This window comes from Mesonia phycicola, assembly GCF_900141885.1.
Lineage (GTDB): Bacteria > Bacteroidota > Bacteroidia > Flavobacteriales > Flavobacteriaceae > Mesonia > Mesonia phycicola.
This window is the reverse complement of sequence record NZ_FQYY01000009.1, coordinates 1-57,671: the sequence shown is the minus strand read 5'-3', so window position 1 is coordinate 57,671 and position 57,671 is coordinate 1. Positions and strand designations below refer to the sequence as shown.

At 32.0% G+C, this 57,671-nt stretch carries 51 protein-coding genes and 1 tRNA gene (1 of these 52 running past the window's edge); 28 read left to right on the top strand and 24 right to left on the bottom strand.

Annotation, left to right across the window (positions count from 1 at the left end; all coding sequences use genetic code 11):
* The 5 genes from BUC03_RS13190 to BUC03_RS13170 form a co-directional block, all read left to right on the top strand.
* Positions 1 to 597: the 3' portion of a haloacid dehalogenase type II gene (locus BUC03_RS13190; RefSeq protein ID WP_073152991.1), read on the top strand. It extends 195 nt beyond the left edge of the window; 597 of the gene's 792 nt are visible here — the last part of the coding sequence; its start codon lies off the left edge, out of view; its stop codon occupies positions 595 to 597.
* 82 nt (positions 598 to 679) lie between these two features.
* Positions 680 to 1,705, top strand: coding sequence for a sensor histidine kinase (locus BUC03_RS13185; RefSeq protein WP_073152988.1), 1,026 nt, complete (start codon positions 680 to 682; stop codon positions 1,703 to 1,705).
* Complete coding sequence (locus BUC03_RS13180) at positions 1,702 to 2,394, top strand: LytR/AlgR family response regulator transcription factor (protein ID WP_073152985.1); 693 nt, start codon at positions 1,702 to 1,704, stop codon at positions 2,392 to 2,394. Before BUC03_RS13185 ends, BUC03_RS13180 begins: the two co-directional genes overlap by 4 nt.
* Before the next feature lie 104 nt (positions 2,395 to 2,498).
* On the top strand, positions 2,499 to 3,938 hold the full coding sequence (locus BUC03_RS13175; RefSeq protein ID WP_234971626.1) for a DUF3500 domain-containing protein: 1,440 nt from the start codon (positions 2,499 to 2,501) through the stop codon (positions 3,936 to 3,938).
* A 124-nt stretch (positions 3,939 to 4,062) separates the two neighbouring features.
* On the top strand, positions 4,063 to 4,962 hold the full coding sequence (locus BUC03_RS13170) for a patatin-like phospholipase family protein (RefSeq protein WP_073152983.1): 900 nt from the start codon (positions 4,063 to 4,065) through the stop codon (positions 4,960 to 4,962).
* A 20-nt stretch (positions 4,963 to 4,982) separates the two neighbouring features.
* Here the strand turns inward: BUC03_RS13170 and BUC03_RS13165 are convergent, their stop codons facing one another.
* On the bottom strand, positions 4,983 to 5,660 hold the full coding sequence (locus BUC03_RS13165) for a LytR/AlgR family response regulator transcription factor (RefSeq protein ID WP_073152980.1): 678 nt from the start codon (positions 5,658 to 5,660) through the stop codon (positions 4,983 to 4,985).
* Positions 5,660 to 6,700 carry a sensor histidine kinase gene (locus tag BUC03_RS13160; RefSeq protein WP_073152977.1) on the bottom strand — a complete coding sequence of 347 codons (1,041 nt, stop codon included), beginning with the start codon at positions 6,698 to 6,700 and terminating at the stop codon, positions 5,660 to 5,662. The genes BUC03_RS13165 and BUC03_RS13160 overlap by 1 nt, the downstream gene beginning before the upstream one ends.
* 169 nt (positions 6,701 to 6,869) lie before the next feature.
* Between BUC03_RS13160 and BUC03_RS13155 the strand changes: the two genes are divergently transcribed.
* The 5 genes from BUC03_RS13155 to BUC03_RS13135 all read left to right on the top strand — a co-directional run bounded on the left by BUC03_RS13155 (position 6,870) and on the right by BUC03_RS13135 (position 13,707).
* Entirely contained in the window at positions 6,870 to 9,266 is a 2,397-nt protein-coding gene (locus BUC03_RS13155; protein ID WP_073152975.1) for a carboxypeptidase-like regulatory domain-containing protein, read from the top strand.
* Between the two features lie 29 nt (positions 9,267 to 9,295).
* Positions 9,296 to 10,513, top strand: coding sequence for a hypothetical protein (locus BUC03_RS13150; protein ID WP_073152972.1), 1,218 nt, complete (start codon positions 9,296 to 9,298; stop codon positions 10,511 to 10,513).
* Positions 10,514 to 10,704: 191 nt separating this feature from the next.
* Complete coding sequence (locus BUC03_RS13145) at positions 10,705 to 11,217, top strand: M23 family metallopeptidase (RefSeq protein ID WP_073152969.1); 513 nt, start codon at positions 10,705 to 10,707, stop codon at positions 11,215 to 11,217.
* A gap of 44 nt (positions 11,218 to 11,261) precedes the next feature.
* Positions 11,262 to 11,678 (top strand): Fur family transcriptional regulator, encoded by a 417-nt coding sequence (locus tag BUC03_RS13140; RefSeq protein WP_073152967.1) that lies wholly within the window; start codon positions 11,262 to 11,264, stop codon positions 11,676 to 11,678.
* A 46-nt stretch (positions 11,679 to 11,724) separates the two neighbouring features.
* A complete protein-coding gene (locus BUC03_RS13135) occupies positions 11,725 to 13,707 on the top strand; it encodes a heavy metal translocating P-type ATPase (protein WP_084112953.1) in 1,983 nt (660 codons plus the stop codon).
* 188 nt (positions 13,708 to 13,895) lie between these two features.
* On the opposite strand, the gene BUC03_RS13130 is transcribed toward BUC03_RS13135, so the two are convergent.
* From BUC03_RS13130 to BUC03_RS13110, 5 genes are all read right to left on the bottom strand, one after another.
* Positions 13,896 to 13,969 (bottom strand) — tRNA-Asp (locus BUC03_RS13130).
* Between the two features lie 245 nt (positions 13,970 to 14,214).
* A complete protein-coding gene (locus tag BUC03_RS13125; RefSeq protein WP_073152964.1) occupies positions 14,215 to 15,144 on the bottom strand; it encodes a DUF58 domain-containing protein in 930 nt (309 codons plus the stop codon).
* Between the two features lie 115 nt (positions 15,145 to 15,259).
* A complete protein-coding gene (trxA, locus tag BUC03_RS13120) occupies positions 15,260 to 15,577 on the bottom strand; it encodes a thioredoxin (RefSeq protein ID WP_073152961.1) in 318 nt (105 codons plus the stop codon).
* Positions 15,578 to 15,817: 240 nt separating this feature from the next.
* Positions 15,818 to 20,203: a DNA polymerase III subunit alpha gene (gene dnaE, locus BUC03_RS13115; protein WP_073152958.1), complete on the bottom strand. Its 4,386-nt coding sequence runs from the start codon at positions 20,201 to 20,203 to the stop codon at positions 15,818 to 15,820.
* Positions 20,204 to 20,336: 133 nt separating this feature from the next.
* Entirely contained in the window at positions 20,337 to 20,981 is a 645-nt protein-coding gene (locus BUC03_RS13110) for a DUF6252 domain-containing protein (RefSeq protein WP_073152956.1), read from the bottom strand.
* 141 nt (positions 20,982 to 21,122) lie between these two features.
* On the opposite strand from BUC03_RS13110, the gene BUC03_RS13105 reads away from it, so the two are divergent.
* From BUC03_RS13105 to BUC03_RS13090, 4 genes are all read left to right on the top strand, one after another.
* Complete coding sequence (locus tag BUC03_RS13105) at positions 21,123 to 21,650, top strand: 30S ribosomal protein S16 (RefSeq protein ID WP_073152953.1); 528 nt, start codon at positions 21,123 to 21,125, stop codon at positions 21,648 to 21,650.
* 16 nt (positions 21,651 to 21,666) lie between these two features.
* Positions 21,667 to 22,194, top strand: coding sequence for a ribosome maturation factor RimM (gene rimM / locus BUC03_RS13100; RefSeq protein WP_073152950.1), 528 nt, complete (start codon positions 21,667 to 21,669; stop codon positions 22,192 to 22,194).
* Positions 22,195 to 22,214: 20 nt separating this feature from the next.
* A complete protein-coding gene (locus BUC03_RS13095) occupies positions 22,215 to 22,931 on the top strand; it encodes a tRNA1(Val) (adenine(37)-N6)-methyltransferase (protein WP_073152946.1) in 717 nt (238 codons plus the stop codon).
* An 87-nt stretch (positions 22,932 to 23,018) separates the two neighbouring features.
* Positions 23,019 to 23,573, top strand: coding sequence for a hypothetical protein (locus tag BUC03_RS13090; RefSeq protein WP_073152943.1), 555 nt, complete (start codon positions 23,019 to 23,021; stop codon positions 23,571 to 23,573).
* A gap of 165 nt (positions 23,574 to 23,738) precedes the next feature.
* On the opposite strand, the gene BUC03_RS13085 is transcribed toward BUC03_RS13090, so the two are convergent.
* Positions 23,739 to 24,986 carry a DEAD/DEAH box helicase gene (locus tag BUC03_RS13085; protein WP_073152941.1) on the bottom strand — a complete coding sequence of 416 codons (1,248 nt, stop codon included), beginning with the start codon at positions 24,984 to 24,986 and terminating at the stop codon, positions 23,739 to 23,741.
* Positions 24,987 to 25,346: 360 nt separating this feature from the next.
* On the opposite strand from BUC03_RS13085, the gene BUC03_RS13080 reads away from it, so the two are divergent.
* The 5 genes from BUC03_RS13080 (at position 25,347) to BUC03_RS13060 (ending at position 30,415) form a co-directional block, all read left to right on the top strand.
* A complete protein-coding gene (locus BUC03_RS13080) occupies positions 25,347 to 26,282 on the top strand; it encodes a CPBP family intramembrane glutamic endopeptidase (RefSeq protein WP_073152938.1) in 936 nt (311 codons plus the stop codon).
* A 344-nt stretch (positions 26,283 to 26,626) separates the two neighbouring features.
* Complete coding sequence (locus BUC03_RS13075) at positions 26,627 to 27,802, top strand: acyl-CoA dehydrogenase family protein (RefSeq protein ID WP_073152935.1); 1,176 nt, start codon at positions 26,627 to 26,629, stop codon at positions 27,800 to 27,802.
* 343 nt (positions 27,803 to 28,145) lie between these two features.
* Complete coding sequence (locus BUC03_RS13070; protein ID WP_073152932.1) at positions 28,146 to 28,928, top strand: DUF3050 domain-containing protein; 783 nt, start codon at positions 28,146 to 28,148, stop codon at positions 28,926 to 28,928.
* A gap of 40 nt (positions 28,929 to 28,968) precedes the next feature.
* Complete coding sequence (locus BUC03_RS13065; protein WP_073152929.1) at positions 28,969 to 29,298, top strand: hypothetical protein; 330 nt, start codon at positions 28,969 to 28,971, stop codon at positions 29,296 to 29,298.
* A 70-nt stretch (positions 29,299 to 29,368) separates the two neighbouring features.
* Positions 29,369 to 30,415 carry a transporter gene (locus BUC03_RS13060; protein WP_073152926.1) on the top strand — a complete coding sequence of 349 codons (1,047 nt, stop codon included), beginning with the start codon at positions 29,369 to 29,371 and terminating at the stop codon, positions 30,413 to 30,415.
* A 76-nt stretch (positions 30,416 to 30,491) separates the two neighbouring features.
* On the opposite strand, the gene BUC03_RS13055 is transcribed toward BUC03_RS13060, so the two are convergent.
* The 7 genes from BUC03_RS13055 to trmB form a co-directional block, all read right to left on the bottom strand.
* The gene (locus BUC03_RS13055) at positions 30,492 to 30,824 is read right to left on the bottom strand and encodes a 2Fe-2S iron-sulfur cluster-binding protein (RefSeq protein WP_073152924.1); all 333 of its coding nucleotides are present in this window, start codon (positions 30,822 to 30,824) and stop codon (positions 30,492 to 30,494) included.
* A gap of 44 nt (positions 30,825 to 30,868) precedes the next feature.
* Positions 30,869 to 31,936, bottom strand: a complete 1,068-nt coding sequence (locus BUC03_RS13050; RefSeq protein ID WP_073152921.1) for an NAD(P)/FAD-dependent oxidoreductase — start codon at positions 31,934 to 31,936, stop codon at positions 30,869 to 30,871.
* 102 nt (positions 31,937 to 32,038) lie between these two features.
* On the bottom strand, positions 32,039 to 32,293 hold the full coding sequence (locus tag BUC03_RS13045; protein WP_073152919.1) for a NifU family protein: 255 nt from the start codon (positions 32,291 to 32,293) through the stop codon (positions 32,039 to 32,041).
* A gap of 14 nt (positions 32,294 to 32,307) precedes the next feature.
* Complete coding sequence (locus BUC03_RS13040) at positions 32,308 to 33,441, bottom strand: Mrp/NBP35 family ATP-binding protein (RefSeq protein WP_073152916.1); 1,134 nt, start codon at positions 33,439 to 33,441, stop codon at positions 32,308 to 32,310.
* Positions 33,442 to 33,645: 204 nt separating this feature from the next.
* Positions 33,646 to 33,972: an MGMT family protein gene (locus BUC03_RS13035; RefSeq protein WP_073152913.1), complete on the bottom strand. Its 327-nt coding sequence runs from the start codon at positions 33,970 to 33,972 to the stop codon at positions 33,646 to 33,648.
* Positions 33,972 to 34,601, bottom strand: a complete 630-nt coding sequence (locus BUC03_RS13030) for a LysE family translocator (RefSeq protein WP_073152910.1) — start codon at positions 34,599 to 34,601, stop codon at positions 33,972 to 33,974. Before BUC03_RS13030 ends, BUC03_RS13035 begins: the two co-directional genes overlap by 1 nt.
* A 6-nt stretch (positions 34,602 to 34,607) precedes the next feature.
* The gene (trmB, locus tag BUC03_RS13025) at positions 34,608 to 35,282 is read right to left on the bottom strand and encodes a tRNA (guanosine(46)-N7)-methyltransferase TrmB (RefSeq protein WP_073152908.1); all 675 of its coding nucleotides are present in this window, start codon (positions 35,280 to 35,282) and stop codon (positions 34,608 to 34,610) included.
* 68 nt (positions 35,283 to 35,350) lie between these two features.
* On the opposite strand from trmB, the gene BUC03_RS13020 reads away from it, so the two are divergent.
* Complete coding sequence (locus tag BUC03_RS13020; RefSeq protein ID WP_073152905.1) at positions 35,351 to 36,403, top strand: glycosyltransferase; 1,053 nt, start codon at positions 35,351 to 35,353, stop codon at positions 36,401 to 36,403.
* On the opposite strand, the gene BUC03_RS13015 is transcribed toward BUC03_RS13020, so the two are convergent.
* Positions 36,350 to 37,333 carry a sensor histidine kinase gene (locus BUC03_RS13015; RefSeq protein WP_394333517.1) on the bottom strand — a complete coding sequence of 328 codons (984 nt, stop codon included), beginning with the start codon at positions 37,331 to 37,333 and terminating at the stop codon, positions 36,350 to 36,352. The two genes, BUC03_RS13020 and BUC03_RS13015, sit on opposite strands and share 54 nt — an antisense overlap.
* 95 nt (positions 37,334 to 37,428) lie before the next feature.
* Entirely contained in the window at positions 37,429 to 38,112 is a 684-nt protein-coding gene (locus BUC03_RS13010) for a response regulator transcription factor (protein WP_073152900.1), read from the bottom strand.
* Positions 38,113 to 38,298: 186 nt separating this feature from the next.
* On the opposite strand from BUC03_RS13010, the gene BUC03_RS13005 reads away from it, so the two are divergent.
* The 4 genes from BUC03_RS13005 (at position 38,299) to BUC03_RS12990 (ending at position 45,980) form a co-directional block, all read left to right on the top strand.
* Positions 38,299 to 41,094 (top strand): TonB-dependent receptor, encoded by a 2,796-nt coding sequence (locus BUC03_RS13005; RefSeq protein WP_073152898.1) that lies wholly within the window; start codon positions 38,299 to 38,301, stop codon positions 41,092 to 41,094.
* 38 nt (positions 41,095 to 41,132) lie between these two features.
* A complete protein-coding gene (locus tag BUC03_RS13000; protein WP_073152896.1) occupies positions 41,133 to 43,049 on the top strand; it encodes a hypothetical protein in 1,917 nt (638 codons plus the stop codon).
* A 138-nt stretch (positions 43,050 to 43,187) separates the two neighbouring features.
* Positions 43,188 to 44,915 carry a T9SS type A sorting domain-containing protein gene (locus tag BUC03_RS12995; RefSeq protein ID WP_084112949.1) on the top strand — a complete coding sequence of 576 codons (1,728 nt, stop codon included), beginning with the start codon at positions 43,188 to 43,190 and terminating at the stop codon, positions 44,913 to 44,915.
* 84 nt (positions 44,916 to 44,999) lie between these two features.
* Positions 45,000 to 45,980 carry a LuxE/PaaK family acyltransferase gene (locus tag BUC03_RS12990; RefSeq protein WP_073152892.1) on the top strand — a complete coding sequence of 327 codons (981 nt, stop codon included), beginning with the start codon at positions 45,000 to 45,002 and terminating at the stop codon, positions 45,978 to 45,980.
* Between the two features lie 153 nt (positions 45,981 to 46,133).
* On the opposite strand, the gene tyrS is transcribed toward BUC03_RS12990, so the two are convergent.
* Positions 46,134 to 47,429 carry a tyrosine--tRNA ligase gene (gene tyrS, locus BUC03_RS12985; RefSeq protein ID WP_073152890.1) on the bottom strand — a complete coding sequence of 432 codons (1,296 nt, stop codon included), beginning with the start codon at positions 47,427 to 47,429 and terminating at the stop codon, positions 46,134 to 46,136.
* 134 nt (positions 47,430 to 47,563) lie between these two features.
* Here tyrS and BUC03_RS12980 point away from each other — a divergent pair, with 134 nt between their 5' ends.
* The gene (locus BUC03_RS12980) at positions 47,564 to 48,577 is read left to right on the top strand and encodes an NAD-dependent epimerase/dehydratase family protein (RefSeq protein ID WP_073152887.1); all 1,014 of its coding nucleotides are present in this window, start codon (positions 47,564 to 47,566) and stop codon (positions 48,575 to 48,577) included.
* On the opposite strand, the gene BUC03_RS12975 is transcribed toward BUC03_RS12980, so the two are convergent.
* The 3 genes from BUC03_RS12975 to BUC03_RS12965 are packed head-to-tail and all read right to left on the bottom strand — an operon-like array spanning position 48,567 to position 51,120.
* Positions 48,567 to 49,055: a DUF4296 domain-containing protein gene (locus BUC03_RS12975; RefSeq protein ID WP_073152885.1), complete on the bottom strand. Its 489-nt coding sequence runs from the start codon at positions 49,053 to 49,055 to the stop codon at positions 48,567 to 48,569. The two genes, BUC03_RS12980 and BUC03_RS12975, sit on opposite strands and share 11 nt — an antisense overlap.
* Positions 49,055 to 50,395: a dihydroorotase gene (locus BUC03_RS12970; protein ID WP_073152883.1), complete on the bottom strand. Its 1,341-nt coding sequence runs from the start codon at positions 50,393 to 50,395 to the stop codon at positions 49,055 to 49,057. Before BUC03_RS12970 ends, BUC03_RS12975 begins: the two co-directional genes overlap by 1 nt.
* Complete coding sequence (locus BUC03_RS12965) at positions 50,392 to 51,120, bottom strand: polyprenol monophosphomannose synthase (protein WP_073152881.1); 729 nt, start codon at positions 51,118 to 51,120, stop codon at positions 50,392 to 50,394. The genes BUC03_RS12970 and BUC03_RS12965 overlap by 4 nt, the downstream gene beginning before the upstream one ends.
* A gap of 93 nt (positions 51,121 to 51,213) precedes the next feature.
* Here BUC03_RS12965 and BUC03_RS12960 point away from each other — a divergent pair, with 93 nt between their 5' ends.
* Both BUC03_RS12960 and BUC03_RS12955 read left to right on the top strand, forming a co-directional pair.
* Positions 51,214 to 51,876: a DUF4271 domain-containing protein gene (locus BUC03_RS12960; RefSeq protein WP_073152878.1), complete on the top strand. Its 663-nt coding sequence runs from the start codon at positions 51,214 to 51,216 to the stop codon at positions 51,874 to 51,876.
* A gap of 26 nt (positions 51,877 to 51,902) precedes the next feature.
* Positions 51,903 to 52,649 carry a uroporphyrinogen-III synthase gene (locus tag BUC03_RS12955; RefSeq protein ID WP_073152876.1) on the top strand — a complete coding sequence of 249 codons (747 nt, stop codon included), beginning with the start codon at positions 51,903 to 51,905 and terminating at the stop codon, positions 52,647 to 52,649.
* 75 nt (positions 52,650 to 52,724) lie between these two features.
* Here BUC03_RS12955 and pckA read toward each other — a convergent pair whose 3' ends face one another.
* Both pckA and BUC03_RS12945 read right to left on the bottom strand, forming a co-directional pair.
* Positions 52,725 to 54,323 (bottom strand): phosphoenolpyruvate carboxykinase (ATP), encoded by a 1,599-nt coding sequence (gene pckA / locus BUC03_RS12950; RefSeq protein ID WP_073152873.1) that lies wholly within the window; start codon positions 54,321 to 54,323, stop codon positions 52,725 to 52,727.
* A 71-nt stretch (positions 54,324 to 54,394) separates the two neighbouring features.
* Entirely contained in the window at positions 54,395 to 54,784 is a 390-nt protein-coding gene (locus tag BUC03_RS12945) for a DUF423 domain-containing protein (protein ID WP_073152870.1), read from the bottom strand.
* Positions 54,785 to 54,835: 51 nt separating this feature from the next.
* On the opposite strand from BUC03_RS12945, the gene BUC03_RS12940 reads away from it, so the two are divergent.
* Complete coding sequence (locus tag BUC03_RS12940) at positions 54,836 to 56,227, top strand: saccharopine dehydrogenase family protein (protein WP_262493978.1); 1,392 nt, start codon at positions 54,836 to 54,838, stop codon at positions 56,225 to 56,227.
* A gap of 76 nt (positions 56,228 to 56,303) precedes the next feature.
* Here BUC03_RS12940 and BUC03_RS12935 read toward each other — a convergent pair whose 3' ends face one another.
* Positions 56,304 to 56,999, bottom strand: a complete 696-nt coding sequence (locus tag BUC03_RS12935) for a zinc metallopeptidase (protein ID WP_073152865.1) — start codon at positions 56,997 to 56,999, stop codon at positions 56,304 to 56,306.
* Positions 57,000 to 57,671: the final 672 nt, after the last annotated feature.

Below are 57,671 nucleotides of genomic sequence, written 5' to 3'. Positions count from 1 at the left end.
TTAAATGGTAATGAAGATTTATTAAGTCTTTGGTTTACTACTATGCTGCAATACTCTTTAGTTACTACCGCTAGCGGTCAATATGACCACTTTGGTAATATTGGCGCTGCAGCTCTACAAATGGTGGCTGCTAACAATAATATTAAAATTTCAGAATCAGAAGCTAGAGACGTAATTTTAAATGCACTTAGAGGTTTACCAGCACACCCAGATGTAAAAAAGGCATTGGCACAATTAAAAGAAGACGGTTACAAATTAGTTTCTTTCACTAACTCTTCTAACGAAGGTGTAAAAAAACAATTTGAAAGTGCAGGATTAACTCACTTTTTTGAAGAAAGATTAAGTGTGGAAGACATAGGTAAATTTAAACCTTTTAAAGATGCTTACGATTGGGCTGCTAGAAAAATGGGAATTAAAAATGAAGAAGCAATGTTAATTGCTGCTCACGGTTGGGATGTTGCAGGAGCTCGTTGGGCCGGCTGGAGAGCCGCATTTATTGGTAGACCAGGTCAACAATTATTTCCATTAGCACCAGAGACAGAAATTGTAGCTTCAGATTTACAAAAAGTAGCAGATATTTTAGTTACCTATAAATAAGTATTTAAAAAAAATCTACTAGTATTTTATATAATATTTAATAGAGGTCACTATATTTATAGACCTCTATTAAATATTACAATTGAAAAACAAAAAAATAACCATACATTGGTTACTCTCATTTTTAATACTAAGCATTCCTATTTTAAGCTCTCCACATTTAAATGAAGGTTGGGAGTTATTTTTAATGCCTCATTTTTTACGTAATTTTTTCTCTTACGTATTAATGCTTTTGTTTTTCTTTGTTCATTATTATGTATTATTCCCTAAACTGTACCATCCAAAAAAGTGGACACAATATACAGTTGCTTTAATTATTAGTTGTTTACTTATTTTTTATCTACCTCAATTTCTATTTTCAATAGAAAATAACATTCATCCACCTCTTTCAACAAATAGCCCTCCAGGAAATATATTTTTTAGATTAATTTATTTTAATCACGGCATATTTTTTCAATATATAGCTGTATGGCTATTATCTCTATTTTTAAAATTAGAAGAACGTTTACAAATAACTACTCAACAAAAATTAACTGCAGAACTTAATTTTTTAAAAGCTAAAATTAATCCGCATTTTTTATTTAATACACTTAATAATATTTATGCATTAGCTCTTTTAAAGGCAGAAGAAACACCAGATTCAATTTTAAAACTATCTCAATTAACTCGCTATGTAGTTACAGAAAGTGAAAGTCATACGGTATTATTATCTAAAGAAATTGAACAAATAGAAAATTTTATAGCCTTACAAAAATTAAGAATTAGCGATAAAACGAAAGTGAATTATAAGGTAATTGGTAATATTGAAAGCCAAAAAATAGCCCCGTTACTTTTTATTAATTACATAGAAAATGCTTTTAAATATGGAGTAAGCACAGAAAAACCCTCTCATATTAATATTGAAATTGAAGTTTCAGATTTTAATGTAAATTTAGCTGTAGAGAATACCATTGTTGTTAATAGAGAGCAATTACAAACAAAGAACACACAAGAAGGTATGAATAATAATTTAAAAAGATTAAAAATTTTATACCCTGAAAAATTCAATCTTCAAATAATAGAAGAAAATAACACCTATTGTTGCAAACTTTATATTGATTTATCGTGATAAAAGCAATAGCCCTAGATGATGAGCCATTGGCATTAAATGTTATAGAAACCTACTGTAACAAAATAAGCTCTATACAATTGCTTGCTAAATTTACCTCTCAAGAAGAAGCTTTAGCATTTTTAAAAAAACACCAAGTAGAAGTACTATTTTTAGATATAAATATGCCAAAGTCTACCGGCATAGATTTTTGTAACGCTCTCACACAAAAATATAAAGTAGTTTTCACTACAGCTTTTAGTCAATATGCAGTAGAAGGTTTTAATCTTAATGCATCAGACTATTTACTTAAACCTTTTTCTATAGACCGTTTTAAAGTTGCCGTACAAAAAGTTGAACATGAAATTAATTTAGAACAAAATGCAAGCAGCAGTATAAATGACTATTTAGTTATAAAAGCAGACTACAAATTACATCAGATAAATTACAATGACATTATTTATATTGAGGCATTAGATGATTATATAAAAATATATTTAGAAGATGAAAAAAAGATTGTAGCCAGGCATACCATGAAAAGAATTCTAGAAAAACTACCTTCTACACTTTTTAAAAGAACTCATCGTTCTTACATCGTTTCTTTAAATAAAATCACCACTTTACAAAAAGACAGTATCTTGATTAACAACATAACCATTCCGTTAAGCTCTACTTATAAAGACAACATCTTAAAAAATTTCCACCTTTAGATAAATTTCACCTCAAATTAAAACGCGTTTACCTCATTTTTTTTAGTTGAAACTTTCTTATTCGTATTTTTCAATAATAATTACTCCACAAAAAATCAATTATTATGAAAAAAATTGCATTTAGAGGTTTACTTTTAATGACCTCAACAATTCTTATCTATTCTTGTAGTGATGATGACAGCAGCTCAGATTCTAGCTGTACAGAAACCATTTGGTATGCCGATGCTGATGATGATGGCTTGGGAGATCCAGATGTAAGTATTTCTGCCTGCGATCAACCTGATGGTTATGTATCTAACGACAGTGATTCTGATGATAATGATGATGGTAGTGCCTCTACTACTGCCTGTAACACAGATGGTGAAGAAAGCCAATCTACAGACACAGAAATTGAAACGATGAGAGAAGCTATGGTAGATTTTAGAAGTTCTTTATCTAGCACTTTATTAGAGGAAGCTTCTGTATGCTTAGATGATGAGCGTTTTTACCTTTGGCACAACACTCCTGCTAACAATAGCAACAGAGATGGTATAACTTATGGCGATTTATCTGATGAGCAATTAGTTGCTTTTAAAGATATTTTACAACTATTTTTAAGTGCAGATGGTTACCAAAAAGTTTATGAAATAACAGAACTTTCTGAAGGTTGGTTAAGTGAAGTTATGAGTGATACCTGGAATCCAGAATTTTACTCTATAGATATGTTTGGAGATCCAGAAACAAGTGGTTCTTGGGGCTTTCAATTAGACGGTCACCATTGCGCTATCAACTTTTTAGTACACGGGGATAATGTGTCTATTGTTCCTGCATTTTTAGGAGGAGAACCTGCAGCAGATACTTACAACGGAGAAGATTTTGATATTTTTTCTGATGAAAGAGATTTAGCACTTACCCTTTATAACAGCTTAGACGCAACAGAATTAGCCAGTGCTTCTTCTACCTCTACCTCACATTCTTTAGAAGTAGGTCCAGCAGATATGAACGGAGACCCAGACCCATACAGAGGTACGTACGACTACTCTGGATTTGCAACCGGTTTAAAATATTCTGATATGTCTGCAACTGCTCAAGCTAATTTAATTTTAGTGATGAAAGAATATGTATATAACCTAACAGGTACTTTTGCAGATGTATGGTGGACAGATATTATGAATAATATAGATGATACTTATTTTGTATGGATTAATGACTCTGGCTCTAACCCAACAGCTACATCAGAGTTTTACTACAGAATTTACAATCCATACTTGTGGGCAGAGTTTAATACAGAAGGTTCTACTGGAGCTAACTCTTCTACCATTGCAGACTATAATCACGTACACACAATTACTCGTATTCCAAACAATCCTACAACAGATAACGGAGGCGATTACGGTATATTTGCTTTTATGATTAATCAAGATGGACCTAAAACTCTTTTAGAGCATTACGCTTTGGCAGATCACCACAAGGCTAGTAAATTTAAGTTTGATTATACCTTAATAAATACACCACATTCCCATTCTCAAACACATACGCATACACATACTACTAGTAATAGTTAAAAAAATTCTATTACATAAAAAAGAGCTTGTAAAAATATTTTACAAGCTCTTTTTATTTTAAGTAGAGTAATAAATCATAAAAATTGTTATATTAAACTTTTAACTTATAAGAGTTTTTATATAAATGCCAAATAAAAACGTAGCATTAGTATTATCTAGCGGAGGCTCAAAAGGGCTTGCCCACATTGGAGTTATTAATGAGTTAGAAAGACAAGGTTTTAACATCACATCTATATCTGGGTCTTCTATAGGCGCTGTAATTGGTGGCCTCTATGCCATGAACAAGCTCACAGAGTACATGGATTGGGTAAAAACTTTAGACAAAAGAAAGGTTTGGGGGTTAATGGATTTTACATTATCTAAAAACGGTTTTCTAAAGGGGGAGCGTGTTTTTAATGAAATGCAATCTTTTATACCAGATATGCTTATTGAAGAGATGAGAATTCCATTTTCTGCAGTAGCTACAGATATAATTAATGAAAAAGAAGTAGTATTTAACTCTGGTAGTTTTTACAGCGCTATTAGAGCTTCTATTGCCATACCTACCGCAATTAAACCAATTGAGTATAAAGACACTTATTTAGTAGACGGTGGTGTATTATGCCCTACTCCTATAGAACATATACACAGAAATGAAGGAGATATTTTAGTGGTTGTTAATCTTTATGGAGATAAAATAGAAAAAACTTCTGCTAAAGAAATAAACCAAAAACCTAGTATTTTTGGTAATAGTAAATACAAAGAATATTTAAGCAACCTTATTGGTAATCTTATTACTTCTGATGGAAACAAAAACAGTTTAGGTTATTTTTCTTTACTAGACATTACCAGTTCTGCAATGATACACAAGCTATCTAAACTAACCATCCAACAATACCAACCAGAAATTACTATCAATATTCCTTCTAACTCTGCAAAAACTTTTGACTTTCATAAAGCAAATGAGCTTATTAAACTTGGAAAGAATTTAGCTAAAAAGCAGATTGAAAATTATAACCAAACGTTTTCTAACACTTGTAATTAGAGAGCTTATATTAATTTACTTTAAAAATTCTCTTGAAATTTTTCTATAAAATCTTTTTTATAAACCCTTCCTATAGGTAAAACATCTTCATTAAGCATATAAAGTTGGTTACCAGAAATTTTTTGTAGTTGTGTAGTATTAGCAATAAAAGACTTATGCACTTGATAAAAATTACTATTCAATTTTTCTAGCCACTGCTTTAAAGTATCTGTACTTAAGTAGTTTTTATCTAAGGTATTTATCTCTGTATAATCTCCATCTGCTTTTATATAAATAATTTTATTTTGATCTAGTTGAATTAAATCATAACCAGATTTTATAAAAACATATTTATTTTTTTCTTGAAGAGATACCGTTTTTACTTTCTCAACAGCTTGCATAAAACGCTCATAAGAAAAGGGTTTTAGCAAGTAATCAACTACATTATACTCATAACTCTCTAAAGCATAATCTGCAAAAGCAGTAGTTAATATAATTTCTGTTTGACTGGAGTATGATTTTAAAAAATCTATTCCAGATAATTTTGGCAAGTGTATATCTAAAAAAATAAGAGCAACGTTCTCTTTGTCTAAAAATTCTCTTGCGTTTATAACATCTGCAAAAACAGCCTTTAACTCTAAAGATTTAGACTCTTTAATATATTTTTGCAAAATACGCTGCGCTGGCGGCTGGTCTTCAATTATAATACAACTAATCATTATACGGTAGGTTTTAATTGCATACTAAGCTTTACAATATAAACATCATCTATTTCTTTTATAGACAATTTGTGGCTATGTTCATACAATAAATTTAAACGTTTCTTTACATTCACCAATCCAATTCCTTTAGCTAAACTATTGGTATTGGTTATATTAGAAAATCTATTTTTACACGTAAAATTTAGTAAACCATCATTTAAAACTTCTATAAAAATATCTATTTCTATACCCTCTGTTTGGCTAGCTATACTGTGTTTAAATGCATTTTCTATAAACACCATTAATATTAAAGGTGCAATGGCATAATTATTAGGTAAATTATTAGCAGAAAAATTTATAATACCACGATGTTCTATCTGTAATTTATATAGCTCTGTAAAGTTTTTTAAATGAGCAATTTCTTTATCTAACCATACAAAATTCTCTTTGCAATCATATAGCATATAACGCAATACCGATGAGAGTTCTAATATAATTTTTGGTGTTTTACTAGATTTTTCAATAGCGTATGAATAAAGGTTATTTAAATTATTGAAAAGAAAATGAGGATTAATTTGAGATTTTAAAAACTGAAGCTCACTTTCTTGCACCAAATTTTTTAATGATTCTATTTCTCGCTGTTTCTCATGATAATCCCAAGCAAATTTAAAACCTACAAAAAGTAAAATAACTGGCAAAGTTTCTACCAATGTAAAAATTAGTCCAGGAAAATAAGTACCTCTAGTTGTGGGGAAATATAACTTCTCTAATACAAACTCATCTATTAATATTACTAAAAAAAGGAGTACTATAAGACTTAATAAAAAGGCAGTATACTTATTTTTTGAGTACAATTTAGGCAGCAAATAATAACCTGTGATTATTGCTGCTAACATATAATTACTAAAAAAAACAATCTGGTAGGGAATTACACTATTAATAAAAGTGTATTCATGAATGCCTCCTTTTTGTATAAACGTATAAAATATAAAAAGAATAGAGGTTATTATTATTTGATATAGTAATTCTCTACTATGCTTTTTAATGAATTGTATCATTAGTATTAATTATAAACTACAAAACTAAGCTATTCTTACTGCTTTTCAGAATCATTCTAAATACCAAAATGACGTTCAACGTATTTAAATTGACGTTTACAGATTTTAACTTTTGTTACCTATAATTTTTTCACACATTTGCCTTCAATTTTTATTAAGTCTAAATAAGATGCGAATTGTAGTTGCAATACTTTTATTAATCACAAATATTTCTGCCTATGCCCAGGTTAACTCCAATAGGCAAATAAAAGGTTTAATAACAGATATTACTGGTGAGCCTATTGTAGGTGTTACTGTAATGCTACAAAATACAAGCAAAGGAGATGCAACAGATTTTGATGGAAATTACTTGATAAAAAATATACCACAAGGTAACTATACTTTACAAGTATCTGCAATAGGTTTTCAGTCTCAAAATATTGCTATTGAAGTAAAACAAAAAAATATAATTAAAAATATAACCTTAGTAGAAGATACGTCTCAACTAAGCAAAGTTTTAATTACAAGTAAAACTAAAGCTGTAAAAATGGAAGAACACGGCTTTAGTGTAGATGCCATTGAAACACAAAAAATTAAATCTCAAAGCTTAGAAATTAATAAAATTTTAGATAATACCCCGGGCGTACGTGTAAGAACAACTGGCGGAATAGGTTCTGATTTTGAATATTCTCTAGACGGTATGTCTGGCAATGCTATTCGGTTTTTTATAGATGGTATACCTATGGATTATTATGGCTCTTCTTACTCTATTAACAACTTGCCAGTATCATTAATAGAACGAATAGAAATTTATAAAGGCGTAGTACCTGTTGAGTTAGGTTCTGATGCTTTAGGAGGGGCTATAAATTTAGTAACAAAAGAGAAACTAACTAATTTTGCAGAGGCTTCTTATTCTTTTGGCTCTTTTAATACTCACAAAATTGCCGTACACGGCCAGTGGCGTTTTAACTCTGGTTTTACTACTAGGCTATCTACTTTTTACACCTATTCAGATAATAATTATAAAGTTTGGGGAGAGGGTGTTTTTTATGGAGACGAATCTACTGGCTTTCAAATTGTAGAATTTACAGAAGATAATCCTGCTGAGAGATTTAATGATGATTTTGAAACTGTAAGCGCTAAACTAGATTTAGGTTTTACTCAAAAAAAATGGGCAGACCAATTTTTTGTAACTCTACTAGCTTCAGATTTAAAAAAAGGAGTGCAAACTGCTCAAACTATGTCTCGCGTGTTTGGTAAAGTAAGAAACAACGAGCAAACTTTTATGCCTAGTATCATTTACAAGAAAAAAAATCTTTTTACTGATGGGTTAGACGTAAATGCTTTTGCAGCTTATTCTTATACAGAAAGTAAAGTAATAGACACCTCATACATACAATATGACTGGAGAGGTGAAGAAATAGGGTATAGAGCTTCTGGAGGAGAAATGGGTTACGATGGGCGCTCTTTGTTTACTCAAAAAGATAATTCACAAATTTATAGACTTAATACTACTTACCAACTCCCTTATCAATTTAAATTAGGGCTAAATTATGTTTATTCTGGCTTAAAACGTTCTGGAGAAGACCCATATACACCAGAATATAGAATTCCATATATTGAACCTCAAAATATTGCATCTCATTTTGCAGGCTTGTCTTTAGAAACTCTAAAATTTCAAGATAAACTACGCACCAATTTATTTGTAAAATTTTACGATTATACAGCTACTATTAATGATCTAGAATATACAGATCAATATGAAATAATTGAATATAAAAATAACATTACCAATTGGGGTGTTGGTTATGCTGCTTCGTATAGATTTTCTAACAACTTTTTACTAAAAACTTCTTTAGAAAAAGCAGCGAGAATGCCAAGCCCTACAGAAGCCTTGGGAGATGGTGTTACCGTAAGTAATAATCCTTTTATTAAACCAGAAAGAAGTTTTAATATAAATCTTGGTACTATTTTAGGAAGATACTCTATAGCCGAAAATCACGGCCTAAAAATATCTTTAAACTCTTTTTATAGAGATACAAAAGACAAATTATTGTTTACCGTATTAGATGCTAGAGACAATGGTCAATTTCAAAACGTAGATAGAATTTCTGGTTTGGGTGGTGAAATTGATTTTATATATGATTTTAAACAAAAACTAAAATTCAATCTAAATGCTACCTACCTAGATCTTAGAAATAACTTAGAGTATGAAGAAGATGGCACCAAAAACATCTTCTATAAAGATAGAATGAGAAATACTCCTTACCTATTAGCAAACGCAGGTATCAATTATACAACTAATAATATCTTACAAAAAAACTCTAAAATCTACACCTATTTTCAATCTAGCTATGTGCACGAGTTTTACTTAGATTGGCCCAGTGCAGCCGCTGCAGAAAATAAAAGAACCATACCCACCCAGTTAGTTTTTGATGCTGGTATGAGTTATACATTTCCCTCTCAAAATTTCACATTAGCTTTTGATGTTTCTAATATTTTAAATGAACAAGTGTATGATAATTACAGACTTCAAAAACCAGGCAGAGCAATGTTTATAAAAATCAATTATCAAATTTCAGAATAATAACAATTAATACAAATACCATTTTATTTATGAAAACAAATAGATTACTAAAAACAATAACACTTAACCTATTTTTAGGGCTAACAATTATTTTTACAAGTTGTAGTAGCGATGATGATGCAGCAACAGTAGTTTCTCCAGAAAACTCAAAATATTTAGTTAGTGCAGATGTAGACGGTTCTGGTTATTATACTACTACAGATGATCTTTTAGAAAATTCTATCTCTATTATAGGTAGTGGCTATGAGGGTTATGCTAACTTGGGAGCAAGTGTAGATGGTTATTTTTATGTTTTTGGAGATGGGACCTTAGAAAAATATGAATTTACAGATACAGGAATGGTTTATCAAAATTCAATTTCAACAGAAGCTTTGGTACCTGGCAGCTTTTACCGTTATATACACAACACAGGTGATGGTGAGTTGTTTTTATCTAATTTCCCTAATGAAGATGGAGACGCTCCATACGCTATTATAGATTTAGAAACTTTTACAGTAGAAAATTATGGTTACATGACTCTGCCTCAAGTAGACGGAAGATCTGCTTTATGGACACAGCCAATTGTAAATGGTGATGAAGTTTATATTGGTACTTTATACGGAGATGCAGATTGGTCTAACATAGCTAGTAACTTAATCACAGTTAAATATGATTATCCATCTTTAGAAAACCCTGTAGTTTTACAATCTACTGCCTCTTCAGGTTCTACAGGAGGGTATAGAACTAATGCTGCATTTGTAACAGAAACTGGTACTATATATCAGCATAATTTAAACAGTTCTTGGTGGCACGGAGATAGTGAATTAGCAAATAACCCTACCGTATTTGTGAAAATTGAGAATGGCGCGTATGATGATGATTATGTGTTTGACATTTCTGCAGAATTTTCTGAACCTATCAACATCTGGAATGCTTGGTATGCTGGAGATAATATTATGTATGCTAATGTTATTAAAGAAAGTGATATCACCGCTTGGGCAGATTTATCTTCTAACATAGGTACATTAGTAGAAATTAATTTAGCTACAGAAACTGTTACAGAATTAAACATACCGCAAGCTCCTTATGTAAATTTATTTAAAGCTGAATGTATTGAAAATGGTAAGTTTTACATTCCGGTGAGTATTAGTGGCGGTAATGCTAATATCTATGAAATTACCATTGGTGGTGGCGCTAATGCTTTTCAAAAAGGAGCAAGTCTAGATGGCAGCAACGTATATATTAATGCATTATATAGAAATTTCTAAAACAGAATCTATATTTACTTTTAACAGCCCTAACAATTTTATTTGTTAGGGCTGTTTTTTTTAAAATTATTAATTTAAGTATTCACCACATATAAGGTAATAGCATTTACCTACATTATGTAGCTAGTTATTTAATTAGTAACAATAAACTATTACTAATTTTTTTTTGATAAATTAGAAAACAAAAACTATTGAAAAAAAGAACAAAAATTACAATTGCTCTTTTGGCTGTAATTATAATAGGCTTATTAATTCCGCAAAACCTATCAATGCCTGTAAAAGGTGCACATAAATCAGACTATAATGCTAAGTCATTTTGGTTTTATCCTTGGGGAAAATCTGTTACACATAAAGGAGTAGATATTTTTGCAAAAAAAGGAACCGATGTAAATTCATCTACATTAGGTTTAGTGCTATATGCCGGAAATATTAGTATGGGTGGTAATTTTGTAGTTGTACTTGGGCCTAAATGGAGGTTGCATTATTACGCTCATTTAAATGAATTGAAAACAACTTCTTTTTCATTAGTTAACAAAAATTCAATTATAGGAAGCGTAGGTAACAGCGGAAACGCAAAAGGAAAGCCTTCACATTTACATTATTCTATACTTACAATTATTCCATATATCTGGAAAATAGATTCTGATAAACAAGGTTGGAAAAAAATGTTCTATTTAAATCCTATAAAATACCTAGAAGAATAAATTTACTTATCAGACCTAAAAAATATTGTATTTTTAAGTAAAAAATGAAAGATATAGAAGAAGTATTAAAAAGCAAAAACATTCGTCCTACAGCAATGCGCACACTTATATATCGGCATATGGAAAAACATAAAACTGCTGTTACTCTAACCGATATAGAAAATACATTTTCTAAAATTGATAGAACTACTTTATACAGAACCCTTAAAACTTTTGAAGAAGGGAGTTTAGTGCATCAAATAGACGATGGCACAGGCGTTTTAAAATATGCACTCTGCAAAACCGGATGTAATTGTAATATAGAAAACGATTTACACTTACATTTTCATTGTAATAATTGTAATGAAACCATTTGTCTTACAGACCATAAAATTCCTCAATTAAAATTACCAGATGGTTTTTTAGCAGAAAACGTCAACTTAGTGGTTAAAGGTATCTGTGACCAATGCACACAAACCTAAAATAAATGCACTTCCATTGCACGTTTACTTTTGTTTACTTGCAAGTATGAAAAACACTAAAAACACTTGTGCTTCCACTCAAAAATCGAAGCAATCTCAAGATACTACGGGTTGTTGTGGTTGTGATCAACCTAAGCCTATAAAACATAAAACTTCACCATATGTATGGCCTGCCATTAGTTTTTTAATGCTAATACTTGGCTTACTTAATGATCATTTTAGTTCTTTAAATTTTCCTGAAGAAATAAGAATCACTTGGTATTTACTTGCATATCTTCCTGTAGGGCTTCCAGTTCTTAAATCTGGATGGAAAAACATACGTAAAGGAGACATTTTTACAGAATTCTTTTTAATGTCTATTGCTACTATTGGTGCTTTTTTAATAGGTGAATATCCAGAAGGTGTAGCGGTAATGTTATTTTATACTATTGGAGAGTTATTTCAGCACGCAGCAGTAAAAAAAGCAAAAGGTAATATTAAAGCATTGCTAGAAGTACAACCAAAACAAGCCAATGTATTTCGTGCTGGTGTTTTAAAAAATGTTTCTTCGAAAGAGGTAGAAATAGGAGAAAAAATACAGGTTCGTGTAGGAGAGAAAATTCCTTTAGATGGTATTTTGTTATCTAAAAAAGCAACCTTAAATACAGCTGCTTTAACAGGAGAAAGCAAACCTACTTCAGTAATAAAAGACAAAAAAGTTTTTGCTGGAAGTATTAATTTAGAAAATGTAATTGAAATTGAAACCACAAAAAGATTTCAAGATAGTTCTATCGCTAGAATTTTGGATTTGGTACAAAATGCTACCGCAAGAAAATCTAAAACCGAATTATTCATCAGAAAATTTGCTCGTATTTATACACCTATTGTAGTAATTTTAGCTATTAGCGTAATTTTATTGCCTTATTTTATAGTAGATAATTATGTGTTTAATATTTGGTTTTATCGTGCTTTAATTTTCTTAGTTATCTCCTGTCCCTGTGCATTGGTTATCTCTATTCCGTTAGGTTACTTTGGCGGATTAGGTGCTGCCTCAAAAAACGGAATTTTATTTAAAGGTGCTTCATACCTAGAAGCAATGGCAAAAATTAACAGCTTAGTATTAGATAAAACAGGAACTGTTACTAAAGGGGTTTTTAAAATTAAAAAAATTGTCACTAACCCTAATAATCCTGAATTAAGTAGTGAAGATGAAATGATAGCTTACTTAACTGCCTTAGAAGCGCAATCTACACACCCTATTGCTAAAGCAATTTTAGAGCATAAAGGCGTTAAAACCAATTATGAAGCAAAAGAAGTAGTAGAAATTGCAGGTAAAGGTTTAAAAGGTAAAGTAAATAACAAAATAGTTTTAGCAGGAAATAAAGCTTTAATGACTGCGCATCACATTAAATTTCCTAAAGAAATTAATAAGATTGTAGAAACTGTCATTTTAATAGCAATTAATAATGCATTTGTAGGTTATGTTGTTATTGCAGATGAGCTAAAAGAAGACGCTACGCAAATGATAATAGAGTTACAAAAACTAGGCATTAAAAATATAATGATGCTTTCTGGCGATAAAGATTCTATCACCCAGCACATCGCAAAAAAATTAAATATACAAAAGGCAAAAGGTGGTTTGTTACCAGAAGATAAACTTAAAGAAGTAGAAAATTGGAAACAAGATCCAGATATTAAAGTGGCATTTATGGGAGATGGTATCAATGACGCTCCCGTTTTAGCATTAAGTGATATAGGAATTGCTATGGGTGGATTGGGTAGTGATGTAGCTATTGAAACAGCAGATGTGGTTATACAAACAGATCAGCCTTCAAAAGTGATTAAAGCTATTGAAATAAGCCGTGCTACTCGAAAAATAATTTGGCAAAATATTGTGTTAGCACTAGGCATAAAACTAATGGTTTTAATTTTAGGAACACTAGGTATTGTAACTATGTGGAGTGCTGTTTTTGCAGATGTAGGAGTTGCTTTATTAGCTATTTTAAACGCAGTAAGAATTCAATGGGCTTTTAAGGTAGTGAAGCCCTAATTTTAGATTAATTAGAAGAAATTAAAAACAGACATTACCCAAAAAGAAAAAAGCCCTTCCTTACTACAGGAAAAGCTTCTCATTGGCTGAACACTTCAACCACAAATACTAAATTCTCCAACTTAGTATTCACAACACAACTTCGTAAAAAAAGCCTCAATGTAACATTGAAGCTTTTTACAATTTAGCGGTCTGGACGAGACTCGAACTCGCGACCCCCTGCGTGACAGGCAGGTATTCTAACCAACTGAACTACCAGACCGTTGCCTTATTGCGAGTGCAAATATAGAACTGATTTTCGTTTCTACAAACTATTTTTACACTTTTTTTTAAAAGAAAATTAAAGACCTTATTTAAAGTTTTGAATACCAATATTATAAGCTTAAAATTATTTTAAAAAAAATTTTACAAACTTTAAGTTTCAGCTAAAAACTTCTCTTCAAATCTGAGAAAAAAATATAAAAACAGGTAATTACAAGAAAGTAATCATCTTTAAGTTTCAGTTTTTTAACCAAAACGTTGACGCTCGACTAAATATGTAGTGAGTATTTTATTAAAATCTTGGTGTATATCTACAGGTACATATTTAATTTGATACTGTAAGCACTTATTTTTTAATTTATCAAAATAATCTTTTACTGCCGCTTCATAATTATATTTTACAGTTTCTGCATAAAGGTTAATACCTTCTCCTGTTTCAACATCAATAAACCGTTTGGGAGCATTATCAAAATTAAAAGAAAGCTCTCGTTCTGCATCGTAGGTATGAAATAGTATTAACTCGTGCTTATTGTATTTTAAATGCCTTAACGCTTCAAACAATCGCTCTTCATCTTCATCTGCTTGAAACATATCTGTAAATAAAAAAATTAAAGATCTTCTTTTTATCTTTTGAGCTATTTGATGCAAGTAAGTATAAGTTTGCGTGGTTCTCTCCTCTACAGGTGAGCTTACCATCTCTTCTAACTTTTTTAAAAGCATTTGGTGATGACGTTCACTTCCTTTCTCTGGAGAATAATAATCGTAAGCATCACTATAAATACTTAAACCTACCGCGTCTCTTTGTTTTTTTAAAATTTGCATTAAAGATGCAGATGCCAAAGCACTAAAGCCTATTTTATTTAATGAAGATATACTTTGTTGCCCCAACTCTGGGTAATGCATAGAAGCAGAATTATCTATAATTAAGTGGCAACGCAAATTAGTTTCTTCTTCGTAGCGTTTTGTATAAAGCTTATCTGTTTTTGCAAAGAGCTTCCAATCTATATGTTTGGTACTCTCTCCCTTATTATAAATTTTATGCTCTGCAAACTCTGCCGAAAAACCGTGAAACGGACTTTTATGCATCCCAGATATAAACCCCTCTACCACCTGTCTAGCTAAAAGTTCTAGATTAGTAAATCCCGTACTTTTATTTAACTCATCTCTTAATTTCATAAATGTTTATATCTGCATTAATAGCTTAGAAAAATTTATTTTTTCTAAACATCTTAAAAATAAAAAAAGGTTTGACTATGAGCCAAACCTTTTTATAAATATATACTTTTTGTTATTACAACAAAGCATCAATTGCATCTGTATATGTATTTTTTGGAGATACACCTACTTGACGGTTAACTAACTCACCATCTTTAAATACTAATACTGTAGGTATATTTCTAACACCATATTTTGCAGCAAATTCTTGATTAGCGTCTACATCTAATTTACCAACTACTGCTTTCCCTTCATAATCTTTACTTACCTCATCAATGATTGGTCCAACCATTCTACAAGGTCCGCACCAAGCAGCCCAAAAATCTACCAATACAGGCTTATCACTTTTTAATACTGTTTCTTCAAAATTTGCGTCTGTTATCTCTAATGCCATAATATTATCTTTTTTGTTTGATACACAAAAATAAAGAAATATTTCGGTTAAACATGCTTTTTAGTATTACATTAGACTATTCATAAATTGAAATTTCCTATTTAGGTGTTTCCCTTCGGGTCGGGCTTTCGACAGTCGCTTTTTTATTTTATTTTAATTATAAAATAAAAAGAGCTTCAACAAACGTCTCTATCCCTAACACAAAAGGCACATTAACCATAAACTTATCACTACAAAAAATTAATTCACTTTGTATTTTAAACGCTGATCTGTTAATTCATCTAATAATTCTCTACAAATTTTCACTTTTTGTTTTCTACTAGCCATATTCAGTTTTAAGCGCTCTTTAAGCTCATAAACCACAAAATTAATAGACTGATCTCCCGTATAAGTAATAAACAAATCTTTTAAGGCCTCTATTTTCTCTTCTTTCAAATCATCTATATCTATTTGAAGAGTTAATTTTTTAGCCATATTCTCCATCACATCTTGTAGCTGTTTAAAAGCATTAAATTGTATTCTCGGCTCTCCAGCTTTTCCTGTATCTTTATTTACCCAACCTGGTTTCACATAAACTTTAATGTGCACAAAATTGTTAGGCATTAAAAAGTGGCGGTATTTTAGATATTCTTCTCCAAATATTCTAAACTCGTAAGACTCTGTATAATCTTCTACTGTAAATGCAGCCCAACCTTTACCCATTTTACTAGTTCTATGCTGCACATCACTTATTATACATGCAATAGACAACTCTCTGCCTGTTTGACTATGCAAATCGTTTAAATCTTCTAAAGCACTATTACAGAAATAATCTATTTCATATCTAAAATCATCTAGCGGGTGTCCTGATATGTAGATACCTACTACTTCTCTCTCTTTTCTAAGCTTTTCCATAGTTACCCACTCTTCACAAGGTGGCACTTGAGGCTCTGGAATTTGCACATCACTAGCCTCTCCAAACAAACTTACTTGAGAGGAGTTTTGATTCTCTTGAAATTTAGCGGCAAACTTCATTACTTTTTCTAAAAATGTAATTCCGTCTCCCTCATCATGAAAATATTGAGCTCTATGTGTAGGCTGAAAACAATCAAAACCTCCTGCCAAGGCTAAATTTTCAAATGCTTTTTTATTTGCTGCTCGTAAATCTATACGTTTAGCCATATCAAAAATAGAACGGTAAGCTCCGTCTTTTCTATTTTCTACAATAGTAGCTACAGCTCCACTACCTACTCCTTTTATGGCTCCCATCCCAAAACGTACTGCATTGTTTTTATTGACAGAAAACTTGTAGTAAGATTCATTAACATCTGGACCAAGTACAGGCAGCTTCATACGTTTACATTCTTCCATAAAAAATGTTACGTTTTTAATATTATTCATGTTGTTAGATAGTACTGCAGCCATATACTCTGCTGGATAATGTGCTTTACAATATGCTGTTTGGTAGGCTATCCAAGCATAACATGTGGAGTGAGACTTGTTAAATGCATACGCTGCAAATGCCTCCCAATCTTTCCATATTTTCTCTAACTTATCTACCGCATGCCCTTTGGCTGAAGCCTGCTCAATAAATTGAGGTTTCATTTTATCTAGTACGTGCTTTTGCTTTTTACCCATTGCCTTACGTAAGACATCTGCTTCACCCTTAGTAAAATCTGCTAGTTTTTGAGACAAAAGCATTACTTGCTCTTGATAAACGGTAATACCATAGGTTTCTGCCAAATACTCTTCACATGCATCTAAATCATAAATAATTTCTTCTGTCCCGTGCTTACGTGCAATAAAACTTGGTATATATTCCATTGGTCCTGGTCTATACAAAGCATTCATTGCAATTAAATCTTCAAAAACAGTAGGCTTTAACGCTTGCATGTGTTTTTGCATTCCGGGAGATTCATATTGAAATATCCCTACAGTTTCTCCTCTTTGAAAGAGCTCATAAGTTTTCTCATCATCTAACGGAAAATTTTCTGGGTCTAACTCTATCCCGTGACGACCTTTTACAATTTTAATGGTATCTTTAATTAAGGTTAATGTTTTTAACCCTAAGAAATCCATTTTTAACAACCCAGCACTTTCTACTACCGAGTTATCAAATTGGGTAACATATAAATCAGAATCTTTAGCTACAGAGACAGGCACGTAATTGGTGATATCACCAGGAGTAATAATTACTCCACAAGCGTGAATACCGGTATTTCTAACAGAACCTTCTAATATTCTTGCTTGATTTACGGTTTGCGCTTCTAGATCTTCACCATCAGAAATATTAAGCAATTCATTTACTTTATCTATTTCTTCTGCTCTAAATTTTGCTTTAAGTCCCTTTTCATCTAAACCAAATATTTTATTTAGCTTAGACATATCTGGAATTAGTTTTGCTATTCTATCTGCATCACTCAACGGTAAATCTAACACCCTAGCTGTATCTCTAATAGAAGATTTGGCTGCCATAGTACCATAGGTAATAATCTGCGCTACTTGATTGGCTCCATATTTTTCAATTACATAGTCCATTACCCTACTTCTTCCTTCGTCATCAAAATCAATATCAATATCGGGCATACTTACACGATCTGGATTTAAAAAACGCTCAAAAAGCAAATCGTACTTTATAGGATCTATATTGGTGATTTTTAAACAATATGCTACCGCACTTCCTGCTGCAGATCCCCTACCAGGACCAACAGATACGTCCATATTTCTTGCTTCCCGAATAAAATCTTCTACAATTAAGAAATAACCCGGATATCCTGTTTTTTCAATAACAGAAAGCTCAAAATCTAATCGCTCTTTAATAGACTCTGTAATTTCTCCGTAGCGTTCTTTTGCTCCTTCAAAAGTTAGATGTTTTAGATAAGCATTTTCTCCACGTTTCCCGTTATCTTCTTTATCTTTTTCATTTAAAAAACGCTCTGGAATATTAAAAGCAGGCAGTAATACATCTCTTGCTAAAACAAACCTCTCTACTTTATCTACTACTTCTTGAATGTTGGTAATTGCTTCTGGCAAATCTTTGAAGAGCTCTTTCATCTCTTCTGAAGATTTGAAATAATACTCTTGATTAGGCAAACCGTAACGATAACCTCTACCTCTACCAATTGGGGTAGACTGTTTTTCTCCGTCTTTTACACAAAGTAAAATATCATGCGCATTCGCATTTTCTTTATCACAGTAATAAGTGTTATTGGTAGCAATAATTTTTACATCATGTTGTCTTGCTAAACGAACTAACACTTCATTTACACGGTTTTCATCTTCTTGACCGTGACGCATTAACTCTATATATAAATCGTCTCCAAACTCCTCTTTCCACCAAAGTAATGCTTCTTCTGCTTGGTTTTCTCCTACGTTTAATACTTTACTCGGCACTTCTCCATACAAATTACCAGTAAGCACCATAATATCTTCTTTATAGCGCTTGATAACTTCTTTATCTATACGTGGCACATAGTAAAAACCATCGGTGTACGCCAAAGACGACATTTTTGCCAAGTTATGGTAGCCTTTTTTATTTTTTGCAAGAAGTACAATTTGGTAACCATTATCTTTTCTAGACTTGTCGGTATGATTTTCACAAACAAAAAACTCACAACCTACAATAGCCGTTATCTCTTTACCGTCGTAAGCCTCCCCATTTTCTTCTGCTTCTGCTTTTTTGCTAGCAACTTCTTTATTGTGCCTCTCTACTGCAGACACAAAGTGAAAAGCTCCCATCATATTAGCGTGATCTGTTAAAGCTACTGCAGGCATTTTTCTTTCTGCTGCTGCTTTTACTAAATCTTGAACACTAATAGTAGATTGTAAAATGGAATATTGACTATGATTGTGTAAATGAACAAAATCTTCCTTCTGTAAAACCTCAATATTCTCTTTTATTTCTTCTTCTGAAAGTTGTTCTTGAGGTTCTTTTTTTGCCATTTTTTTACGAATGGCCTCTGATGCTTTTTTAAGATTAATATGCTTTAACCCTATAAGCTGAATTGGTTGCGGATTTGCTTCGGAAAAATTTTCAAAATAATCTGGCGTTACATCTAACTCTTCAGCAGTAAAAACACGTAACCTTATTAATTCTAAAAAACAACGTGTTGTTGCCTCTACATCTGCCGTGGCATTATGCGCCTCTGCAAAAGGCTGGTGAAATAAGTGTTGGTGCAACTCTGTTAAAGTTGGTAGTTTAAACTTACCTCCACGTCCTCCTGGTATTTCACATAATTTTGCGGTAGTTTCTGTACACGTATCTAAAACAGGTAATTGGGTAAGGTTAGTTTCTATCCCTTCTCGGTGAAACTCTGCCCCCATTATATTAACATCAAAACCTACATTTTGCCCAACAATAAACTTAGTTTTATCTAGCGCTTTTTGAAAACGCACCAAACCTTCTCTTAGATTTAATCCATCTTGAGCTGCTAACTCTGTAGATATTCCGTGAATTTTTTCAGCATCATAAGGAATATTAAAACCATCTGGAGTAATTAAAAAATCATCACTCTCTACTAGCTCTCCCAAATCATCGTGCAACTGCCAAGCAATTTGAATAGCTCTTGGCCAATTATCAGAATCTGTTATTGGTGCATCCCAACGTTTTGGTAATCCGGTAGTTTCCGTATCAAAAATTAAATACATGTGCTGATTTTGCTTTAGAAGAATTGAACGGATAAAATTAGCAAATCACAACACTTAAAAAAAGTAGAGTTATCAACAAAAAAAAACCGCTGTTAATTACAGCGGTTTTTTAAAAAATAAATTTTATATTTTTTTATTCTACTACACAATCTAAACTTTCTAACTCTGCAGCAAGCTCTCCACTATCATCACCGCAAAGAGTTATTTGAGACTCTAACGCCGCTTGGTAAGCCACACAAACAGACTCATAATTTTCATCATCTACTGTTACAGCAGAATATGCTTGAAAAGCAACCACCGTAGTAAGTGCTGCATCTGTACAAGAAAAATCACCACCGTCTATCGTTCCATTTGTTAAAGGAACATCAAAAAAAGAACCTTTACTAATAGTTAACGTATCTCCATTAATAGCATCAAAATAAAACTCTCCAGATAATTTACTTTCGGTAAAAGCAGTTATTTCAATTAATCCCTCTCCCGTATCGCCAGTAGCATAAGTAGTTAATCCGTTAACCTGATAACCTGCTTCACTTTGTGAGCCCAAACCTAGCTCATACTGCCCTATATCTGTTGAAGCTGTTTTTAACGTAATTACATCTAGACCAGTATTACCTGTTAAAGTTACAGAACCATCTGCATTTAAATATGCTGTAGATGAATTTGATCTAAAAAATACTCCATTGACTTCTCCTTGTATGGAGGGTGTGTTACTTTCTATGTCATCTCCACAACTTATAAGAATTAGAGTAAAAAGGAAAAGTAAGGTTAATTTTTTCATAAATTAGAGGTATATTTAACTATTTGAGTACTACAAATGTAAAATAAAAATTAATAATCTTTTCACGAATAATAGAAAATTATATAGTATCTTTGCCGCCTTATTAATAACTGGGGTCGAGAACCCCAAAATTTAATCATTATGCCTGTAAAATTAAGATTACAAAGACACGGTAAAAAAGGAAAACCTTTTTATTGGATCGTAGCTGCTGATGCACGCTCAAAAAGAGATGGTAAATTTTTAGAAAAAGTAGGAGTTTACAATCCAAACACTAACCCAGCTACAATTGAATTAGATGTAGACGGTGCTGTAAAATGGTTACAAAATGGTGCTCAGCCAACTGACACTACACGTGCCATTCTTTCTTACAAAGGTGCTTTATTGAAAAACCATTTAGCTGGTGGAGTACGTAAAGGAGCTTTAACTGAAGAGCAAGCGGAAGAAAAATTCCAAGCTTGGGTTGCAGAAAAAGAAGGTAAAGTAAACGCTAAGAAAGAGAACCTTTCTAAAGCAGAACAAGAAGCTAAAGATATAGCCCTTGCTGCTGAGAAAGAAGTAAACGAAAAGCGTGAAGCTGATGCTAAAGCTGCCGCAGCTGAAGCTGTAACTGTAACTGAAGAAGCAGAAGCTACTGAAGAAACACAAGCTGAAGAAAACACTGCTGAATAAATAAAATTATTTAACGATGCAAAAAGAAGATTGTTTCTATCTTGGAAAAATCGTTAGTAAATTCAGTTTCAAGGGTGAACTTCTAGTTAAACTAGATACAGATGATCCCGAAAGTTTTTTAAAAATGGAATCTGTTTTTGTTGATCTCAACAAAAATTTGATTCCATTTTTTATTGAAAAAAGTTCTCTTCAAAAAAGTAATTTACTTCGTGTAAAATTTGAAGATATCTCTACAGAAAAAGAAGCTGACCTTTTACTAAAGAAAGAAGTTTACCTACCATTAACCATGCTTCCTGAGCTAAAGGAAGATCAATTTTATTTTCATGAAGTTATTGGCTTCAAGGTAATAGACAAGACTTTTGGAGAAGTAGGTATCTTAAAAGGAGTTAATGATTCTACTCCACAAGCTCTATTTGAAATAGAAAGAGAAGGAAAAGAAATTCTTGTTCCGCTCAATGATGATTTTATCTGGAAAATAGATAAGCCTAATAAAGAATTATACCTCAACGTCCCAGAAGGTTTAATTGAGATGTACCTCGATTAAATTTATAACACCCACTACTTATGTCTAAGCCATTTCAATTTAAACAGTTTTCTATTGAACAAGATAAATGTGCTATGAAAATAGGCACAGATGGCGTGTTGCTTGGTGCTTGGGCAAATATAGAAGCTAATCCATTTTCTATTTTAGACATAGGTGCAGGCACGGGAGTTATTGCTTTAATGTTAGCACAAAAAAGCTACGCAGAAGTAATAGATGCTATTGAAATTGACGAAGATGCTTACGAGCAATGTGTAGATAATTTTGAGAATAGCGATTGGGGAGATCGTTTATTTTGTTACCATGCAGGTCTAGATGAATTTGCAGAAGAAATGGAAGATGAAGAATACGATCTTATAATTAGTAACCCTCCATTTTATGATGAAAACTACACTTCTCCTGAAGCTAACAGAAACACGGCTCGTTTTACAGAAGCACTACCGTTTAAAGACTTGGTAAAATATAGTTCTCAATTACTTTCTAAAGAAGGCAGGTTCTGCACTATAATTCCGCATAAAAATCAAGAAGAATTTATTCAGCTTGCATTACAAGAAAATCTTCATCTACAAAAATTAACTACGGTTAAAGGAAACGAAAATGCACCGATAAAACGCAGTTTAATGCAATTTGGTTTTGAAAAAACACCTACCAAAACTTCAGAATTAGTGATTGAAATAGAAAGACACTTATATACTGAAGATTACAAAAACCTAGTTAAGGAGTTTTATTTGAAAATGTAATTTTAACATTTTGAATATTCAAAGCTGTTTTTTTTAATATATTTATTTCTTTTCTCGGAAGAATAGTCACCAAAAAACCAACAACTTATGAAAAAACTTTTTCTTTTACTTTTATCAATTTCAATGTTTAGCTGCACTGAAGATAGCAATGAAACTACCGTAAATAACTCTTCTATTAAAAACAATGAAGAAATTGATTTGGAAAGTGGTGAATTATTTAAGTTTGATAATACAAATTTCCCCATATCAACTGAATTAGGTACCGTTCAAGAAATACAGACAACTACACTTGAAGAATTTTTAACTTCAAACTACGAAGATCTTCAAAATATGGAAGATGATTTAGTTCTCAGAATGGCTATTAGAGAAGATATTACAAGGTTTTACATTGTTAGTATTAACGACATCCCTGAAGATTTTAAAACACATGCTGACCCTTCAGGTTTTTGGAGTGATGATAAAACTGTAATAGCATCTGATTGTAAAACTTGCACAAATCCACAATGTATTGCCGATATTTTAAATGAAGTAACTAATGAAGTTACTGTAAATGCAGATGTTTCATTTAGAACGTTAAACAATGCAACTGGAGTAAAAATTTGTTTCACTAAAGAACTTACATTTCAACTAGAAGAACTTTAATTGCAATCACAAAGCACAATAATATAAATATGGGGTTTGTGAAATTATTCACTTCTAAAAAACAAACCCCTGAAATATTATTTATTGTTTCTATACTTTTTTAATTGTATTTATTCTTTTTTTTTGAAAGCTATAAAACCTAGTTAAGGAGTTTTATTTAAATCTTTAACTAGGTTTATTTCTACGAGAAGAGTTAGTTTTTCTTCTATTATTATGATTACGAGGTCTATTTTGGGCTTTTGGTTTACTTTCAGACTCATCACTACCAGAAGAAGCAGCTTCCTCTTTAAAATCATGATCATTAATTACAGGTAAACGTTGCTGCAATAATTTTTCAATAGACTTTAAGTAAGAACGTTCTTCTGCATCACAAAAAGCAATAGCATTACCACTAGCTTTAGCACGACCAGTTCTTCCTATTCTATGTACATAGGTTTCTGCTACGTTAGGCAAATCAAACTGAACTACTAAAGAAAGTTGAGAAACATCTATACCACGAGCTGCAATATCTGTAGCTACCAAAATACTCAATTTACCTTCTTTAAAAGCACTTAACGCTTTTTGGCGCTGATTTTGAGATTTATTACCGTGTATAGCAGCAGATTGTATACCTGCTTGACTTAATTTCTTTACAATTTTATTAGCTCCGTGTTTAGTTCTAGAAAAAACAATAACTGTTTCAAAAGGTTCTGTTTTTAATAAATGAACCAACAAACTCGTTTTATTCTTTTTAGGAACAAAATACACTGCCTGATCTACACGCTCGGCAGTAGTTTGCTCTGGATCAATGCTTACCCTTTCAAAATCTCCTAAAATTTCTTTAGAAAGACTAATGATAGATTTTGGCATAGTTGCCGAGAAAAACAAAGACTGACGTTGCTGAGGTAATTTCTTCAAGATTTTTTTAATATCGTGCACAAACCCCATATCTAACATTTGGTCTGCCTCATCTAGCACAAAATGCTCTACATCTTTTAGAGATATAAAACCCTGATTAATTAAATCTAACAATCTTCCTGGAGTAGCAGTAAGCACATCTACACCTCGTTGTAAAATTTTAACTTGCGTATGTTGTTTTACTCCTCCAAAAATTACTGTATTTCTAATATCTGTGTATTTAGAATACGCTTTTACATTATCATCTATTTGTATCGCTAACTCTCTTGTCGGCGTAATAATAAGTACTTTTATTCTTCTTTTATTTTTTGGCGGAGCGCCTTCCGCTAAATGCTGCAAAATAGGAATAGTGAATGCTGCGGTTTTACCGGTACCAGTTTGCGCAGAACCTAACAAATCTTTTCCTTTTAATAAAACAGGGATAGCTTGTTCTTGAATAGGTGTTGGTTGCGTATAGCCTTTTTCGGTTAACGCTTTTAGGATAGGCTCAATAATGCCCAATTCTTTAAATGTCATATACTTTAATAAGCTGTAAAGGTAAGCTTATTTTAGGGATTTACATGAAGTTGATTTTTTAATAAAACTATATGGCAGATTTGAAAAATACATCTCAATACAGTTATTTTTTATTTTATTACAATTTTCATTTTAAAATTTAATAAACCGCGGCGTTATTTGTAGAAATTAGATATTAAAATTTTAACAAATTAATCATACCTAATTGTTGTTTTTTTTTATAATTGCACCTCATTTCACGAATAAAAAAAATACTCTATATTTTATTGTTAGCACTTATATTTTCTAGCTGTTCTAAAAATAATCTAGAAACAAATATCAATGATAATTATGAAATTGAATTAACAACAAAAAATAAATTTGAAAACTATATTTACAAAAAAACAAAATTGGTTATTGATATTAGCAGGATTTTTATTCTGCCTATATTTTTCACTAAATATTTTCGTCCCTGGAATTACTGATGAATATTTCTATCAACGACAAAACTCATCTTTTATTAGTTCAGATTTAGAGCTATGGCTTTATTTAGCCCTTGGGATTATCATATTGCCAATCATTGAAGAAATTACAAACAGAGGTTTTTTGATTACAAATAGAAAAATAAAAATTCTATTTTTTATTATTTATTGTATTGAAATATTTTATTTAAAAATAACTTATTCTCTAATTATGAAGGGTTTATTTATTTTACTAGGTATATATATTTTTTTTGCAAACGATATTAAATATTTTAAAAGCACTAAACTCCTTCCTTCTAGAATTATATTAAGCAGCATCTTATTCAGTATTGCACATACTCCAAGTCTAGGTATCTCTTTTATACCATTTGCTGTTAGCTCAAGTTACTATTTAGCTATAGCCTTATTTTTTTGTTGGGTAGTAATCAATTACTCTTTATTAAAAAGTATACTTATTCACATATTTTTAAATGCATTGGTTCTTCTTTTTATTAAAGAACTTCCTTTTAGCAACAGTACATTACAAACAAAAAAATATCCAAAAAACAATACGGAGGTAATCTGGAGAGAACGAAGTTTTTTCAGCAAAGACCTTTCACAATTACAATATCTAAAAAATGGTTATAATATGGAAAATGTATTTCCTTATGAAGCCACAAAAACTCTAGTTAATAACCAAGATTCTCTAACAAATCATATTCCTACAAAAGAAAATACTAAGTATGATATCAAAATCACATCAAATATAGAAATTACAGATTCTTTATACTTTTCCATCATGAGAGACATTGGTATATTTGAAAAAAAGAAATTTTTTAAAAAAGAGGAGAAGTAATAACTGTAATAAAACTGCTCCCTAAATACACTTTTTTAATTTAGCCGAAGTAACCGTTTTTATTACAACTGCATATGATTTTTTGGTTTAATCGACATTTTTAATTAATAATGAACAAACATTTAAAAAATTTCTTAATACAAGTGTTAGTAGGGCAAGTTATTGCCTTACTTGCGTATTTTCTTTTTAATTTGAAGCTATTTATACCTTTATTTATAGGAGCGTCTGTGTCTGCATGGACAGTTTATAGAAGAGAAAATAAAAAATAACAACCTTAAAATTGTTATCTTTTTAAGCTTTTCTTAAATTTAGCCATAAAACTTTAAGAATTTCAAAAATAGCGTATGGCAGATTTATTCCAAGCTCCAGATTATTATAATATAGACGATTTATTATCTGACGAACATAAAATGGTTCGTGATGCTGCTCGCGATTGGGTAAAACGGGAAGTTTCTCCTATTATTGAAGATGCTGCTCAAAAAGCAGAATTTCCTAAATCTATTGTAAAAGGTTTAGCAGAAATTGGCGCTTTTGGACCTTACATCCCTGAAGAATATGGCGGAGCGGGACTAGATCAAATCTCTTACGGATTAATCATGCAAGAAATTGAAAGAGGAGATAGCGGCGTGCGCTCTACAGCTTCAGTTCAATCTTCTTTAGTAATGTATCCCATCTGGAAATATGGTAGCGAAGAGCAACGCAAAAAATACCTACCTAAATTAGCTAGTGGAGAATTTATGGGGTGCTTTGGTTTAACAGAACCAGATTATGGCTCTAACCCTGGCGGAATGCTTACCAATTTTAAAGATAAAGGAGACCATTATTTATTAAATGGTGCAAAAATGTGGATTTCTAACGCTCCTTTCGCAGACATTGCTGTAGTTTGGGCAAAAAATGAAGAAGGCAGAATACACGGACTTATTGTTGAACGTGGGATGGAAGGATTTACTACTCCAGAAACACACAACAAATGGTCTCTTCGTGCTTCTGCTACCGGAGAATTGATTTTTAACGATGTGAAAATTCCGAAGGAAAACCTATTACCTAACAAGAGCGGTTTAGGTGCACCTCTTGGTTGTCTTGACTCTGCTAGATTTGGTATTGCTTGGGGAGCTATTGGCGCTGCTATGGATTGCTACGATACGGCATTACGCTACGCAAAAGAACGTATTCAGTTTGATAAACCTATTGCAGGATATCAACTTCAGCAGAAAAAATTAGCTGAAATGATCACTGAAATCACCAAAGCTCAATTATTAGCACTGCGTCTTGGGCAATTAAAAAATGAAGGCAAAGCTACTACTGCTCAAATTTCTATGGCTAAAAGAAATAATGTAGATATGGCTATAAAAATTGCTCGTGAAGCAAGGCAGATTTTAGGCGGAATGGGAATTACAGGTGAGTACAGTATTATGAGACATATGATGAATTTAGAAAGTGTAATTACTTATGAAGGTACACACGATATTCACTTGCTAATTACCGGAATGGACATTACAGGCATTGCTGCTTTTAAATAGTAACAATAAAAGTAGAGTGAGAGGTTGATGTATTTTATAAAAAAACTTCTAAGCGCTTTATCGTGTTAGATCAAGAAAGCAAATCATAACAAGGGCAACGTTTACAACGATTGCCTTTTTTTAGATATTTCTGGCAGCATTTCTTTTTCAGTTTCATTGTATTTTTTTCACCAGTCTTCCTTTGTAAATTTTGTAGTTGTAAAGGTGAATAAAAGATAAGTATGGAGGTTATTATCATTTTTTAATTTTTTCAGCTTTATTTCTTCTATAAAAAAATCATTTAAATTGCTCTACTATTTTAATAAACAATAATCGCACCTTATTTTTGTAGAAAATTTTTTATATGAACATAGACCACATAGAACACGCTACAGAAGATTTACGTAATCAATTATTAAATCACACTTTATATGATTTAATACAGACCCCTAAAGATTTACAAATTTTTATGGAGCATCATGTTTTTGCTGTGTGGGATTTTATGTCTCTATTAAAAGCATTACAAAGTAAATTAACCAATACAAGTTTCCCTTGGTATCCTGTTGGTAATCCAGAAGTACGTTACTTGATTAACGAGATTGTATTGGCAGAAGAAACAGATATAAACCTTGAAGGTAAAAGACAAAGCCATTATGAAATGTACTTAGATGCTATGCAAAAAAGTGGAGCTAGCCTAACGTCTATTTCTAAATTTATGGAGCAAATAAAACACGGTACAGACATTTACCTTATTATTGCTTCATCTAACTTACCAATTAGTGTAAAAAAGTTTTTAAAATTTACTTTTGAAGTGGTTTATTCTAATCAACCTCATAAAATAGCAGCAGCGTTTACTTTTGGTAGAGAAAATTTAATACCTGCTATGTTCAATTCTATCATAGAAAAAATTCAGCAGCAATTTCCTGAAGAAAATCTTACTCTATTTAAATATTACTTTGATAGACATATTGAATTAGATGAAGATGAGCACGGACCAATGGCTTTACAAATGATTGAAGAGTTATGTGGTAACAACCAAGACAAATGGAAAGAAGTAGAAGAAGTCTCTAAACAATCTCTAGAAAAAAGAATTATTTTGTGGGATGGCATAGAAAAAGAAATAAAAGAAGCTAAAGTAGTTGCCTAAATTTACTTCCATAACATTTACGGCGTTGTATTTAATTGCCATGCTAAAGCCAGTAGAACCTATTTTGGAGTACTGTTTTAATTACAATTATATTGTAGAAACACTTTGTGTAAATAAAGACAAGCCTTCTTTAAATTGCAACGGTAAATGTTATTTAATAAAACAATTAAAAAGCAACAAAAGCGATTCTAAAAAAACAAATACTACCCAACAAATTCAGTTAGAGAATTACCCTATTGGTTTTATTGAAATTACAGCTATAAAAAACCCTATAATATCTATAACCAAAACTAGAAGTTTTTATAATTACCTCAACAACTATTCATTTCTGAAAAAAAATATTCCTTTTCATCCACCTAAAGCTTCATAAGTAAATATCACACATTATTGCTGAAGAGACTTCCGCAGCTAAAAAATTACACAAACAATAAATTTTAAATATGAAGAATATAATAAAACTTGCTTTAGTTTTACTAAGCTTACAGCAAGTAACAGCTCAAGAAGACCATACAACCGAAGAGCTTTGGGTATCTAACCGTGCTAGTAGTCACGCTCCAATTGGAGTTATGGGAGATCACACTCACCATAAAGGAGAGTTTATGGTTTCTTATAGATATATGACTATGCAAATGAAAGATTTACGCTATCAAGACAAAGATGTAAGTGAAGATTTTGTATATCAAAATTACATGATTGCCCCACAAACGATGACAATGGGAATGCATATGTTAGGATTGATGTACGCCCCTACAGATAAATTAACGTTTATGGCAATGGCTAATTACACCACCAATGACATGGATTTAAAAATGCGTATGACAGATGATATGGGTATGGCTATGGATACAGATTTTTCTACAAGTTCTAGCGGGTTTGGAGATGTGTATGTTGCAGCACTTTTTCAATTATGGAACAAAAACCAACAAGAATTACACGGAGAAATAGGTTTTGGTTTACCTACAGGCTCTATAGAGCAAGAAGATGTTACGCCAATGTCTAACGGCAATGATGTTATTTTACCTTACCCTATGCAAATAGGTTCTGGTTCATTTTCTACTAAAATAGGAATGACATATTTGTGGCAAGCAGAAAAACTTTCTGGGGGTGCTCAAGCAAATACTAAATTCTTTTTAAATGAAAATGATAATAATTATAGATTAGGCAATCAGTATTTAGCCACCTCTTGGTTAGCTATGGATGCTACAGATTTCTTTAGTTTTTCTGTAAGAGCAGAAGCTAAATTTGCAGAAGAAATTGATGGAAGTAACCCAGATCTAAATAGAACTATGGTTACCACTGCTAATCCAGATAATTTTGGAGGCTTACAACTAAATTATGCCCTTGGCGCAAACTACTATTTCACTAAAAACACTTTAAAAGGATTAAGATTTGGAGCAGAAATGGTTTTACCTGCTTACCAAGAACCAAATGGTATTCAGTTAAAGCAAAAATATACGCTTAATTTAGGCACACAATATTCTTTCTAACACAGAAAATATTAAGTCACAAAAAAGCCTTATCAAACAGATAAGGCTTTTTTTATAATTAAAACTTAAATATGGCCTACTCTTCTGGAGCTAGTTGCACTTTAAGTCCTTCTAAATCTTTAGTAATTGGTATTTGGCAACCTAACCTACTATTATCTTCTACATGAAAGGCTTCAGCTAACATAGCTTCTTCGTCATCTTGCATTTCTGTTAATGGAGTGTCACTTAACACGTAACACTGGCAAGAGGCGCACATTGCCATACCGCCACAAATACCAACAGTACCTTCTGGAGCCAGCTCATAAGATCTTACAATCTCCATTAAATTCATATTCATGTCTGTAGGAGCATCTACTTCATGAGCTACCCCTTCTCTATCTATAATTGTAATCTTTACGTCTTCTTCCATAGTTAAAAAGTGAGAGTTAACTATTTTAACTCTACTAATCTATTTTAATCTATTGCTTTTACAACTGCTTTTGGAGCTTCTTTTTTTGTACCATCAAAACCAGTTACCCCTCCAACGGTAGTATATTTCATTACATATTTTTTATCTGGAAAAATTCTCTGAAAAGCACTTTGACACATTAGTGTTGCTTCATGAAAACCACAAAGAATAAGTTTTAATTTACCCGGATAAGTATTTACGTCACCAATGGCATAAACACCTGGAATATTAGTTTGGTAATCTAATGTATTATCTACTTTAATGGCGTTTTTCTCTATTTCTAACCCCCAATTAGCAATTGGACCTAGTTTTGGAGAAAGACCAAATAATGGAATAAAATGATCTACTTCTAAAAGTATTTCTTCTGAAGCTTCATTATTTTTTCTTATAAGAACCGCTTCTAAATCACCATTATCATTGCCTCTAACTTCGCTAATTTCTGCAGGAGTAATTAAATTTATTTTTCCTAAATCTTTCAATTCTTTTACTCTATCTACAGAATCTAGGGCACCTCTAAATTCATTTCTTCTATGCACCAAAGTTACTTCTGAAGCTACATCTGCTAAAAATATGCTCCAATCTAATGCAGAGTCTCCACCACCAGCTATCACTACTTTTTTATTTCTGTAGACCTCTGGATCTTTCACCATATAAGCCACACCTTTATCTTCAAAATTAGCAATATTAGGAATAGGTGGTTTTCTAGGCTCAAAACTACCCAAACCACCAGCAATAGCAACAACTTTAGCGTGGTGCTGTGTACCTTTATTTGTGGTTACTATAAAACTACCATCTTCTTGTTTGTCTATAGTTTCTGCTCTTTCTCCTAAGGTAAATCCTGGTTCAAAAGATTTTATTTGTTCCATTAAGTTGTCTACCAAATCACCCGCTAATACTTCTGGAAAACCAGGAATATCGTAAATTGGTTTTTTAGGATATAACTCTGAACATTGCCCTCCCGGTTGTGGTAAAGCATCTATCAAGTGACATTTTAATTTTAGTAATCCTGCTTCAAAAACAGTAAATAGACCAGTTGGCCCAGCTCCTATAATTAATATATCTGTTTTAACCATAAATTATTTCTTCTACATAATAAAACACAAATATCTACACAACAAGTGCTCTAGATAATGACACTTATCATATAATAGTAATTTATCTTTTACTATAAATGTTTAGTAATTTTCTATATTAACTACTTTCTGAATTTGAGGTGCGTATTTTTTAATAGTCATCTCTACTCCAGACTTCAAGGTCATTTGATTAACGCTACAGCCTACACAAGCCCCTTCTAACCTAACTCTTACCACGTTTTCTTGTTCGTCAATTTCAATAAGAGTAATATCACCCCCATCATTTTTTAAAAACGGACGAATTTCTTCTAGGGCTTTTTCTACGTTTTCTTTTAATTCTTTACTAACTGTTGTCATAGTTTCTATTCGTATTACTTTTTTACAGCGCTACAGCCGGCCATTGTGGTAATTTTAATAGCTTCTGTAGGAGGTAAACTTTTATTTCTACTTACCGTTTCTTGTACAACCTTTTTGGTTATTTCTTCCATTGCATTTGCAATTGGTGTATTTTGTTGTAATGCTGCAGGTCTACCAATATCTCCTGCTTCTCTTATACTTTGTACAAGTGGTAGTTCTCCTAAGAAAGGTACTTCTAAATCATCTGCTAGATTTCTAGCTCCTTTTTCTCCGAAGATATAATACTTATTATCTGGCAACTCTGCTGGTGTAAAATAAGCCATGTTTTCTATAATACCTAAAACTGGCACATTAATACTTTCTTGCTGAAACATTGCTACTCCTTTTTTAGCATCTGCTAAAGCAACATTTTGCGGAGTACTTACAATTACAGAACCTGTGATAGGTAATGATTGCATGATAGATAAATGAATGTCTCCTGTACCTGGAGGAAGATCTATTAAAAGAAAATCTAACTCTCCCCAAGCAGCATCAAAAATCATTTGATTTAGAGCTTTTGCTGCCATTGGCCCTCTCCAAATTACTGCTTGATTTGGTTTAGTAAAAAACCCGATAGATAAAATTTTAACACCGTAATTTTCTACAGGTTTCATTTTAGATTTACCATCTTCTGTTACAGAAAGTGGTCTCTCTCTTTCTACATCAAACATAATAGTTGCAGATGGCCCGTAAATATCTGCATCTAGCAAACCTACTTTAAATCCCATTTTAGATAAAGTGACTGCTAAATTTGCAGTAACGGTAGATTTACCTACGCCTCCCTTACCAGAAGCAACAGCTACTATATTTTTAATACCTGGTATTGCTTTACCTTTAATTTCTGTAGATTTTTTTTGTGGAGCATCTACTTTTATATTGACTTTTACCTTAGCCTTCTCATACACCTTTTCATGAATCACCTTCATTACATCTACCTCTGCACGTTTTTTAATGTGCAACGCAGGTGTATTTAATGTTAAATCTACTTCTACTTCATCTCCAAAAATATTGATGTTTTTTACCACACCACTTTCCATCATATTTTGACCTTCTCCAGAAACACTAATAGTTTCTAAAGCTTTTTCAATATCTTTTTTATTTAATTTCATCTGTGAATTTTTCTGTTTTTTTAAAATTTTTATTCAGATGTCGTTCGCTATCAAATTTTAAAATTGACAACATATTTTAAATAGAAACTATGCTCTATTAATTAGAACAATTCTAAAGTACAAATATAAGGTTAACTGCGTAACTAAGAAGCTGATTGACTGAAATTATTGGCAGAAGACTTTACTTTATTTTGTTTACCCAAACTATTTATTAGGATCCCAAAAAACTTGTTTAAAATTCTGAATTTTATTGTCTTGCACCACCAAACCTTCACTCTCTAAAAGTTGTTGCATTAAAGAAGTGCCTTTAAAATGATGTTTACCCGTAAGTATTCCGTTTCTATTTACTACTCTATGTGCTGGTACATCTTCTAAATTACTAGCATTTTTCATAGCGTAACCTACCATTCTTGCACTTTTTGCCGCCCCTATACTTTTTGCAATTGCACCGTAAGAAGTTACCTTACCATAAGGTATTTGTCTTACTACTTGATAAACCCTTTCAAAAAAATTTAAAGAAGATGTTTGCATTATGCAAAAGGTTGAAATATTCTAAATAGAGAGACAATTACCAAAACTAACATTAAGGCTGCCATAAAATAATTAGAATACTTACTAAAAGAAGCGGTGTGCTTTTCTATCTTAGTAAAACCTGCTACGTACCCATATAGAGTTGCAAACGTGCCTATACCTGCAGCTAAAGCAAAAATTACCATTGCAAGCATACTATATCTCCCTTCTGAAGGAGCAAACGCAGTACTTAACGCAACAAAATATGGTATAGGAAAAACATTAAACAAGGCTACAGTTAACCCTTTTAAGTAACTTTTACCTGCTTTATTACTTTTTTTGGCAGTCTTAATTTTTTTGTTTTTTCTTGCTTGTATAAAAAAGTAAATCATTAAAATAAGAAATACAACCAAGCCTACTCTTAACAACATTCTATTTACAAAAGGATGCACTAAAATGTATTTAGCCATTAAAACAGCTAAAAAAGATTGAATTATCACTATAGTACTAGAACCTAAGGCTACAAAAACTCCGCTTTTTTTACCTCTTTCTACACATGATTTAGCAACGGTCATATTCACTAATCCTGGCGGAATAACGCCAGCTAATGCCGCTAAAAACGTAAATAAAAAAAGTTTAGATTCTTCCAAGAGGTATTATTTTACTCTAAATTTAATATAAGTAATTTTCTTATTTTCTTCTAGGTACTGACTTTCATAAAATGTTTGAATACCAACTACTTCTTGTGGCGAATAATCGTTTTTATAAACATCGTGATTTGCATGTAAAATTTCATGCCCTTCTCCGTGAAGTAAACCAAGGGTATACCCATGCATAAATTCACTATCTGTTTTTAAATTTACTACACCCTCTGGCTTTAGTACCTTTTTATATTTCTGAAGAAATTCTGTATTGGTTAACCTATGCTTAGTTCTTTTATATTTAATTTGAGGATCTGGGAATGTAATCCAAATTTCATCTACTTCATTTTCAGCAAATATAAGATCTATTAATTCTATCTGAGTTCTTAAAAAACCAACATTACTCATACCTTCTTCTAGAGCTGTTTTAGCACCTCTCCAAAACCTAGCACCTTTAATATCTACCCCTAAAAAGTTTTTTTCTGGATACATTTTTGCTAAACCAACACTATACTCCCCTTTACCACAACCCAACTCTAATACAATTGGCAAATCGTTTTTAAAAAAATCTTTCGCCCAATTCCCTTTTAAAGAAAAATCATTATTTGTAATTTCTTCTCTTGAAGGCTGAACAACATTGCTAAATGTTTCGTTTTCTTTAAAACGCTTTAATTTATTTTTACTTCCCACAGGTATTATTTAATATTTTGGTAAAATTAAATAAAATAAAGCAGAGCTAAATAAAGTTATTTTTGATTATGCCGAAAAAAAAGATTTTAGTTGCTCCGTTAAACTGGGGTTTAGGTCATGCTACCAGATGCATACCCATTATTAAAGCTTTAGAAATCAATGATTTTGAACCAATTATTGCTTCTGACGGAAGTGCTTTAGCTTTACTAAAAAAAGAATTTCCTCATTTAAAATATTATGAGTTGCCTTCTTATAATATTAGATATGCAAGAAAAGGCATTTTCTTTAAATCTAAAATTCTACTAAAGAGTTTTAAAATATCTAAAACTATTGCTGAAGAAAGAAAACTTACTCTTGATATTCATACAAAAGAAGGGTTAAGCGGAATTATTTCTGACAATAGATTAGGGGTTTGTAGCAAGTTTGTACCTTCTGTTTTTGTAACGCATCAATTAAATGTCTTATCAGGAAAAACCACTTATTTTAGTTCTAAAATACATCAGCATTACATTAAAAAATTTAGTGAGTGCTGGGTGCCAGATTTTAAAGAAGAACCAAATCTTAGCGGAAAGTTAGGGCATCTAAAAGAAAACCACCACTTAAACATAAAATACATAGGCGCTCTAAGCAGGTTAGAGAAAAAAGACCTTGAAAACAAGTATAAATTTATGGTAATTTTATCTGGACCAGAACCTCAACGTACTTTATTAGAGGAAAAATTACTTCATGAACTAAGAGATTACCCTGAAAAAATATTATTTATAAGAGGTGTTTTAGAAGATATACAAACTAAAGAAATTGCTAAAAACCTAACCATTTATAATTATCTAACTGGTGAAGAGCTAGAAAATGCTTTTAATACTAGTGAGTATATTATTGCTAGATCTGGTTATACTACATTAATGGATATTGCTAAACTAAAGAAAAAAGCATTTTTTATACCAACTCCAGGACAAACAGAGCAGGTTTACCTAGCAAAAAGATTAGAAGAAAAAGGTCTTGCTCCATCGTGCAAGCAAAACCATTTTGATATTAAAAAATTAGAAGAAATAAGCAGATATAAAGGTTTAGCCTTTGACAGCGGAGTTTTTAATTGGACTGACTTGTTTTCCCTTTTCTAGAGTAAAAGAAAACTCGCTTCCTACTCCAAAATCACTTTCAACATAAATTTTTTCATGATGTGCTTCTAAAATATGCTTTACAATAGACAAACCTAAACCAGAGCCTCCTTCTTTACGAGAGCCACTTTTATCTACTCTATAAAAACGTTCAAATAACCTAGGGATGTTTTTTTGTTCTATCCCTTCACCATTATCTGTGGTTCTTACAATTACTTTATTTTTAATCAAATCTTCTATACTTACTTCTGTAGTACCACCAGATTTACCATATTTAATAGAGTTTACCACAAGGTTTGTTACGACTTGTTGTATTTTATCTTTATCGGCATACACATAAATAGGGTTTTCATACTCTATATCGAAGGTGAGAGATATATTTTTCTTTTGTGCTTTCATCTCTAACAAATCAAAAACACTTTCTACCACTTCTATAATATCAAACTCTTCTTCTACTAAGTGCAAGTCTCCTGTTTCTAACTTAGTAATCATATCTAAATCTTTTACAATATAGATAAGACGATCTAGGCCTTTACTTGCTCTATCTAGATATTTATCTCTTATAGTTTCGTTATGTATAGCGCCATCTATAAGAGTTAAAATATACCCTTGAACAGTGAACAAGGGTGTTTTTAATTCATGAGAAACATTACCCATAAACTCTTTACGGTAATTTTCTCTAATTTTTAATGACTCTATTTCTAGCTTTTTTCCTTCAGCAAACTTCTCTACCTCACGAGTAAGGGTTGCCATATCTGTAGTGACTTGTTGCTCTTGCAAAGATGAAGATTCTAATAAAGAAACATTATCATACACAGCTTTTACTCTTCTATATATAAAATGCTCTATTCTTAATTGAATAATTAAAAAAGAGAAACAATAAAGAATAACAGTAAAAGTAAAGAGGTGGCCTAAAGAAAAACTAGATGTCATCAATTGATAAACCGCCAACATAACAACTGTAAAAATGGTTATTAATAGCGATGTATAGAAGGCAAATTTATATGATCTCTTAAATTCTTTACCCATTAAATAACAAACTTATACCCTACTCCCTTAACAGTTTTAAACTTATTGTCTCCAATTTTTTCACGAAGTTTTCTAATATGAACATCGATAGTTCTACCACCTACAACAACCTCATTACCCCACACTTTATTAAGTATATCTTCTCTTTTAAAAACCTTACCAGGATTAGAAGCTAATAAAGAAAGTAATTCAAATTCTTTTCTTGGTAAGATAATTTCAATCTCTCCGTTTAAAATTTTGTACTCATCACGGTTAATTGTTAAATCACCTACCTTTGTGATATTCTCTTCTCCTTCTTCTGCTTTTAACCTTCTTAAAAGAGCTTTTACTTTACTTACCAATAATTTTGGTTTAATTGGCTTAGTAATATAATCATCTGCACCAGCATCAAAACCAGCTACTTGAGAATAATCTTCTCCTCTTGCTGTTAAAAAAGTAATAATGGTATTTTGAAGATCTGGTATTTTTCTTATTTGCTCACAAGCTTCAATACCGTCCATTTCTGGCATCATCACATCTAAAATAATTAGATTTGGCTTGTGCTTTTTTGCCGCTTTTACCGCATCAGCACCATTTTCTGCTGTAACCACATTATAACCTTCAGAAGATAAATTATAACCTACTATCTCTAGGATATCTGGCTCATCATCTACTAACAGTATAGTAATATCTTGCATTTCCATAATTTAAAAGTTCTAGTTAATTGGGCGTAAAAGTAAATATAATATTAAAAAACCTAAGTTAACAAATCTTAAGTATTCATAACATTAATAACGATTTGATAACAAACCGACACGGTATTCTTAACAAACCGCTAACACCTAATCTTCCGTGCTTATTTTCCTTTGCAACGAAAAGAAAACTATTACATGAAACGTATTTTAAACACCCTAATTTTCCTGTTATCAGTCATTGCGTATTCGCAAGAAACAGGCTCTATATCTGGATTATTGACAGATAAAGAAACTGGCAATCAGCCACTACCTTTTGCGAATGTAACTATAAAAGGTACATCTAAAGGTACAACCACAGATTTTGATGGTTTATTTGAAATCTCAAATATTACCCCAGGAACCTACACTGTTGTTTTTAGCTTTGTTGGTTACGAAACATTAGAAGTACCAAATATAAAAGTAAACGCTAATAAAACCACTACAGTAAACTCTGGCTTAGGTGCTAGCGCAGCAGCTTTAGATGAAGTGGTAATCACCACGGTAGCTAGAAGAGATTCTGAAACAGCTTTATTACTAAACCAAAAAGAAGCAATAGATATTAAAGAGAGTATAGGTTCTCAAGAGTTAGCCAAATTGGGAGTAAGTGATGTTGCTACTGCAACTACCAAAATTTCTGGAGTAACTAGTAGTGAAGCTTCTGGTGAAGTATATGTAAGAGGTCTTGGAGACAGGTATTTATACACAACCATGAATGGATTACCTATTCCTTCAGATGATATTGAAAAAAAGAATATAGATTTAGAGCTTTTCCCTACCAGAGTTGTTTCTAGCATAGGAATTAGCAAAACATTTTCTCCTCAATCTTCAGCAGATCAAGCTTCTGGTAGTGTAGACATTACCTCTAGACAACTTGCAGGAGTGCAAGAATTAAGTTTTAGCGCTAGAGCTGGGGTTAACACGAATGTAATGCAAGATGGAGTAAGTGATAATTTCAAAAAAACTGCAAACTCAGAAGATTATTCATTCGGCTTTTACTCTAAAGACACACCAACAGAAGATGCCTTAACGCAGCAAAGTTGGGAAACTCAATCTATGAGAATGCCAATTAACTATAGATACACAGTAACTGCTGGTAAAAAGTTTGGAGAAAAATTTAAAGCATTTTTCACAGGTTCTCAAAGAACAGATTATGCTTACCGAAAAGGAACTTTTAAAGAATACCAAGGTAACTATATAGATGATTCTTTTAATGATGTAGAAGAGTTTGAAAAAACAACTAATACTACAGGCCTTATAGATCTTCAATACAAAATAAACAAAAACAATAATTTAAGAGCCAACTCTTTATTTATAAATAAACTTACAGATAAAGTTTATGAGCAAGGTAGAAATGGAGAAGGTTTTGTTTTTGAAGAAACAAACACATCAGAAAATCTTTCTCAATTTGTACGTGACCAAAACGTAAAACAAACAAGGTTATTAGTAAACCAAATTTCTGGAGATCATAAAATTGGAGAAATTAACGAGCTTGATTGGGCTGCTGGTTACAATATTGTAAACGCAGATGAACCAAACCGTATTAGAAATGAGTTAAACTTTAATGAAAGTACAGTTCAATTAGCCAGAACTGGAGGTTACCAACAAAGAAAATCTACTCAAACTATTGACGATAAAGAATTTAATGCCTTAATAAAAGACAAAATAACCTTTATTAAAAAAGAAAAAGATAGCTCTTCTATAGGATTTGATGTTACCATAGGAGGTAATTATAGAAATAAGAAAAGAGATTTTAGCTCACAGTTTTTTGGATTAACAGAAAACACTCTAGGTTCACTTACACCTTCATCAATAGATAATCTTGACGAAGTTTTAAATCAAGATAATATCGAAAACGGACTTCTTTCTGAAAATGTTCAATTAGAAGATATTTACAATGCTGAGTTAAACTCACAAGCAGGATTTTTAAGTGCAAACTTTGCAACTGGTAAATTTAATATTAACGCAGGAGCAAGATACCAAAATGACGAAATTTTAGTAGACTACAATGTAGGTAATGCACCAGGAGGAAGAATTGGAAATGTATCTAAAAATTACGACAATATTTACCCTGCATTAAATGTTAAGTATGAACTAAACGAAAAGAATAACTTTAGAATTGCAGCTAGTAAAACAATAACTCTTCCAGAATTTAAAGAGATTGCTCCATTTGAATATATTTCTCCTTCTGGTCAAATTACAAGAGGTAACCCAGACTTAGAAGCAAGTAATGTTTACAATATAGATGTTAAATGGGAATTTTTCCCTGATAAAGGAGAGTTATTTTCTGTAACTGGTTTCTATAAAAACATCTCAGACCCAATAAATAAAGTAAGAGATAGAGGTTCTGCAAGTAGATTCTCTTATTACAACGTTGGTGATAATGCTACTATCTACGGTTTAGAACTAGACGCTAATTTCTTTATTATTAAATCTAGTAGCAATGATAAAGGTGCAGACTTAGATTTTGGTATCAATGTTTCTAGAATGTGGCACGAGCAAGACCTTAAAGAATCTAGAGATGAAAACGGAACATTACTTTACACTTTCCAATATGACCACAAAACAGAAATAGGCTTACAAGGAGCTTCAGATTGGATTTTTAATGCCAACCTAAACTTCACTACCAAAAACAAACATCCATTTTTAGCTAGCCTTTCTGCTAACTATGCTTCAGATAAAATCTTTGCTCTTGGAGCACCAGAAATTCAGTCTGAAAACGACCTATACTTTAATAGTGAAATTATTGAAAAAGGTTTCGTGGTCTTAAACGCAGTAATTACTAAAGAAATTGATGATCACTTTAGTGTTAGGTTTACAGGTAAAAACTTATTAAACCCAACTATAGAAAGAGTGCAAGATATAACTCCAGTAGGAGGCTCTACTACAACAGAAGTTGTAAGATCATACACTAGAGGAGCAACTCTTAATCTCGGAATAAGCTACAAATTATAATTAACCATTTATATACCAATTACTTAAAATTAAAAAAAATGAAAAAAACAATTAAACAACTATCGATTTTATTTTCGATTTTACTAATGGCAGTTTTTACAAGCTGTGATAGTGATGATGATGCAACCTCAGATGATGACGGAGGTTCAACAACAGAAACAGAACTTGCAGGTAGTATCTCTAGTGACATGACTTTAGATTCTTCTCAAACTTATACATTAAACGGTATATTAAGTGTTGAAAATGGTGCTACTTTAACTATCCCTGCAGGAACAGAAATTAAAACAGGTACAGGAACAGATATCTATATTGCAGTACAAAAAGGTGCAGATATTATGATTAATGGTACTGCTAGTGAGCCAGTAAAAATGTCTCCTGCAGATGCAACTGGCAATTGGGGAGGACTTTTACTTTTAGGTGAGGGTGTTACTACAGAAGGTGTAGATGCTGTTGCAGAAGTAGGTGGTCTTATCTACGGAGGTACAGATAATGCTGACAACTCTGGTTCTATTAACTATTTAATTATAGAAGGATCTGGTGCTCAAATTAACTCTGAGTCTCAATACAACGGATTAACTCTTTATGCTGTTGGTTCTGGTACTTCACTTAACAACATCGCTATTATTAATGGTGCAGATGATGGTATCGAATTTTTTGGAGGTGCTGCTGAGGTTTCTAATGTATATGTACAAGATTTAGAAGATGACGCTATTGACTGGACAGAAGGATGGTCTGGTACTTTAACTAACACTTACGTTTACCACTCTACAGAAAACTTCTCTACTGCAATTGAAGCAGATGGATCTAACAACAACCCAACTATTACTAACTTTACTGCTATTTCTGAAACAGGTGGAGTTGCATTACAGTTTAAAAAACAATCTGGAGCTACAATCACTGGTCTATCTTTAACAGGATATGAAACAGTAATAGATATGCCAGATAACGGACCATTAGCAAACATTCAAATTGAAGGAGAAGATGCTAGTACTGAAATGTCTTACGGAGGTGCTACTACTGTTAATCTAGAAGACTTTGCTTGGGTTAACGCTGCATTAGCTGCAACAGAAGAATTACCTTCTTCAGTTACTTCAGATTTAACTTTAAATGCAGATACAAACTACTACTTAGACGGAATTATGAGTGTAGATAATGGTGCTACTTTAACTATTCCTGCAGGAACTAACATAGTTACCAATACAGGAACAGACGTTTATATCGCTGTACAAGCTGGATCAGATATTATGATTGAAGGTACTGCAGATAACCCAGTAAAAATGGGACCTAACGGAACTGGTACTTGGGGTGGTCTTATTATCTTAGGTAATGGTGAAACTACAGAAGGTGTAGATGCTGTTGCAGAAGTAGGTGGTCTTATTTACGGAGGTTCAGATAACTCTGACAATTCAGGTTCTATAGAATATTTAATTATTAGACAATCTGGTGCTCAAATTAACTCTGAGTCTCAATATAATGGATTAACTCTTTATGCTGTTGGTTCTGGTACAACAATTAACAACATTGCATTAATTGATGGTGCAGATGATGGTATCGAATTTTTTGGAGGTGCTGCTGTAGTAACTAACGTATACGTTGAAAACTTACAAGATGATGCTATAGATTGGACAGAAGGATGGTCTGGATCTTTAACAAACACTTATGTAAAACATACATCAGCTAATTTCTCAACTGCTATTGAAGCAGACGGTACTAACAACAACCCAACTATCTCTAACTTTACTGCAGTTTCTACAGAAGGTGGTTTAGCATTACAGTTTAAAAAACAATCTGGCGCTACAATTACTAACTTAACTGTAACTGGTTATGATACTTTATTAGACACTCCAGATAGTGCTCCAGTATCAGGTATATTAGTAGACGGTGCATCTATTGATGCTGCTGGTACTTACAATGGATCTACTGTGGTAGAATCTGATTTTGATTGGGTTAACTAATCAAAACCATTAAAATAAATTTAAAAGCCACCTTATATAAAAGGTGGCTTTTTCATATAAAACAAATAACATTTTACTATAAGTACTTTTAATACAATTAATTATATTTGCATAAAACATAATCAAAATCATATTCCTATGAAGAAAATTACTTTATTATTTACCTTAATGATAGCAAGCATATCATTTGCTCAAACTCCCATAATCACGATGATTGCAGATGGAGACTGTACAGGAGGTACTCCGAAAGTTGTTGAAATTTATGCAGACGGAACTGTAGATTTTTCATTATACTCAATAGAAAGACAATCTAATGGAGGTAGTTGGGGCACTACTACTAATTTATCTTCTCTCAACACTGTTACTGACGATTTTATTTATATTTATTATGACACCAACTCTCCAGAAGTTTTCGCTTCAGAATTTCCTTCTGCAACAAATGTTTGGGAAGATGGTGTTGTGAATTTTAACGGTGATGATGCTATAAGAATTGTTTTAGATAGTGATTCTTCTGTAATAGACCAATATGGTGTCGATGCAATTGATGGCTCTGGTCAATTTTGGGAATATGCAGATGGTTATGCTAAAAGAAATACAGGCACTACAGCTAATGGATCTTTTAATCAAGCAGATTGGACATTTAGCAACGGTGCTTTGGATGGATTTGGCTTATGCCAAGGAGGAAATACTTTCGAATCTATTATTGGTTTAGGTTCTTTTGTACCAGGTACAGTTACTTGTCCATTAACCGTTACAGTAACAAGTGTGGTTTGTGATACAGAAACTACAGGTGCAACATCAGATACTTATACTGTTACCGGTACTTTTAGTGGAGGTGGTACAGAGTCTTATAGCTTTAGCCTAAACGCAGGAACAATTACAAGTCCAGACGACCCATCTACAATGGCTACAGGTACCATTACAGTATCAGGTATTCCAGAAGGTACAGATTTAATGTACTCTATCACAAGTGCAAGCTGCTCTATATCAAATACAATTACAGCTCCTGAGTGTGAACCAGCTACAAGTGTAAATGACATTGCAAGTTTAAGAGCTGGTACTATTGGTGGTAAATATACTTTAACTAGTGAAGCTATTTTAACTTACCAACAAAACTACAGAAACCAAAAATACATTGAAGATGCTACTGGAGCAATATTAATAGATGATAATAGTGGTGTTATTACAACTACTTATGCTATAGCTGATGGTATCACTGGTATTACAGGAGAACTAGCTAGCTATAACGGAATTTTACAATTTTACCCAGAAACAGATCCTGGTGCTGCAAGCTCTACAGGGAATACAATTACCCCTCAAACAGTAACTATTGCAGATTACAATACTAACTATGCAGATTACGAGTCTGAAATGATTATGCTATCTGGTGTAACTTTTGTAGAAGGTGATGGTACTGCTGTATTTGCAACAGGTACAACTTACAACTTATCTAACGGGTCTGATCAAATGGCTATGTACACTAATTTCTGGGATGAAAGCTACATTGGTAGCGTTATACCAACTACTGCTTCTGAAGTAACTGGTATTGCTGCTAAATATGATGACGGAACAACTGTAACTCCACAAATTTTTGCTACAAGTATTGAAGAAACATTATCTGTAGGTAACAATACTAAATCTTTATTTTCACTTTACCCTAACCCAACATCTACAGGATATGTTTCTATTGAAACTGAAAATTCTGCTAGTGTAAATGTGGAAATTTTTAACTTATTAGGTAAAAAAGTTATTTCTGCTAATAACGTAAACTCTACATTAAATATATCTACTTTAAATACAGGTGTATATTTAGTTAAGCTTACGCAAAACGGAGTATCTTCAACTAAGAAGCTTATTATAAAATAAATTTATAATTCTCTATAAATAAAAAGCGCCTATAAAAGGCGCTTTTTTTATTTTCTTATTTTTGCTCAATCTTAATAGAGAATTATGAAACTTGAAGACAAAATTTTTCAAATACAAAATGAACACGACTTTTTACAAACCAGTCTAGAAGTTTTTCAGTTTCAATACCAAAAAAATGCAGTTTATAAAAAATTCTGCAATCTACTTCATATCCATCCGCAAGAAGTAAACACATTAGAAAAAATACCATTTTTACCTATAGAATTTTTTAAAAAAGAAAAAATACTTTCTTCTACTAACCCTATTCAAGAAACCTTTACAAGTAGCGGAACCACTGGAACTTTAACTAGTAAACATTTAGTAACAGATATAAACATTTATGAGAAAAGCTTTATAAATGCATTTCAGCAATTTTATAATCCTATCTCAGATTATGTTACACTTGCTTTATTACCTGCGTATTTAGAGCGCAAAGGCTCTTCTTTAATTTATATGGCTAATTACTTTATAGAACACAGTAAACACCCAGAAAGTGGTTTTTATTTAAATGAATTAGATGAACTTGCCACACTACTAAAAAAACTAGATCAAGAAGGCAAAAAAATACTTTTGATAGGGGTGTCATTTGCTCTGTTAGATCTTGTAGAAAAATATAACTTCCAGCTTAAAAACACGATTATAATGGAAACTGGAGGGATGAAAGGCAGAAGAAAAGAAATGATTAGAAAAGAATTGCACCAATTACTAAGCAATGGTTTTGGTGTAAATAAAATACACTCTGAGTATGGTATGACAGAGTTACTATCTCAAGCATACTCTAAAGGAGATGGGGTTTTTAATTGTCCTAAGCATATGAAATTACTTATAAGAGATACTGAAGATGCTCTTAGCTACGTACAAGATGGTAAAACAGGAGGTATTAACGTTATAGACCTAGCAAACTTAAATTCTTGCTCTTTTATTGCAACCCAAGATCTTGGCAAAAAAATAGACAAAAACTCTTATGAAATTTTAGGAAGATTTGATAATAGTGACGTTAGAGGATGTAATTTGATGGTTATTTAGCATCTAATTGTTATACTTATGTTAATACACAAATATTCTGTAATTGAACCAGATTCTTTACGTCTTATATCATGCTAAGATGAAAGTTTTTTCATAATAGATTGGTTAGTTATTTTAGAAAGCCCGGAGTGATTACCGGGCTTTTGCTTTTTATTAAATTGCCTTAATAATATAAGTGTTCTTTTTCCCTTTGTTTAAAATTATGTATTTACCACCTATTAAATCTGCTTCGGTAATAGAATAATCTTCTGCTACTTTTTCTTTATTTACAGAAACAGAGTTTGCTTTTAAAGCTCTTCTTGCTTCTCCATTACTAGGTAAAAAGTTAGTTTCTGCAGCAAGCGCAGCAATCATATCTAAACCTGTATCTATTTTAGCTTTTTCAATTTCTGCTTGTGGTACACCTTCAAAAACATCTAAAAAAGTTTTTTCATCTAACTTTCTTATATCGTCTGCAGCACTTTTACCAAACAACACGTTACTTGCAGTTATAGCATTATCTAAATCTTCTTTAGAGTGCACCATTTCTGTAATTTCTTCTGCTAAACGTTTTTGTAATAATCTTAAATGAGGTGCTTCGGTATGTTCTGCTACTAATGCTTCTATTTCTTCTTTTTCTAAAAAAGTAAAAATTTTGATATACTTTTCTGCATCTTCATCACTAGTATTCATCCAGTATTGGTAAAATTTGTAAGGAGAAGTTCTCTCTGCATCTAGCCATACATTACCTCCTTCTGTTTTTCCAAATTTAGTACCATCTGCCTTAGTAATTAACGGACAAGTTAAAGCAAAACCTTTACCGCCTCCAATTCTTCTAATCATTTCTGTACCTGTAGTAATATTACCCCATTGGTCACTACCACCCATTTGTAAAGTACAATCATGCTCTTTAAATAAGTGTAAGAAATCATACCCTTGTACTAATTGGTAAGTAAATTCTGTAAAACTCATACCTACACTAGATTCTGAAGAAAGTCGTTTTTTTACAGAATCTTTAGCCATCATGTAATTTACGGTAATGTGTTTACCTACATCTCTAATAAATTCTAAGAAAGAAAAATCTTTCATCCAGTCGTAATTATTTACTAAAACTGCACCATTTTCTTCTTTAGCTGAAAAATCTAAAAATCTAGCTAATTGATTTTTAATAGCATTTTGATTATGTAGTAAAGTCTCTTCATTAAGTAAATTTCTCTCTGCAGATTTACCAGAAGGGTCACCTATCATCCCTGTTGCTCCACCAATTAACGCATAAGGTTTATGGCCTGCCAATTGAAAATGCCTTAACATCATTACTCCTACTAAATGACCAATATGTAACGAATCTGCTGTTGGATCTATTCCCACATAAGCAGATCTCATTTTTTCTTGCAAATGCTCTTCTGTACCAGGCATTGCGTCATGTAACATTCCTCTCCACGTTAATTCTTCAACAAACTTTTTGGTCATTTTTTTTATGATTTATAGATAAATTGAATGCTTAGTAAGCCAAATTCAACTTATAAAATTTATTTTTGATTTTCTATTCACAAATATAGGAGAAACTAAAAATTTTCCTATTGAGAAAAGCGTATATTTAATTTATGATTTTAGTTACAGGAGCTACCGGTTTAGTTGGATCTCATTTATTGGCAGAATTACTTCTACGAGAAGAAAAAGTGAGGGCGCTGTACAGAACTCATGAAAAAATAAAGGCCGCAGAATATATTATTCAACAAAAAATAGGAGAAAATTCTATTAAACTGCTTGAAAATATAGAATGGTTTCTTGCAGACATTACCAACATACCTCAACTTACCGATGCTTTTGTAGATATTGAATATGTTTATCATTGTGCTGGACTAATTTCTTACAACCCTAAACACTACAAACTTCTAAGAAAAATTAATATTGAAGGTACCGCCAATGTGGTTAATTTAGCTTTAAGCAAAAGAGTAAAAAAACTTTGCCACGTTAGCTCTATTGCTGCTCTTGGTAGTGAGTTAAACCATCAACCTATTACAGAAAAATCTCCTCGTAATAATGATGCAGAGCATGACAATTATTCTATTACTAAATATGGTGCAGAAATGGAAGTTTGGAGAGCCTCTCAAGAAGGCTTAAATGTCGTGGTGGTAAACCCAGGTGTTATTATTGGCGCTGGTAACTGGTCTAGTGGGAGCGGACAGTTATTTAGCAAAGTACATAATGGGTTGTCTTATTACCCACCTTTAACTACTGGTTTTGTTGCTGTAGAAGATGTAGCAAAATCTATGGTTTTACTTATGCAGAGTAATATAGAAAATGAAGGGTTTGTTTTGGTTGCAGAAAATCTTTCTTTTAAAATAGTGTTAGCAGAAATTGCTAAAGCTTTAAAAAAACCAGAACCAAGAAAAAAATTACAACCTTGGATGGTTTTTATTGGATGGTTATTTCAATATATAGGCAGAAAATTATTTAACACAGAGCAAATAATTACAAAAAAATCTATTAAAGGTGCTTTTGGAAAATCTTACTACAGCAATAAAAAAATAGTGAAACTATTAGATTTTGAGTTTACACCAATTCAACAATCTATAAAAGAAACTTCAAGATATTTTATAAAAACTAAGGTTTAGATTTAATAGAGTCTTTACTAGTTGTTAGTTGCAACTTTTTTTCTTTTACATCAGACGTTTCTGTAATTGGTTTTATAGTTAGATTATCTTTATTCTTTTCGTCTGCTTTTTGTTGAGTATCTACTTTCACTAAAGAATCAAAATACTTTTTTTCTTCTTCAAATCTGGTTTGCACGCTATCGTAAATTCTTTTATTTACTTTAAAATCTTCTGCATAGTAGCGGCTACTTTCTACAAATTGCAAACTATCTACCTTATAAGTTTCAAAAATTAAATCTTTGGTATTTATTTTTCTTTTTTTAAACTCAATAGAAGAATAGTTTTCTGCAGCATCTAATCTTAATAAATCTGTTAACAAATCTACCATTTTATCTTCAGGTATTAAGTTTTCAGGCTTCTCCTGCTTATCTACACTTTGACAAGATAAAACTAGACCTAAAAATAAAATGGCGAATATGTTGGTAAACTTTTTTTTCATTATCTATTAAATGTTAAACGCTCTGCATTTTTAACGTCTAATACTTTAAAGTTTTTATATACTAATTTTCCGTTCACAAATGTATGCGTAATTCTAGATCTAAAGGTAGTTTTTTCAAAAGGAGACCACCCACATTTGTATAAGATATTATCTTTATTTACTGTCCAAGGGGCATTTAAATCTACTAAAACTAAATCTGCTTTGTAGCCCTCTTTAATATAACCTCTCTTTTCTATTTCAAATAAAATAGCAGGGTTGTGACACATTTTTTCTACAATCTTTTCTAGAGTTATTTTACCTTTATGATAAAACTCAAGCATTGCTGGTAAAGCGTGTTGTACTAAAGGCCCTCCACTTGGTGCTTTAGTATAAACATTATCTTTTTCTTCTTTAGTATGAGGCGCGTGATCTGTTGCTATTACATCTAGCTTATCTTCTATTAATGCTTTTAATAAAGCGTCTTGATCTTTTTTAGTTTTTACTGCAGGGTTCCATTTTATCAATGTTCCTTTTTCATCATACTGTTCATTATTAAACCATAGGTGATGAATGCATACTTCTGCTGTAATTTTCTTCTCTTTTAGTGGTATTTTGTTGGTAAATAGCTCTAATTCTTTTGCTGTAGAAAGGTGGAAAACGTGTAATCTAGCACCCGTTTTTTTTGCTAATGCTACTGCTCTAGAAGAAGATATGTAACAAGCCTCTTCACTTCTAATTTCTGGGTGATACACAATTGGAATATCATCACCAAACTCTTCTTTATACTTGGCTAAATTGTTTTTAATAGTTGTTTCATCTTCACAATGAGCCACTACAATTAATGGAGAGTGTGTAAAGATTTGCTCTAAAACTTTTTCATCATCTACTAACATATTACCAGTAGAAGAACCTAAAAATAATTTTAAGGCAGCGGTAGATTTTGGATCTACTTTTTTTATTTCTTCTAAGTTGTCATTGGTACCACCAAACATAAAAGAATAATTTGCGTATGCTTTCTCTGCTGCCATAGCAAATTTCTCTTCTAACTTTTCTATAGTGGTTGTTTGCGGCACTGTATTAGGCATTTCTATAAAACTAGTAATACCACCTGCAATTGCTGCTTTAGAACCGTGCTCAATATCTTCTTTATGCGTTAAACCTGGTTCTCTAAAGTGAACCTGATCATCTATCACGCCTGGCAATAAGTATTTACCCTCTGCATCAAAAACTTGAACATCATGAGATTTTGCACTAATAATATCTGCAACTTCTACAATAAGGTCATCTTCAATATATACATCGCCTTCAAAAACTTTTCCTTCGTTAACGATATTAGCATTTTTAATTAAAATCTTTTTCATATTTCTTTGCCAAATAAACTTTTTAATTTCATTTTAATCACTCCAAATACTGCTTCAGAAATTATATTTCCGCTTAATTTAGATTCACCTTTTGTTCTGTCTGTAAAAATAACAGGAACTTCTACAATTTTAAATTTTAAGAGGTAAGCTTTAAACTTCATTTCTATTTGAAAAGCATAACCTACAAATTGAATAGAGTTTAGATTTATTTTTTCTAAAACCTCTCTTCTGTAACACACAAACCCTGCCGTTGTATCTTGTATTTGCATTCTTGTAATAAACTTTACATATTTAGAAGCAAAATAAGACATTAATACTCTATTCATTGGCCAATTTACCACATTAACCCCGGTAACGTATCTACTACCAATTGCTAATGCTGCGTCTTGTTTTACACAAGCATTATAGAGTCTAATTAAGTCGTTAGGGTTATGAGAAAAATCTGCATCCATTTCAAAAATAAATTCATAATCTCTCTCTAAAGCCCACTTAAATCCGTGAATATAAGCGGTACCTAAGCCTGACTTTTGCGTTCTTACTTCTAGAAATAATTGATTTGAAAACTCTTTTTGTAGTTCTCTTACCTTCTCTGAAGTATGGTCTGGTGAATTATCATCTACCACCAATACATCAAAAGACGCCCTTTGAGAAAACACGTTGCGTAAAATACGCTCTATATTTTCTATTTCATTATAAGTTGGTATAACAACGAGTCGCCTCGACATGGGTGCAATTTTAGACAAATGTAATTATTTTTAAACTCTCTTATTTCAGATTTTCTAGCTATTTAATTTTAAATTTGCATAAAATAAAAAAATTTGGAGGCTGTAGCTCGTTCTTTTTCTTCTAATGATTGGATGACCATTGTTTTAATGGCTATCTTACTCCTGCTTGCTTTTACTAAAAAAAAATTTAGTGAAGATTTTTTAGATTTTTCTAGAGTTTTAGTTTCTAATAAATATTTCACTTCACATAAAAGAACCATTTCTGTACTTAATCTATTTAGTTTTTTTCTATTTGTAGCACAAGGTTTAATTATATCATTAGGTATTTTCTATTTTATTAAATTAACTTCTTTTATAACTATTAAAAATGAACCTTATTTATTCTATATTCAAATATTATTAGGTTATAACGTTTTAATTGGAGCAAAGTATTTAATAGAGAAAATAATTGGAGAAGTTTTTGAAATAAGTAAACTTTTAGACAATTATATATTTTACAAAATAACTTATAGAAACCTGGTAGCCATTATAATTTCTCCTCTCTTATTAGTACTTATTTATGGCTGGCCAAATTCTTCATTTTTAATCTATATTTTCCTTTCTATATGGCTGTTAGCTAATATTGGTATTTTATTTAAATATTATTCTCAAAACCAAAAGCTAGTTTTTGGTCATTGGTTTTATTTTATTTTGTACCTTTGCACTCTTGAAATCATACCGTATATCATTTTATATAAAGTGGTTACACGTACGTAGTGATTTTGAGTTAAAAACACAGCGCAATGAAAGTGAAAACTATTTTGATCTCTCAACCAGAACCTAAGGTTGAGAACAGTCCTTATTCAGAACTAGAAGAAAAACAGAAAGTAAAAATTGACTTTATTCCTTTTATTCACGTAGAGGGTGTACCTTCCAAAGAAGTAAGACAACAAAAAATTGATCTTTCTAATTTCACAGCTATTATTCTTACAAGTAGAAATGCTGTTGATCACTTTTTTAGAATTGCTGAAGAAATGCGTTTTAAAGTGCCAGATTCTTTAAAGTATTTCTGCCAGAGTGAGGCCGTTGCTTATTATCTACAAAAATATGTTGTGTACAGAAAGCGAAAAATCTATGTAGGTAAAAGAACATTTCCTGAGTTGATGCCGCTTATCAAAAAATACAAGAATGAAAAGTTCTTGTTACCTTCTGCAGACATGTTAAAACCTGCAGTACCACAACAGTTAGATAAAGCTGGATTAAATTGGAAAAGAGGAATTTTTTATAAAACCGTTGTAAGCGACTTATCTCACTTAGAAAAAGTTTTTTATGATATAGTGGTTTTCTTTAGTCCTAGCGGAATTAAATCTCTATTTGAAAATTTCCCTAATTTTCAACAGAATAATACTAGAATTGCTGTTTTTGGTAACTCTACTATTAAAGCTGCTAAAGAACACGGGCTTACTTGCAATATAAAAGCACCTACGCCAGAGACTCCGTCTATGACTATGGCTTTAGAAAAGTATATTAAAGAGCATAATAAAAAATAATTTACTTGAAATAGTAATAAATAAAAAAAGGGCATTTTAGAAATGCCCTTTTTTATTGAAGAAGACTTAAAACCACTATTTTATAGGCCCTCCATTTAAAATCTCATTACTAGCATAATCTTCAAACTTTGAAAAATTATCATGAAAGTAAGATGCTAGTAAACTAGCCTTTTTATCATAAGCTTGCCCATCACTCCAAGTATTTTTTGGATTTAATACCTCTGCAGGAACACCTGGACATTGGTTTGGCATCTCTAGTCCAAAGATAGGGTGCTTGCTATACGTTACATTTGCTAATTCACTATTTGTAGCAGCTGTAATCATTGCACGCGTATATTTTAATTTCATTCTAGAACCTACACCGTAAGAACCACCTGTCCATCCTGTATTTATTAGCCATACATTAACACCAGAAGCTTTCATTTTTTCACTAAGCATTTCTGCGTATTTAGTAGGGTGCAATGGCATAAACGGCGCTCCAAAACAAGCAGAAAAACTAGGGATAGGTTCTGTAACTCCTTCTTCTGTACCAGCTACTTTAGCAGTGTAACCACTTATAAAATGGTATGCTGCTTGTCCTGGCGTAAGCTTACTTATTGGAGGCAATACTCCAAATGCATCTGCTGTTAAAAAGAAAATGTTTTTTGTATTTTCTCCCACAGATGGTTTTTGTATATTATTAATATGGTAAATTGGGTAACTTACTCTTGTATTTTGTGTAATAGAAACATCTGAAAAGTCTACTTCTCCATCTTCATCTATAATTACATTCTCTAAAATTGCACCTGGTTTAATGGCATTGTAAATATCTGGTTCTCCTTCTTCAGAAAGATTAATTACTTTAGCATAACAACCTCCTTCAAAATTAAACACCTTATTATCTGGCGTCCATCCGTGCTCATCATCTCCTATTAATTTTCTATTAGGGTCTGCAGACAAGGTAGTTTTACCTGTTCCAGATAAGCCAAAGAAAATAGCTGTATCACCTTGCCCTCCAACATTAGCAGAACAATGCATTGGCAAAACATTTTTATAAACTGGTAATATAAAATTTAATGCAGAAAATATCCCTTTTTTAATTTCTCCAGTATACCCTGTTCCGCCAATTAAAGCTATTTTTTTGCTGAAATTTAATATGGCAAAATTAGCTTGTCTTGTGCCATCTACTTCTGGATTAGCTTTAAATCCTGGCGCATTTACTATTAACCAATCTTCTTTAAAATTTTCTAATTCTTCTTCTTCTGGACGTAAAAACATATTATATGCAAACATGTTACTCCAAGGGTGCTCATTAATTACTCTAATATTTAGTTGGTAATCTTTGTCTGCGCAAGCATAAGCATCTCTCACATAAAGTTCTTTTTCTGAAAGATAATTTGCTACTTTGTTATAAAGCGCGTCAAATTTATCTTCCTCAAAAGGAATATTAATATTACCCCACCAAACTTTATCTTTGGTAACCTCATCTTTAACAATAAAACGATCTAAAGGAGATCTTCCTGTAAACTTACCTGTATTTACAGCTAAAGCTCCAGAGTTCACTTCCACTCCCATTTTTTTATCTATGGTAATTTGGTGTAACTCTTCTGAAGAGAGTTGGTAATGAAAATCTTCTGCTTTAATTTTGTACTTTGATAACGAAAACGTTTTCGTAACTAGATTGTTAGAAAGCATAAATATTAATTTGTTGTGTTTGTTTGACAAAAATAGAAATAATATTTATAACGCCTAAGAACTTTTTAGCTTTATTTTTCTCTCATTTTCAGCAAGTTAAACAACAAGACAAACCACGCTGAAATTAGAAAAACACCCCCTATTGGTGTTAAAAATGCAAAACTTTTAAAACTAACCCCTGTTAGTGTAGAGGTAGTAAGTAAATATATAGAGCCAGAAAATAAGATTACCCCCAACAAAAGTAACCAAAATACAATATTCTTAGTTTTAGAAGAAAAAATTGAGGTATTCGCAATAAGCATCGATAAAAAGGCATGATAAAACTGATATCGCACTCCTGTTTCAAAACTTACTAAAGATTCGGCGCTAAGAAATTGTTTGAGTCCGTGCGCTCCAAATGCACCTAATATTACTGCTAAAAATCCAAGAATACTCCCTAAGATTAACAACTTTCTTTGCATATTTAATTATTTTAAAGGTATTTTTAATAAATTCTTTAACAAAAACACAAAATTAATCTAGTAAAATTAAAGATGCGTAATATATTATTAATAGGTGCTGGTAAATCTACTTCTTCCCTTATCAAATATCTGAAAGAAAAAGCAGATTCAGAAAGAATTCAGATTATAATTGGAGACTTATCTCTAGAAAACGCTATAAAATTTGCGGGAAATCATAACTCTACTCAAGCTATTCAATTAGATATTTTTAATACCGAGCAAAGACAAAATGCTATTAAAAATGCAGATATTGTTATTTCTATGCTACCTGCGCGTTTTCATATAGAAGTAGCTAAAGATTGTGTAAACTTTAATAAAAATCTAGTCACGGCGTCTTATGTTAGTGACCAAATGCAAGCCTTAGATAAAGAAGTAAAACAAAAAGGACTTGTTTTTATGAATGAAATTGGTGTAGATCCTGGCATAGACCATATGAGTGCCATGCAGGTAATAGATAGAATAAGAGACGAAGGAGGAAAAATGCTTTTGTTTGAATCTTTTACTGGTGGTCTAGTGGCTCCAGAAAGCGATACTAATTTATGGAATTATAAATTTACTTGGAATCCAAGAAATGTAGTAGTAGCAGGGCAAGGTGGCGCTGCAGAGTTTATACAAGAAGGTCAATATAAGTATATACCTTACCATCGTTTGTTTAGAAGAACTGAGTTTTTAAAAGTAGAAGGTTATGGCAAATTTGAAGGACTTGCCAACAGAAATTCTTTAAAATATAGAAGTGTGTATGGCTTAGATGATATTAAAACTTTATATCGAGGCACCTTACGCCGAGTAGGCTTTAGTAAAGCTTGGAATATGTTTGTACAATTAGGGATGACAGATGATTCTTACACTCTTCAAAACTCTGAAGATATGAGTTACCGAGATTTTGTAAACTCTTTTTTACCCTACTCACCAACAGACTCTGTAGAACTAAAAACACGTTACAACTTAAAAATAGACCAAGACGATGTAATGTGGGAAAAACTTTTAGAACTAGATATTTTTAATCCGCATAAAAAAATTGGAATTAAAAATGCTACTCCTGCACAGGCTCTACAAAAAATACTTGAAGAAAAATGGACACTTGCCCCAGACGATAAAGACATGATTGTAATGTACCACAAATTTGGTTACGAAATAGATGGCAAAACCAATCAAATAGACTCTACAATGGTTTTATTAGGCGAAGACCAAACCTATACTGCTATGGCTAAAACCGTAGGTTTACCTGTTGCCATTGCTACTCTTAAAATTTTAAATGAAGAAATTACTACGCCTGGTGTGTTACGCCCCATTAGTAAAGAAGTATATGAACCTATTTTAAAAGAACTAGCAGAAAACGGAATTATTTTTAAAGAAAAAGAGCGAGAATATCTCGGTTATAATGAAGACAATGTAGTGGGATAAACTAAAATTTCACCCATAAAAAAGCCTTTCTAAAATAAAAGAAAGGCTTTTTTTTAATAGATCAACTTAGGTAAAATTAATCTCTACCTCTTAAAAATATACTTAAAAAATAAAGTAATGTAGCTAAAGAGCCTATAGCTGCTACCACATAAGTTCTTGCCGCCCACTTTAAAGCATCTTTAGAACCTTCATATTCTTGCGGAGTAACCATATTTTCTTTTTTTAGCCAAGCCAATGCTCTATTACTAGCATCATACTCTACCGGTAAGGTTATAAAACTAAACAGTGTACCCATACCAAACAAAATAATACCTGCTAGCAAAACCATTTGCCCTAAACCAAGAGACACAGAAGTCATTAAAATTAAACCTCCCATAATTACAAATTGACTAAAACGAGAAGCAACGCTTACCACTGGTACAAGTTTACTTCTCATAGTTAACCAACTATACGCAGTAGCATGTTGCACTGCGTGGCCACACTCGTGAGCTGCCACAGCTGCTGCTGCTGCATTACGTTGGCTATACACCGCCTCACTTAAATTTACCGTTTTCTTTTGCGGATTATAATGGTCTGTTAATTGCCCAGGGGTAGAAATTACTTTTACATCATAAATACCGTTATCTTGTAACATCTGTCTAGCAATCTCTGCTCCACTCATTCCGTTACGTAAATGTATTTTGGAATATTCTTTAAACTTCGTTTTTAACTTGTGGCCCACATACCAACTCACTAACATGATTAAGCCAATAAGTACATAATATCCTATCATAATTATATTTTTTTCTATAATTCAGAAATCAAAAATCTAGCCAATTAAAAATAATGACGTTTTGTCTATTTGGGCATCACCCTACGGGTCGGGCTATACGCTATATCTTTTTCTTGTTATTATTTTTTGACTCTGCTAAAAATAACAAGAAAAAGGATGCCGCTTCTATCCCTTATGCAAAAAAATAGTGTTTATTTCAGAATTTGAATAAACTTAGAAAACCCTTCCGACTTATTTCGCTATCGCTCCATAAGCCACCTTCCCTTGAAAGGGAAGGAAGTTTTTGTGAGTTTAAATAAGTTGAACAAGATGAGATTCCAAATCAAGTCCAGAATGACACAAATAAATATTATTACCGAGAAAAATCAAAACCTATACAAAAAGTTCCCCTCCTTTAAAAGGAGGGGTGCCCGATAGGGCGGGGTGGTTTTGCAAGCTCATTAAAAACATCAAGAGAAGAAAAGAACCCTTCCCACCTACTTCGCTATCGTTACATAAGTAACCTTTCTTTGAAAGGGAAGGAAGTTTTTGTGAGTTTAAACAAATTGAACAAGATGAGATGCCAGATCAAGACCGGAATGACACAAATAAGTATTATTGCCGAGAAAAATCAAAACCTATACAAAAAGTTCCCTTCCTTTTAAAGGAGGGGTGCCCGATAGGGCGGGGTGG

Bases quoted from the DNA above. Each gene is read 5' to 3' on its own strand.
- BUC03_RS13175 (WP_234971626.1), top strand. From the start codon at position 2,499: ATGAAAAAAATTGCATTTAGAGGTTTACTTTTAATGACCTCAACAATT.
- BUC03_RS13170 (WP_073152983.1), top strand. From the start codon at position 4,063: ATGCCAAATAAAAACGTAGCATTAGTATTATCTAGCGGAGGCTCAAAA.
- BUC03_RS13165 (WP_073152980.1), bottom strand. From the start codon at position 5,660: ATGATTAGTTGTATTATAATTGAAGACCAGCCGCCAGCGCAGCGTATT.
- BUC03_RS13160 (WP_073152977.1), bottom strand. From the start codon at position 6,700: ATGATACAATTCATTAAAAAGCATAGTAGAGAATTACTATATCAAATA.
- BUC03_RS13155 (WP_073152975.1), top strand. From the start codon at position 6,870: ATGCGAATTGTAGTTGCAATACTTTTATTAATCACAAATATTTCTGCC.
- BUC03_RS13150 (WP_073152972.1), top strand. From the start codon at position 9,296: ATGAAAACAAATAGATTACTAAAAACAATAACACTTAACCTATTTTTA.
- BUC03_RS13140 (WP_073152967.1), top strand. From the start codon at position 11,262: ATGAAAGATATAGAAGAAGTATTAAAAAGCAAAAACATTCGTCCTACA.
- BUC03_RS13135 (WP_084112953.1), top strand. From the start codon at position 11,725: ATGAAAAACACTAAAAACACTTGTGCTTCCACTCAAAAATCGAAGCAA.
- BUC03_RS13125 (WP_073152964.1), bottom strand. From the start codon at position 15,144: ATGAAATTAAGAGATGAGTTAAATAAAAGTACGGGATTTACTAATCTA.
- trxA (WP_073152961.1), bottom strand. From the start codon at position 15,577: ATGGCATTAGAGATAACAGACGCAAATTTTGAAGAAACAGTATTAAAA.
- dnaE (WP_073152958.1), bottom strand. From the start codon at position 20,203: ATGTATTTAATTTTTGATACGGAAACTACCGGATTACCAAAACGTTGG.
- BUC03_RS13110 (WP_073152956.1), bottom strand. From the start codon at position 20,981: ATGAAAAAATTAACCTTACTTTTCCTTTTTACTCTAATTCTTATAAGT.
- BUC03_RS13105 (WP_073152953.1), top strand. From the start codon at position 21,123: ATGCCTGTAAAATTAAGATTACAAAGACACGGTAAAAAAGGAAAACCT.
- rimM (WP_073152950.1), top strand. From the start codon at position 21,667: ATGCAAAAAGAAGATTGTTTCTATCTTGGAAAAATCGTTAGTAAATTC.
- BUC03_RS13095 (WP_073152946.1), top strand. From the start codon at position 22,215: ATGTCTAAGCCATTTCAATTTAAACAGTTTTCTATTGAACAAGATAAA.
- BUC03_RS13090 (WP_073152943.1), top strand. From the start codon at position 23,019: ATGAAAAAACTTTTTCTTTTACTTTTATCAATTTCAATGTTTAGCTGC.
- BUC03_RS13085 (WP_073152941.1), bottom strand. From the start codon at position 24,986: ATGACATTTAAAGAATTGGGCATTATTGAGCCTATCCTAAAAGCGTTA.
- BUC03_RS13075 (WP_073152935.1), top strand. From the start codon at position 26,627: ATGGCAGATTTATTCCAAGCTCCAGATTATTATAATATAGACGATTTA.
- BUC03_RS13070 (WP_073152932.1), top strand. From the start codon at position 28,146: ATGAACATAGACCACATAGAACACGCTACAGAAGATTTACGTAATCAA.
- BUC03_RS13065 (WP_073152929.1), top strand. From the start codon at position 28,969: ATGCTAAAGCCAGTAGAACCTATTTTGGAGTACTGTTTTAATTACAAT.
- BUC03_RS13060 (WP_073152926.1), top strand. From the start codon at position 29,369: ATGAAGAATATAATAAAACTTGCTTTAGTTTTACTAAGCTTACAGCAA.
- BUC03_RS13055 (WP_073152924.1), bottom strand. From the start codon at position 30,824: ATGGAAGAAGACGTAAAGATTACAATTATAGATAGAGAAGGGGTAGCT.
- BUC03_RS13050 (WP_073152921.1), bottom strand. From the start codon at position 31,936: ATGGTTAAAACAGATATATTAATTATAGGAGCTGGGCCAACTGGTCTA.
- BUC03_RS13045 (WP_073152919.1), bottom strand. From the start codon at position 32,293: ATGACAACAGTTAGTAAAGAATTAAAAGAAAACGTAGAAAAAGCCCTA.
- BUC03_RS13040 (WP_073152916.1), bottom strand. From the start codon at position 33,441: ATGAAATTAAATAAAAAAGATATTGAAAAAGCTTTAGAAACTATTAGT.
- BUC03_RS13035 (WP_073152913.1), bottom strand. From the start codon at position 33,972: ATGCAAACATCTTCTTTAAATTTTTTTGAAAGGGTTTATCAAGTAGTA.
- BUC03_RS13020 (WP_073152905.1), top strand. From the start codon at position 35,351: ATGCCGAAAAAAAAGATTTTAGTTGCTCCGTTAAACTGGGGTTTAGGT.
- BUC03_RS13015 (WP_394333517.1), bottom strand. From the start codon at position 37,333: ATGACATCTAGTTTTTCTTTAGGCCACCTCTTTACTTTTACTGTTATT.
- BUC03_RS13010 (WP_073152900.1), bottom strand. From the start codon at position 38,112: ATGGAAATGCAAGATATTACTATACTGTTAGTAGATGATGAGCCAGAT.
- BUC03_RS13005 (WP_073152898.1), top strand. From the start codon at position 38,299: ATGAAACGTATTTTAAACACCCTAATTTTCCTGTTATCAGTCATTGCG.
- BUC03_RS13000 (WP_073152896.1), top strand. From the start codon at position 41,133: ATGAAAAAAACAATTAAACAACTATCGATTTTATTTTCGATTTTACTA.
- BUC03_RS12995 (WP_084112949.1), top strand. From the start codon at position 43,188: ATGAAGAAAATTACTTTATTATTTACCTTAATGATAGCAAGCATATCA.
- BUC03_RS12990 (WP_073152892.1), top strand. From the start codon at position 45,000: ATGAAACTTGAAGACAAAATTTTTCAAATACAAAATGAACACGACTTT.
- tyrS (WP_073152890.1), bottom strand. From the start codon at position 47,429: ATGACCAAAAAGTTTGTTGAAGAATTAACGTGGAGAGGAATGTTACAT.
- BUC03_RS12980 (WP_073152887.1), top strand. From the start codon at position 47,564: ATGATTTTAGTTACAGGAGCTACCGGTTTAGTTGGATCTCATTTATTG.
- BUC03_RS12975 (WP_073152885.1), bottom strand. From the start codon at position 49,055: ATGAAAAAAAAGTTTACCAACATATTCGCCATTTTATTTTTAGGTCTA.
- BUC03_RS12970 (WP_073152883.1), bottom strand. From the start codon at position 50,395: ATGAAAAAGATTTTAATTAAAAATGCTAATATCGTTAACGAAGGAAAA.
- BUC03_RS12965 (WP_073152881.1), bottom strand. From the start codon at position 51,120: ATGTCGAGGCGACTCGTTGTTATACCAACTTATAATGAAATAGAAAAT.
- BUC03_RS12955 (WP_073152876.1), top strand. From the start codon at position 51,903: ATGAAAGTGAAAACTATTTTGATCTCTCAACCAGAACCTAAGGTTGAG.
- pckA (WP_073152873.1), bottom strand. From the start codon at position 54,323: ATGCTTTCTAACAATCTAGTTACGAAAACGTTTTCGTTATCAAAGTAC.
- BUC03_RS12945 (WP_073152870.1), bottom strand. From the start codon at position 54,784: ATGCAAAGAAAGTTGTTAATCTTAGGGAGTATTCTTGGATTTTTAGCA.
- BUC03_RS12935 (WP_073152865.1), bottom strand. From the start codon at position 56,999: ATGATAGGATATTATGTACTTATTGGCTTAATCATGTTAGTGAGTTGG.